Origin of the sequence: Pseudomonas sp. MF6751 (assembly GCF_016613265.1) — a bacterium.
In the GTDB taxonomy this organism is placed as follows: domain Bacteria; phylum Pseudomonadota; class Gammaproteobacteria; order Pseudomonadales; family Pseudomonadaceae; genus Aquipseudomonas; species Aquipseudomonas fluorescens_BV.
Genome location: NZ_JAENSV010000004.1, coordinates 1 through 56,892, shown reverse-complemented (window position 1 = coordinate 56,892; position 56,892 = coordinate 1). Strand labels below are relative to the sequence as shown.

Here is a 56,892-nt window from a genome sequence, read left to right as displayed (position 1 = left end):
GCTTGTTGCGGTAGAAGAAACCATCGCAAGTGGCGCAGGCGGAAACACCCTTGCCCATGAACGCTTCTTCCGACGGCAGGCCCAGGTAACGCGCACTGGCACCGGTGGCAATGATCAGCGCATCGCAGGTGTACACACCGCTGTCACCGGTCAGGCTGTAAGGCTTTTTCGAGAAGTCGACCTGGTTGATATGGTCGAAGACGATCTCGGTTTCAAAGCGCTCGGCGTGCTCTTTCATACGCTCCATGAGCACCGGGCCGGTCAAGCCATGGACATCGCCCGGCCAGTTGTCGACTTCAGTAGTGGTGGTCAACTGACCGCCCGCCTGCATGCCAGTGATCAGCAGCGGCTTGAGATTGGCCCGGGCAGCGTAGACAGCGGCGCTGTAACCGGCAGGGCCGGAACCGAGAATAATCACTCGGGAATGACGGGTATCAGACATGACTCACTCCTACCGACCGCCCGGACCACAGGGCGGCGGGAATAAAAAAGGACCGCGAAGCACTTGGGGAAGGCTTTGACTCGCCAGGTCCTGAAAAATAATGGGTGCAGCGTATCGAGGGGGGCAAGATTAAGGAAATACGCAATAACAATCCAGCTCATAGGTGTTCTCTATGCGTGCAATCAAGCTAATCGACACCTTTGTAACCCTGGATGTCGCCTACCTGCCCGCGCTTTCACATCAGGTGCAAAGCCGGTAAGGTCGGCGCGTTCGCCATTTTACTCGGAGTACCCCATGCCCGCCCCTGCCCTTTCCGGCCCGCAATACCTGCGTGAAGGCCTCAAACTGGTATTGAGCCCCGGCCTGCGCCTGTTTGTGCTGTTGCCGTTGGCGATCAACCTGGTGCTGTTCGTCGGGTTGATCTATTTCGCCGGCCATCAGTTCAGCCTGTGGGTCGACAGCTTGATGCCGACGCTGCCCCACTGGCTAGGCTTTTTGAATTACCTGTTGTGGCCGCTGTTTGTCGTGCTGGTGGTGCTGATGGTGTTTTTCACCTTCACCATGCTCGCCAATATTATCGCCGCGCCGTTCAACGGGTTTCTCGCCGAGAAGGTCGAGGTCGTGGTACGTGGCACCGACGACTTCCCGCCGTTCAGTTGGGGTGAGCTGGCTGCCATGGTCCCGCGCACCCTGGCGCGGGAGATGCGCAAGCTGGGTTACTTCCTGCCACGTGCCATCGGCCTGTTCATCCTGTCGTTCATCCCGGTGGTCAACCTGATCGCGGCGCCGTTGTGGCTGCTATTTGGCGTGTGGATGATGGCGATCCAGTACATCGACTACCCGGCCGACAACCACAAGCTGGGCTGGAACGAAATGCTCGCGTGGCTGCGCCAGAAACGCTGGCAGAGCATGAGTTTTGGCGGCATTGTCTACCTGGTATTGCTGGTGCCAGTGGTCAACCTGTTGATGATGCCAGCGGCGGTGGCCGGGGCGACGTTGTTCTGGGTGCGGGAGCAAGGCGCCGAGGCGATGGCGCAGCCGGCGGTGGCCAAGTCATAAATCCATCATCGCACTGACACAATGGCGACATGGCCCACGCCGACACTGTGGGTCATGACGACAGCCTCGCTTCACATCACCCTCATTACCGAAACCTTCCCGCCGGAAATCAACGGGGTGGCCAATACCCTTGGCCGCCTGTGTGAGGGGTTGCGTTCACGCGGCCATCAGGTCGAGCTGGTACGCCCACGCCAGAGTGCCGACCAAAACCGCTCCAGCGACGATGAACTGCTGCTGTGCCGCGGCTGGCCACTGCCGGGCTATCCAGGCTTGCAATGGGGCCAATCGTCAATGCGCAAGTTGCTGCGCCGCTGGACGCGCCAACGCCCGGATGTGCTGTATATCGCCACGGAAGGGCCGCTGGGGCTCTCGGCGCTGCGCGCTGCGCGGCGCCTGGGGATCGGCGTAGTCAGCGGCTTTCATACCAACTTTCAGCAGTATTCGAACCAGTATGGCTTGAGCCTGTTGAGCCGCGTGGTCACCCATTACCTGCGCTGGTTTCATAACCGCTCGAGCCTGACCCTGGTACCGAGCGCCAGTCAGCGCCTGGAGCTGGAGCGCCGGCATTTTGAGCGTCTGGATATGTTATCCCGGGGTGTCGACAGCCAATTGTTCCACCCGGCCAAACGCGGTAACGCCATGCGTGAAAAGTGGGGGTTGGAGAACCACGATATTGCCGTGCTGCATGTGGGACGCCTGGCCCAAGAGAAGAACCTGAGGCTGCTCAAGCGCTGCTTTGATGCCTTGCAGGCTGCCTATCCAATGCGGCGGATGAAGCTGATTGTGGTCGGTGATGGCCCCCAGCGCTCGTCGCTGGAACACGATTTGCCCGATGCAGTGTTCTGCGGAACGCAGCGCGGCGAAGAGCTGGCAAGGCATTACGCCTCAGGGGATTTGTTCCTGTTCCCCAGCCTGACCGAAACCTTCGGCAATGTGGTGCTCGAAGCGATGGCGTCTGGCCTGGGCGTGGTGGCTTACGACCAGGCCGCCGCGAGCCAGCATTTGCGCCATGGCTATAGCGGCGCACTGGCGATGCCTGGGGATGAAGAAGCATTTTGCGACGCGGCCATCTGGCTGCTGGAGGAGCGCGAAACGTTGCGCAGAGTGCGCTTGAATGCCCGACAACATGCCAGCCGTCAGGGCTGGCCGGCGATTGTCGAGCAGTTCGAGCGCCAGTTGCGCGGGGTATGCGAGGACGGCCAACCGGTGCCCGCCCTCTTACCGCTCACACCAGAGTCATCAACGCCTCACGACTGAAGGGCAAGATGTCACTCTCGCGCCCTTCGCGCACCTTCACCGCCCAATCCGGGTCCACCAGCAAGGCACGGCCCACTGCCACGAGGTCGAACTCATCGTTGTTCAGGCGCTCCAGCAGTTTCTCCAGGCTGGCAGGCTGGGCAACTTTGTCGGTGTTGACCATGAACTGCAGGAACTCGCCATCCAGGCCCACGCTGCCTACCGTGATGGTTGGCTTACCGGTGAGCTGACGCGTCCAACCGGCCAGGTTAAGGTCGGAGCCTTCAAATTCCGGCTCCCAGAAACGACGGGTGGAGCAGTGGAAAATATCCACGCCAGCGTCAGACAGTGGCTTGAGAAACTCACCCAACGCCTCAGGGGTTTGCACCAGGCGCGCGGTGTAGTCCTGCTGCTTCCACTGGGAGAAACGCAAGATGATCGGAAAGTCCGGGCCGACAGCGGCGCGGGTGGCCTGGATCAGCTCAATGGCGAAGCGCGAACGGTTGGCCAGGCTGCCACCGTATTCGTCGGTGCGCTGGTTGCTGCCTTCCCAGAAGAACTGGTCCACGAGGTAGCCGTGGGCACCGTGGATTTCCACGCCGTCCATGCCGATGGCCTGGGCATCCTTGGCGGCCTGGGCGAAGGCGTTGATCACGTCCTTGATGTCCTGTTTGGTCATGCCGTGCACAACGACATTGCCGTCCTTGAGCTTTTCCATCGGGCCATAAGCCGGCACGCTGGCGTCAGGTTCGGTGCCGATACGGCGCACACTGCCCACATGCCACAGCTGCGGGACAATCTTGCCGCCTTCGGCGTGGACTGCATCGACCACTTTCTTCCAGCCAGCCAAGGCGGCTTCACCGTAGAAATGCGGCACGTTGGGGTAGCCGTTGGAGGCAGGGTGCCCGACCACGGTGCCTTCAGTGATGATCAAACCCACACCGGCAGCGGCACGGCGGCGGTAGTACTCAATGACTTTGGAATTGGGCACGCCGCCTGGGGAGAACGAGCGAGTCATGGGCGCCATGACCACGCGGGTCGACAGCTGCAATGCACCGAGCTGGAAGGGTTTGAACAAGGCTTGGACGGGCATGGAACGCTCCACGGGAGAGTGAATTTATGATGCAGATAATATGGAGAGCTTGCAGCGCTGAGTAGCACTATTGATCTAAATGATTAAGGGGTAAAAGCGGGACGCGGAGCGCCCAGGGTGGCATTCCCACGCAGAGCGTGGGAACGATCAACGCAGAGCGTAGGAACGATAGGCCTTCACTGACGTCAGCTCAGGGCTTTTTCGATGGCCTGGATGATGGAGGGGTCTTCCGGAGGCGTACGCGGCGAAAAACGCGCAAGTACCCGGCCATCCTTACCCAACAGGAATTTCTCGAAGTTCCAGGTGATATCGCCGGGGAATTCAGCGCCCTCGCCCGCCAGCAAACGGTACAACTGGTGCCGATCAGGCCCATTGACCTCGATCTTGCTGCCCAGTGGAAAGGTCACGCCGTAGTTCAGGCTGCAGAACTGCTGAATCTGCTCCTCGGTGCCCGGCTCCTGGCCTGCAAACTGGTTGCATGGCAAGCCGAGCACTGTGAACCCTTGGTCCTTGTACTGCTGATAGAGGTTTTCCAACGCCGCGTATTGCGGGGTCAAACCACATTTGGACGCCACATTCACCACCAGCACAACTTGGCCCTTGAAAGGCGCCAGCGGTAGCGCTTGTCCGTCCAGAGCTTTGAGTTTCAGATCGTGGAAAGCACTCATGACGAACTCCAGATATCCCATGTTCTTTGCATTGCAGCCCTTCGGAGCTTACAACCGGCAAAGCTGCAATCATAGACGCCGGTGACAAAACTCGCCTGCAGGTTACTGAGCGGTCGGCCAGGGCAGAATCGGAATTGCCGTCACCGCATTCTGCGGGCTGCCTTCGATCAAACGGTCGCTATAGACCAGATACACCAGGGTGTTGCGCTTCTTGTCGAGGAAACGCACCACCTGCATGGTCTTGAACACCAGCGAGGTGCGCTCCTTGAACACTTCGTCGCCGTCCTTGAGCTCACCCTTGAAGTGGATGGGGCCCACCTGGCGGCAAGCGATCGAGGCTTCGGCACGGTCTTCAGCCAGGCCCAGGCCGCCCTTTACCCCGCCGGTCTTGGCACGCGACAAGTAGCAGGTCACGCCATCGACCTTGGGGTCGTCAAACGCCTCAACCACAATCCGGTCGTTGGGGCCGACGAACTTGAACACCGTCGACACCTGGCCGACTTCTTCGGCCGAAGCCAGCAGCGGCATGGCCAACAGCAGGCCGAGCAATCCCTTCATCACGCGCATCGTGTATTTCCTATGGTTAAACCAGGATCAGGTTGTCGCGGTGAACCAGTTCCGGTTCCGCCATATAACCCAAGAGTCCGACAATGGCGTCGGAAGATTGTCCAATAATCTTCTGTGCTTCCAGGGCGCTGTAATTGGCCAGGCCGCGCGCAATCTCACGACCGTCTGGCGCAACGCACACCACCATCTCGCCACGGCGGAAGCTGCCCTGCACCAACTTCACACCCACCGGCAGCAAGCTCTTGTTGCCTTGGGACAAGGCCGATACGGCCCCCGCGTCCAGCACCAGCGTGCCACGGGTTTGCAGATGACCGGCCAGCCATTGCTTGCGCGCCGCCAGCATGCCGCGCTCCGGCGACAACAGCGTGCCAATGCGCTCACCCGCCTTGAGGCGATCAAGCACGCGCTCCAGGCGCCCGCCGACGATGATGGTGTGGGCCCCCGAACGCGCCGCCAGGCGCGCGGCGCGCAGCTTGGTCTGCATGCCACCGCGGCCCAGGGCACCGCCGACACTGCCGGCGACCGCATCCAGCGCCGGGTCGTCGGCGCGGGCTTCATAGATAAGCTGGGCATCGGGGTTGTTGCGCGGGTCGGCGTCGAACATGCCATCGCGGTCGGTGAGGATCACCAACAGGTCAGCCTCTACCAGGTTGGCCACCAGGGCGGCCAGGGTGTCGTTGTCACCGAAGCGGATTTCGTCGGTGACCACAGTATCGTTCTCGTTGATGACCGGGATGACCTTGAGCTCCACCAGCGCGCGCAAGGTGCTGCGGGCGTTGAGGTAGCGCTTGCGGTCGGACAGGTCGTCGTGGGTCAGCAACACCTGCGCCGTGTGGCGGCCGTGCTCGGCAAAGCTGGACTCCCAGGCTTGCACCAGGCCCATCTGGCCGATGGCGGCAGCGGCTTGCAGTTCGTGCATCGCGCTGGGTCGCGCGGTCCAGCCGAGGCGGCTCATCCCGGCGGCAACCGCTCCGGACGACACCAGCACCAACTCAACGCCTGCTTCATGCAAGGCCACCATCTGCTCGACCCAGACGCTCATGGCTGCGCGATCCAGACCTTTGCCATCCGCCGTCAACAGCGCACTGCCGATTTTCACGACCCAGCGCTGCGCACCTGTCACTTTGCTCCGCATCATCTTCAACCTTAGAGTGGGGGCCGCGCGACCCAGCGCTGCCCATAACGTTATACCCGGATACCAAAACGCCGCTCCAGGGAGCGGCGTTCAAGTTTATCGCAACGGATCAGTCACGCACGTAAATGATTTCCGGACCGTCTTCATCATCCACGTCTTCTTCGTCCCAATCATCGTCGCCGATGTCGTGGACCGACTTCACGCCGCTGCGACGCAGGGCACGCTGGTCGTCCAGGGCCTGCAACTGGGCACGGGCCTCGTCTTCGATCTGCTGGTCGAGTTCGGCGAGTTCGGCCTTGTACACCGGGTCGGCCGCCAGGCGGTCGGCACGGTCTTCCAGGTAACGCATGATGTCGCGGGTCAGGCGCTCGGTGCCTTCTTTGGCGATGGCCGAGATGACGTAGACCGGACCTTCCCACTCCAGGCGATCAACGATCTCCTTGACGCGCTCTTCGTGCTCTTCTTCAAGTATCTGGTCGCACTTGTTCAGTACCAACCAGCGATCGCGCTCGGCCAGGGCCGGGCTGAACTTGGTCAGTTCGCTGACGATGACTTCGGCAGCATCGGCGGCACTGGTGTCATCCAGCGGCGCCATGTCGACGAGGTGCAGCAGCAAACGGGTGCGGGACAAGTGCTTGAGGAAGCGGATGCCCAGGCCAGCACCGTCGGAAGCGCCTTCGATCAAGCCGGGAATGTCGGCAACCACGAAGCTCTTCCAGCGGTCGACGCTGACCACACCCAGGTTTGGCACCAGGGTGGTGAACGGGTAGTCGGCGACTTTCGGCTTGGCAGCCGACACCGAGCGAATGAAGGTACTTTTACCCGCGTTCGGCAGGCCCAGCAGGCCCACGTCCGCCAGTACTTTCATTTCCAGCTTCAGGTCGCGCTGCTCGCCCGGCTTGCCCGGCGTGGTCTGGCGCGGTGCACGGTTGGTACTGGACTTGAATCGGGTGTTACCCAGACCATGCCAACCGCCCTGCACAACCATCAGCTTCTGGCCGGCCTTGGTCAGGTCGCCAATCACTTCCTGGGTCGCAGAGTCGATGATCGTGGTACCGACCGGTACGCGCAGTACCAGGTCTTCACCTTTTTTGCCGGTGCAGTCGGTGCTGCCGCCGTTGGAGCCACGCTCGGCATCGAAGTGCCGGGTGTAACGGTAGTCGACCAGGGTGTTGAGGTTTTCGTCGGCCATCATGTAGATGGAACCGCCGTCACCGCCGTCACCGCCGTTTGGACCACCGTTTTCGATGAATTTTTCGCGACGGAAACTCATGCAACCGTTACCGCCGTCGCCTGCTTTTACTCGGATGGAAACTTCATCAACGAACTTCATAACAAAACGCCTCTCGCCGCATGGACGAGCTTAAGAAACCAAGACATAAGACTCTTGCAAAAATGAGCGCAGCGACCTCAATCAGCGACCGCAAACCTGCGCCTGAGCTCATCACAAACAGCTTTGCAAGAGACTCACTCCACAAACGAAAAAGCCCCGTCGCAAGACAGGGCTTTTCCAGCGATCTCGCAATTAAGCTGCGACAACGCTCACGTAACGGCGGTTGAACGCGCCCTTTACTTCGAACTTGATCACGCCTTCGATTTTAGCGAAGAGGGTGTGATCTTTACCCATGCCAACACCGTAACCGGCGTGGAATTGGGTGCCGCGCTGACGCACGATGATGTTGCCCGGAATGATTTTCTGGCCGCCATACATCTTCACGCCAAGGCGTTTGGCTTCTGAGTCGCGACCGTTACGGGTACTACCACCAGCTTTTTTGTGTGCCATGAGTCAATTCTCCTAGTGAGGAATTAGGCTGAAATTAAGCCTGAATACCGGTGATTTTGATCTCGGTGTACCACTGGCGGTGGCCCATACGCTTCATGTGGTGCTTACGACGACGGAACTTGATGATGCGGACTTTATCGTGACGACCTTGGGAGATCACTTCAGCCACAACGGTAGCGCCAGCAACAACTGGAGCGCCGATGTTCACGTCATCGCCATTGGCGACCAACAGAACGCGATCAAAAGTAACGGATTCGCCAGTAGCGACTTCCAGTTTCTCGATCTTCAGGTATTCACCTGGGGCGACTTTGTATTGCTTGCCACCAGTAACAATTACTGCGTACGACATGGTATTTCTCCGATAATCCTGCTCACCCAGCGCTTTATAAGAAGAGGTATTGGCTGGCATGGCTGCATGGGATGGACGTCCCGAATGCAATTGCGTAAGGCAGGTGCTGCCCAGGAAGTTCAGGGTGCGCGATTGTACGCAAGCTATGGGAGGCTTGCAAGGGGCCGTCTATCGCGCCTTGACACCCGGGGGTCAGGGTCCTAGCATGCCGCGCAACCCTTCTGGAGCGACTGTCGCTGATGCAACCCCAAGCTTTCTACCGCGCGGTCGCGGACGATTTTAGCGCCGTCGACGGCATCATCAAGCAGCAGCTGACGTCTAAAGTGCCGCTGGTCTCCAAAATTGGCGACTACATTACGTCGGCGGGCGGCAAACGCCTGCGTCCTTTATTAGTGTTGCTGTGCGGCAAGGCCCTGGGCCGTCAAGGCGATGACCTGCGCCTACTGGCCGCCACGATCGAATTCCTGCACACCGCCACCCTGCTGCATGACGACGTGGTCGACATGTCCGGCATGCGCCGTGGTCGCGAGACCGCAAACGCGATGTGGGGCAATGCGCCCAGCGTGTTGGTGGGCGACTTCCTGTATTCGCGCTCGTTCGAAATGATGGTGGAGCTGGGCTCGATGCCCGTGATGAAGATTCTTTCACAGGCCACACGCATCATCGCCGAAGGCGAAGTGTTGCAGCTATCCAAAGTCCGCGACGCCAGCACCACTGAAGAAACCTATATGGAAGTGATTCGCGGCAAAACCGCGATGCTCTTCGAAGCCTCTACCCACAGTGCAGCCGCGCTGTGTGGCGCCACCGCCGAACAGGCTGAGGCCCTGCGCACGTTCGGTGATCACCTGGGCGTGGCGTTCCAACTGGTGGATGACCTGCTCGACTACAAAGGCGACGCTGAAACCCTGGGCAAGAACGTCGGTGACGACCTGGCCGAGGGCAAGCCGACCTTGCCGCTGATCTACACCATGCGCGAAGGCACGCCGGAACAGGCTGCCCTGGTGCGCAAGGCGATCCAGAAAGGCGGGATCGAAGACCTGGAAGCCATCCGTGCCGCCGTAGAAGCCTCCGGTTCCCTGGAGTACACCGCGCAACTGGCGCGTGACTACGTGGCGCGGGCGATCACATGCCTGGAAGCGCTGCCGGCCAGTGAATACCGGGATGCCCTGGTTGAGCTGAGTGAGTTTGCGGTCGCCCGTACTCACTGATTCCGCGCTGTTTAATGTGGGAGCTGGCTTGCCTGCGATGACGGGAGTGAATTCACTGCCGCTATCGCAGGCAAGCCAGCTCCCACATTAGGACGAGTCCAACCCCACCCGCGTTTAAAACCCTATATAATGTGCGACTTTTAGCCATCCCTGACTTTCTAGGAGCTTTAGTGAGCACGTTGCCACCCTGCCCAAAATGCAATTCCGAATACACCTACGAAGACGGCGCCCAACTGGTCTGCCCGGAATGCGCCCATGAGTGGTCCGCCAACGGCGAGGCCGAAGTGGTCGGCGATGAGACCGTGAAGAAAGACTCTGTGGGCAACGTCCTGCAGGATGGCGACACCATCACCGTGATCAAGGACCTCAAGGTCAAGGGCACTTCCCTGGTGGTCAAGGTGGGCACCAAGGTCAAGAACATCCGCCTGTGCGACGGCGACCACGATATCGACTGCAAGATCGACGGGATCGGCCCGATGAAACTCAAGTCCGAGTTCGTGCGCAAAGTCTGAACCTGCTGCATTCCATCCCGCGCCCGCCGCGGGATGGCGTTTCGCCCTCTGCGTTGATCGAACGCAATACCCACACAGAAAAACCCAGAAATTGCCAATAGACGCTTGCTATTCTACGAATAAGAATTATTCTCATTGAAACCCATCAAGGAGAACGACCATGACTTATTTGATAGATGCCTGGCTGGATCGCCCCCACCCTTACCTGAGAATCCTGCATCGGGAAACCGGTGAAGTCTGTGCGGTGCTTGAGGAAGAAGCGCTGAACGAGCTGCAGGACCAGGGCGATCTGGACGTGAACGGCCTGAGTTCCAGTGAGCCTGGGGTGCTGAAGGAAGTGGTGAGGAATCTGTTTCTGTTCTGCTATGCACGAGCGTTGCGCCCGGCGACCGACTTGAATGGCAAGTTCCATCCATGAAGAAACTGGCAAATACCTGTTGGGGCGAACGCGTTCGTCCCAACAGGTAACCAGCAGGCCTTACAGAACGTCGAGCAGCTCGACGTCGAATACCAGAACGCTGTGCGGCGGGATGCTGCCAACGCCTTGAGCGCCGTAAGCCAGTTCGCTCGGCACGTACAGGCGCCATTTGCTGCCGGCATTCATCAGTTGCAGGGCTTCGGTCCAGCCGGCGATCACGCCACCCACCGGGAATTCTGCAGGCTGGCCGCGCTCGTAGGAGCTGTCGAACACAGTGCCGTCGATCAGGGTGCCGTGGTAGTGAGTACGCACTTGGTCTTCACGGGTCGGCTTGGCGCCGGTACCGGCCGTCAGCACTTCAAATTGCAGGCCGGAAGCCAGGGTGGTGATGCCATCACGCTTGGCGTTTTCCGCCAGGAAAGCCAGGCCAGCGCCCGCTGCAGCTTCAGCCTTGGCAGCGGCTTCGGCTTGCATGATTTCGCGGATCACCTTGAAGCTGGCCGCCATTTGCTCTTGGTCAACACGGCTTGGCGAGCCTGCGAATGCGTCGGTCAGGCCGGCCAGGATCGCGTCCAGGCTGACGCCCGGTGGCGGGTTGTCGCGCAGCTGGTCGCCCAACTGACGGCCGATACCGTAGCTGACGCGGGTTTCGTCGGTGGACAGATTAACTTCGGACATGAAGAGGCTCCGCTGTAGGACGCCACGGTTTCCCGCGCCGCCCAGAACTAAAAGGGCCCGCAGACTAGCACACATGAGCGGGCCGTGATCAGCCCCACCCCGGCATCGCCGTTGCGCGCCGGCGACCCTTCGTCGACGAACAATAAAAGTATTTCAGAATCATCCTTTCCCGCCGATACAGCCCTACACATCTTGGCTGGCTCAAACAAAAACACACCGTCCAGCAGACAGACATCACTCTTCAAGGAGCTTTCGATGAACAGCTGGTTCGGTAACATCAGCGTCAATCTCAAACTCGGCCTGGGCTTCGGCCTGGTGCTGGTCCTCACCTCGATCCTGGCACTCACTGGCTGGACCAGCCTGGGAGGCTTGATCGACCGTAGCAATTGGATGAGCGACATCACCCAGCTCAATGCCTCGCTGACCAAACTGCGTATCGTGCGCTTGCAATACATGCTGGCCAATGGCGACGAAGCTGTGGCGCAGAACGTGCAGACCAGCCTCGATGCCTTCGCCGCCCAGCAACAGAAGCTGCTCGACAGCTTCAAGAGCCCGGAAAACCTCAAGCTGCTCAATGAGCAGAAAGCCGTCATTACCGCTTACCGCCAGTCCCTGAACAAAATGCGCGAGGCCTACCGCAATGGCAACGCTGCGCGCGATGTCATGGGCGCCAAGGCCGACATTGCCAACGCGCAAATCAATGCGCTGGAAACCAGTGTGCAGCAGTCATCCGACAGCCCGGAACGCTTCACGCAGTTCCTGGCCGTGACCCAGGCCAAGAACGAATTCATGCAGGCTCGCTACGAAGTGCGCGGCTATACCAATAGCCCCAACGCAGAAACCGAAGCCCGCGCTGCTACACAGCTGGAAAAAGCTGTCACTGGTTTGAAAGGCCTCAGCGTTGCCTTCGGTACTGGCCAGCAAAGCGCATTGTCCGCACTGGAAACCGCGCTAGGCGCCTATCGCAGCGCCGTGCAGAGCTACAAGGCGGCCAATGCCAATATCGTCACCGCCCGTGCCGAAATGACCACCCAGGGCGCCGACATCGTGACAATCAGCGACAAGCTGTACGACATCCAACTGGAACGTCGCGACGCCGAAAGCACCCAGGCCCGCAGCCTGCAACTGATCAGCACCTTGCTGGCCCTGTTGGTCGGCGTGATTGCCGCGTGGGTAATCACCCGCCAGATCACCCGCCCGATCCAGGACACCCTGGCCGTGGTGGAGCGCATCGCTTCGGGCGACTTGAGCCACAATATCCAGGTGACCCGTCGCGACGAACTGGGCGTGTTGCAGCAAGGCATCCAGCGCATGGGCACCACCCTGCGCGAGCTGATCAGCGGCATTCGCGACGGCGTCACTCAGATCGCCAGCGCCGCCGAAGAATTGTCAGCGGTGACCGAGCAGACCAGCGCCGGCGTGAACAGCCAGAAGATCGAGACCGATCAGGTCGCCACCGCCATGCATGAAATGACCGCCACTGTGCAGGAAGTTGCGCGCAATGCCGAACAGGCTTCCCAAGCCGCTTCCGACGCTGACGGCCAGGCCCGCGAAGGCGATAAAGTGGTGGCTGAAGCCATCGCCCAGATCGAACGCCTGGCGGCCGAAGTGGCGCGCTCCACCGACGCCATGACGCACCTGCAACAAGAGAGCAACAAGATCGGCAGCGTGATGGACGTGATCAAGGCCGTGGCCGAACAGACCAACCTGCTGGCACTTAACGCCGCCATTGAAGCTGCGCGTGCCGGGGAAGCCGGCCGTGGGTTTGCCGTGGTCGCCGACGAAGTGCGTGGCCTGGCGCAGCGTACACAGAAGTCCACCGAAGAAATCGAAGACCTTGTAGCCGGTTTGCAGAACGGTACCCAACAAGTGGCCAACGTGATGAACAACAGCCGCAGTCTCACCGACAGCAGTGTCGAGCTGACGCGCAAGGCGGGTGTGTCCCTGGAAAGCATCACCCGCACGGTGTCCAATATCCAGTCGATGAACCAGCAAATTGCCGCGGCCGCCGAACAACAGAGCGCCGTGGCGGAAGAGATCAGCCGCAGTATCGTGAACGTGCGTGACGTGTCTGAGCAGACCGCTACGGCCAGTGATGAGACAGCCAAATCGAGTGTTGAACTGGCGCGCCTGGGTAGCCAGTTGCAGCAGATGGTCAGTCATTTCCGGGTGTAGCACCACAACCATGGTGACGAGGGAGTAAGCTCCCTCGTCACAAGGGCCCTACCTGCGAACAGCCCAATGGGAGAATCAGCCCTCGCTCTCCTCAACAAACACCAACCGATTCCCAAACGGGTCTCTGATGCTCATCTCCCGCGTCTCCCACGGCGTGTCTTCAACCCCAGGCTTGGCATACCGGTATTCCTTGCCCAGCAATTGCTGCTGATACGCATCGACCCCTTGGGCCTGGACCCGCACAGCCGCCCCTGGCGAAGCATCGCCATGATGCTCGGACAAGTGCAGCACACACTCCCCCAGCGACACTTGCACGTACAACGGAAAATTCGCCTCGAAGCGATGCTGCCAATCGACCTTGAACCCCAGGAAATCGACGTAGAACTCCAACGCCTTGGCCTCGTCGAAAATCCGCAGGATGGGGGTGACTTTTCCTAAGTGCATATAACTCTCCAAGTTCCGGTCGCTCGTTGCTGGCGAGCGACCACCCTAGCTCAGCAAGCGCTCAAAGTGAACACGCTCAATGGTTGTGAATTTCCCTGATCCTTGCGCTCGACAGTTGATCATTGTCCACATGCACTTCATCGAACTCATAGGAGCTTTCTGCAAACTCATTCAAGTGGCCCGACTTGCGCATCCGCTCGATGGTGCCGGGCGCCACACACTGGCGAGCCTCGACGAACTGCGGGTTTACCTCGATATTTTCGTTGAAAGAGACGACGGGAACACCGCGACTGTCGATTTCGTAAAGGTGGTACTTGCCGCCGAGTGCAGTATCACCAAAATGTATCGCCGCCGCCTTTGAGCGAGACGCCATCACGACATTGCCGTCCATCATTTTTTCAGCCCCGGAAAAGAAGTTTGAGTCCCGGAAACCATAATTTGCCGGATCACCGCGACGCTCTACGCGATCCGCCTTTTCGACGCGGTACAACTTGGGTATATCGGTACGTTCAATCATGCCTCGACTGTTGAAATACCCACCATCAGGCACCTGGACGCCGGCCTTGAACGGATTGACCTTGAGCACGTTGCTATCGTCGTACGGCTCGTAATCCCCGGAGGACGTGGCATCGGAAACCACCGAAGACGGCGACTCCTCATTCTCCGACAGTTCGTTTTCCGAGTCCTCGAGTTTGGGCTTCTTCGCCGTAGACGGGCCCTCCTCGACGATCTCATACCGGGGCTGCACTGAGGGACGCTTGGCCCCCCCTTGCAGGTAAATCTCCATGGATGGGTCCCACGCAGGATTCAACCCGTTTGCTGGTTTTTCGGGTAGCCGCGCAGGTTCCGTCGGACTCATCAGCACACCGATCTGCCCGTTCACGCGGCGATAGTTGAAAAACGGTTTTTGCGCCGTCGTCGGTTGAGCGCCGGACTCGACAGCGGGGTCGGCCGTGGAAGGGCCGGCCTTGCCGAGGGCGTGAAAAAAAGCCATCGTCGCGACGTCCATCACCGCCGAATGCAGCCCATTCTTGCGCTCGGCCTGAGTGTCACCCTCCACGGCCTGGTCGATTTCCATTCCTACCTGTGCCGTATAAGAGACGGCGCCAAGCGCCAGACCAATAGGCCCGAGCAAGGCCATGGGGATGGAGAATATTGCGTTGCCGGCTTGCAACAGAGCCAGTGCGTCGTCCTTGCGCACTTCGCCGTTGGATTTCATTTCGGTATCCGCATCATTGTCGATGCGTTGGCGTGTCTGGCTGGCCATGAAGGAAAACACGTCCCCGCCGATTGGATAATTCAAAGTATCGATAACACTGTCATTCGCTGCCTGGGTGCCTGCACCCAGCTTGGCCAGGGTGACGTCCACGCCGTTGGCACTCAGGGCGCCAAACACGCCCTGCTGACGATCACGCAGCGAGAAATGTTCCTCCAGCACCTTGGCTTTGGCGGGGTCCTTGCTTTGTTCGAGCACCCACTGGTCCACGGCGGCTCGGTCCTTGAAAGTCTGGATCGCGGGTTTTGCGCCGGGGACATAGAGGGTTTCGGTACCACTCTTGGAGATGAAGCGCAGGATGTCATTGGACTTATAACCATTGATGTCGAAGCAAAACACCCTGGTGTCCGGACCCGGCGTCGTCTGCGCCTGTAACTGGGCCTTGGACATCGGCCCCTCGAGCGGTACACCTGACGCCGCCGCTTTCATTACCTCGGCATAAGCCTGCGGGCTCAGGCCCTGGCTGGAGTCTTGTTGGTTGAGGGCGCGCGCGGCACGGGCCTCCATCACAAACTGTTGCTTGGCCAGCATCCGCCACTCGTCGCCGTGCTGCATCCAAAAATTGTCCAGCCTGGTCATCACCTTTTTCTGCAGGTCCCCCTCACGCACCAGGTTCAGCAGCTCGCTGGGCTTCATGCGCAGTTGGTTGCCGGCGTCGTAGGTGCCTTTTCCCGGCCCATCCAGGTACAGGCCATAGGCGGCGTCCAGATCACGCCAGGTCTCCACGGCGTTGGGCACATCATCGTGAATTTTCGAGTAGAGGTAGCCCGGTCCCGTCCGGTCGAAAATGAACTTGCCCAGCCGGCTGAAAAAATCCGGCACACTTTCGCTGTCCAGCAACGAAAACGGGCTGGTATTCGAAGACACGAAATGCGCCAGCGCCTGAGCCTTGCCGGCCGTGCCGTAGCGTTCCGCCGAGAAAAAATCACTGGCCACGGCATCGGTCAACGTCATGGACGACTCGGGAACTCCGCGATGTTCCCACCCGGTCACGGCGCTGCCAGTGTGGGTACTGTTGGCAGGCGAAAACTGATGCAGGTATACCTTGTCGGGGTCGATCCATTGATTGGTCAGGTTCCAGACTTTTTCCTGGATCCAGCCTTTGATCGTGTCACGCGGAAAAGGGAACGCCGACATCGCATCGACGCCCCCATTCACCGCTGCGTCAGGCGGCGTGACGGTAGATGAAATGACGGCGTTGCCGGGCTGGTTAGCGAGTTGGCTGGGGCTTACAGACTGAGTGTTCATACAGGCTCTCCGTAATAAGACCTGCACATGCTAGAGAGCCGTCCTTTGCAATCAATTAGCTTTTTGTAAGCGCTGATTGGCCATATTCAGACACGCTATCGGGCCGAGCACTGTCAGATCGCATCCCGCGCACCAAGCTGAAAACCTCGGCGCAAATCACCGCTGCGCGCCAGAAAACGACCCGCACGCCGTGTGTTCGCCTGCCCTTCGCTGTAGCTCAAGACGCCGTTTACCCATACTCGCTCAATCCCTTCGGCCGCACGCTGAGGCGTCTTGAAATCCGCCATGTCACGCACCCGCGCAGGGTCGAAGAGCACCAGGTCAGCCCAGTGCCCCTCGCGAATTTCTCCTCTTTGGGCCAAGCCGAAACGCGCCGCCGACAGCCCGGTCATTTTGTGTATCGCCGTGTACAACGGGAACAATCCGACATCCCGGCTGAAATGCCCTAGCACCCGTGGGAAAGCGCCCCACAAGCGCGGATGAGGAAACGGATCTTCAGGCAACCCATCCGACCCCACCATCGACAATGGGTGCGCAAGAATGCGCCGCACATCCGCCTCATCCATGCCGTAATACACCGCCCCCGCAGGTTGCAAACGGCGGGCGGCATCCATCAGCGAAACGCCCCACTGGGCGGCAATCTCCTGCAAATCACACCCGCCCATTTCCGGGTGCGGTGTGGACCAAGTGATGGTGATGCGAAACGCGTCAGTCACCTGCTTGAGGTCCAGGGTCGAGGAGCTGGCGGCATAGGGGTAGCAATCACAACCCACCGGATGATCTTTTGCCGCTGCTTCCAGGGCCGCCAACAGCTGCGGGCTGCGCCCCCAGTTACCGGCTCCGGCGCATTTAAGGTGGGAAATGATCACCGGCACCCTGGCATGTCGACCGATCAGAAACGCCTCATCCATTGCTTCCAGCACTGGCTCGAACTCACTGCGCAAATGCGTGGTGTACACCGCGCCGTAGGCCGTCAGTTCCTCAACGAGTTGCAGCACTTCATCGGTCTCGGCGTTGAAGGCGCTGGCGTAGGCCAGGCCTGTGGATAACCCCAAGGCACCGGCCTCCAGGCTCTCTTGCAACTGCACGCGCATGGCCGCGATTTCATACGGTGTGGCGGTGCGATGCAGGTCGTCCATATGGTTGCTGCGCAGCGCCGTGTGACCGATCAATGCCGCGACGTTCACTGCCGGATGGGCGCCCTGCACCGCGTTGCGATAATCGCTGAACCGCGGATAACAGAACTGCTCACGGTTGCCCAATAAGTTCATCGGGTCCGGCGGGTCGCTGCGCAAACTGACCGGCGAAGCGCTGATGCCACAGTTGCCGACAATCACCGTGGTCACGCCCTGGCTGAGCTTGGGCAGCATCTGCGGCTGGCGAATCACTACCGTGTCGTCGTGGGTGTGCACGTCGATAAAACCCGGTGCCAATACCCGGCCATGGCCGTCGATGATCTGCTCGGCCTGGGCTGTGGACAAGTCGCCAATCGTACGGATGCGCCCTGCCTGCACGCCCACATCGGCGACATACCCTGGGGTGTTACTGCCATCGATGATCAGCGCCTGGCGAATCAGCGTGTCGTACTTCATATCAATCTCCAAGCGGCAGGCTACCAGGGCCGCCGCGGTAATCGTCCAGAGCCAGTTTGATCCGGCGCAGGCGTTCCTGGTTGTCGTCCGGCAGGGCCAGCGCCAACTCGGTGGCGAGCAGGTCGATAGCCAGCAGCATGCCGTAGCGGGCCGCAGTGGGCTTGTAGATAAAACTGGTTTCCGCCGATTGCAGCGGCAGCACGACATCCGCCAACTGCGCCAGCGGCGAATCGGCAAGGGTTATGGCAATGATCCGCGCGTCGTAGTTGCGCGCCAGCGTCACCACCTCCAGTAACTCGGGGGTCAGGCCCGTGAGTGAGCAGGCGATCACGGCATGTTCGGGCCCAAGGGTCGCCGCCGTGACACGCATCATCACAGGGTCGTGGCTGGCGGCAATCGGATAGCCCAGACGCACCAGGCGCACCTGCAATTCATCGCTGCACAGGCTCGACGGCCCGCCCATGCCGAACGCATGGATCATCCGCGCCTTGCCCAACAGCTTGACCGCATCGCCAAAGCTGCGCTGGTTGAAGCCCGACAGGTGTTGACGCAACGTCGCCTCGATATCCCCCAGAATCTGCCGATGAAACGCTGACTGTTCTGGCTTGCCCGCCGGGTCCAGGAAGCGGCTACCCACGCCGCTGGCCTGGGCCAATTGCAGGCGCAAATCGCGCAAGTCACGGCAGCCCACGCTGCGGGCGAAGCGTGACAAGGTGGCGGTACTCACCTCAGCCCGTTGCGACAGTTCCTCCAGGCTGGCGGAGGCGGCAAAGCCCACATCCTCAAGCATCAACTGGGCGATGCGCCCTTCGCCGGCGCTGAAAGAGGCTTGGCGGGCGCGGATCTGATAGAGGATGTCCATGGGGGCTCCGGGTTACAGGCTCATAACACAAGGGACAGGCCGTAGGTCAGGCCGAAGGCGACCAGCGAAATCAGGGTCTCGAGTACGGTCCAGGTCTTGAAGGTCTGGATGACCGTCATATTGAAGTATTCCTTGATCAGCCAGAAGCCGCCGTCGTTCACGTGGGAAAAGATCACCGAGCCTGCACCGGTCGCCAACACCAGCAATTCAGGGTGTGGATAACCCAGGCCCAAGGCGACCGGCGCGACCACCCCGGACGCGGTGGTCATGGCCACCGTGGCCGAGCCGGTGGCGACGCGCATCAGCGCGGCGAACAGCCAGCCCATCACCAGCGGCGACAACTGGAACGCATGGGCCAGGCCAAGGATTTCATGAGTAACACCAGCGTCCACCAGGATGCGATTCAAACCACCGCCCGCGCCCACCAGCAAGGTAATGCTGGCGGTCGGCGCCAGGCATTCGTTGGTGAACTTGAGGATCGACTCGCGGTTGAAGCCCTGGGCCAGGCCCAAGGTCCAGAAACTCACCAGGGTCGCCACCAACAGGGCGATCACCGAGTTGCCGATAAACAACAGGAACTGGTTGAAACCGCTGCCCGGCGTAGAAATCACGCTGGCCCAGCCGCCGATCATCATCAGCACCACCGGCAACAGGATAGTGCCCATGGTCAGCGCAAAGCTGGGCAGGCGTGTACGCGGTTCACGCTCGATGAACTGGCGCTCCAGCGGATTTTCCGCCGGCAACTGAATGTGCGGCACGATGAACTTGGCGTAGACGGGCCCGGCAATGATCGCCGTGGGGATGCCAATCAAAATCGCATACAGCACCGTCTGCCCGACCGAGGCGTTATAGGCCAGCACCGCCATCATTGCCGCCGGGTGCGGCGGCACCAACGCATGCACCACCGACAGGCCGGCGACCATCGGCAGCCCGACCATCAGGATCGACACGCCCACGCGTCGCGCCACGGTAAAGGCAATCGGCACCAGCAGTACAAAGCCGACCTCGAAAAACAGCGGCAACCCCACCAGAAACGCAATACACACCATCGCCCAGTGTGCATTGCGCTCACCGAAGCGGTTGATCAGCGTGCGCGCCACCTGCTCAGCGCCGCCCGACTCGGCCATCATCTTGCCGAGCATGGTGCCCAGCGCCACCACCAGGGCGATATGCCCCAGGGTCTTGCCGACACCCGCCTCGTACGAGCCCATGATGGTGTCCGCCGGCATCCCGGCCATCAGCGCCAGGCCGATGGACACCAGGGTAATCACGATAAAGGGGTTGAGTCGGTAGCGTGCAATCAGCACGATCAATGCAATGATGGCGATGGCAGCGTATGCCAACAGCCCGAAGCCCGGTGATGCGGCCATGCGGTACTCCTCGGAAAGGGTCACGTCGAATTGGTTGTGAAACTCATAAATCATTCCCGAGGAGTATTTTCAATTTTCATGAAAGTAATTTTCGCCCACGGATAAGCGCTGTCGCTTGGGGATACGCCCGACGCAAGCCGATGAAAATTCGGGGGGTGTTCTTACATGAAGATCAGAGAAGGCGGAAACTCAATCGCTGCCCTTGAGTCATAGAATGCGCATCCATTGCCCAGGAACCCGCTCATGATTCGCACCACAATTGCCGCCAGCGTCCTGCTCTTGTGCGGCAGCGCTTATGCCGCCGACAACCCAGCCTTGAAAAAATGCATGGACAGCGCCAATACCACCGCCGACATGGTCAATTGCAACGCCAGGCAAACCAAGGTGCAGGACGACCGCCTGAACCGCGCCTACAAGACCGCCCTCGCCGCCCAGGAAGGCCCGCGCAAACAACAACTGCAAGACGTGCAGCGCTTGTGGATCAAATACCGCGACGCCAACTGCGCCTTCGCAGGCAGCGCCACCGGCGGCACGATTGATCAGGTAAACGGCTCAGGCTGCGTGCTGGACATGACCCAGACCCGCGCCCAGGAACTGGAAGACCTGGTCGGCCCGTAACTGCTACAGCTCCCCCCCCTGTGGCGAGGGAGCTTGCTCCCGCTGGGCTGCGCAGCGGCCCCAAAATCCTGGGCGCGCTTCGCACGCCAGCGGGAGCAAGCTCCCTCGCCACAGGGGCTCAATCAGTCGTGATGAACCTTGGCGCGCTTGAGCAGTTTTTTGCAGCGCTCGGACAAATGCAGCACCCGCAGGTGCTTGCCAGCCTTGGTGTAGCGCTCGCGCAGGGTCATCAGGGCGGCAATCGCCGAATAGTCGACAAAGCTCAGGTGACGGCAATCCAGTGTGACCTGGGCCGGATCGTTGGCCGGGTCGAACTGATTCAAAAACGGTGTGGTCGAGGCGAAGAACAACGTGCCATGCAGCCGATAGAGCTTGCTGCCATCGGCTTCCAGGTGTTCATCAGCGTACAGCTCCCGCGCCTGCTGCCAGGCAAAATTCAGCGCGGCGATGACGATACCGCACAGTACGGCGGTGGCCAGGTCGGTGAACACCGTAATGATCGTCACCGCCATGATCACCAGCACATCATTGAGCGGCGCCTTGTTGATCACCCGCAACGATGCCCAGGCGAAGGTCTGTTGCGACACCACGAACATCACGCCCACCAACGCCGCCAGCGGGATTCGCTCGATCAGTGGCGACAGAAACAGAATGAACAACAGAATCATCACCCCGGCAAATACCCCGGAGAAACGCCCACGCCCGCCGGAGCTGAGGTTGATCACGGTTTGCCCGATCATCGCGCAACCACCCATGCCGCCAAACAGGCCCGAGACCATATTCGCCGCGCCCAGGGCCACGCTTTCGCGGTCAGGATAACCACGGGTCTCGGTGATTTCGTCGGTGAGGTTGAGGGTCAGCAAGGTTTCCAACAGGCCAACCATCGCCATCAAAAACGCGTAGGGCGCGATGATGCCGAGGGTTTCCAGGGTCCAGGGGATTTGCGGCAGGGCGAAAGTCGGCAAACCACCGGCGATGTGCGCCATATCGCCCAAGGTGCGGGTCGGCAGGCCAAGCAGGTACACCGCCAGGCCCACACCCAGAATCGCCACCAGCGCTGGCGGTACGGCACGGGTCAGGCGGGGCAACAGATACACAATGGCCATGGTCGCCGCCACCAGCCCGGCCATCACGTACAGCGGCGTGCCGCTGAGCCAGGTTTCACCGCTCTTGAAATGCTCCAGTTGCGCCAGCGCAATGATGATCGCCAGGCCGTTGACGAAGCCGAGCATCACCGAATGCGGCACCATGCGTACCAGCTTGCCCAGGCGCAGCAGGCCGAAAGCGACCATGATCAACCCGCCCAGCAACACCGTCGCCAGCAAATACTCCACGCCGTGCTGTACCACCAGCGCGACGATCACCACTGCCATGGAGCCTGCCGCGCCCGAGACCATGCCCGGGCGGCCGCCGAACAACGCGGTGAGGGTGCAAATGATGAAAGCACCGTAGAGGCCCATCAGCGGGTTGAGATGGGCCACCAGCGCAAAGGCGATGCATTCGGGCAGCAAGGCGAAAGACGTGGTGAGGCCGGCCAGGGCGTCGGCGCGCAGACGGGTGAGCTTCATGGAGTACCAGGGAAGTGCGGGGGATAAGGCGGGGAATGGTACGGAATTGCGGCGGGTGGGGCTAGTGAAGTGTCAGGTCTGATGTACCGAGTCGCTCCTTTCGCAGGCAAGCCAGCTCCCACATTTGAATCTATTCACAGATCCAAATGTGGGAGCAGGCTTGCCTGCGAAGGCCGCACCGCGGTGCTAAGCGAACATCACACCATCTCGTTGCGAATCCACTCCACCACCGAGGTGCGCTTTGGCGTCCACCCCAACAGTTCACGGGCGTGTTTGCCGCGCACTCGGCTATTGGAGCCCAACCCGTAGTTGGCCATTTCATAGCCCCACTCGGCCTCAGCCTCGGCCAATGGCCAATCTTGTGGCTCGCCCAGGTTCAGCGCTTGGGCAATCGCCGTGGTCATGTCGATGAATGCTGCTTCGCTGCTTTCCACAAAGTAGAAGGTACCCGGGACGTTTTTGGTCAGCGCCAGCAGATACAGGGCGGCCACATCTTCAATGTGCACGTTGGACCAGATGTTCTGCCCGCTGCCCACATGGCGCACTACTCCGCTTTTGCGCGCCTGCTTGAGCAAGCGCGGCAATTGCACGCTGTCACGCTTCACGCCCAAGCTGTGGCCGTAGATCAGGGTGTTGCAGATCACCGCCGAATTCACACCGTCATTGGCCGCCGCGAGGATCAGGTTGTCGATCGCCACGCGTGCGGCCTTGTCGACGGTCGGCTCAGGCAGGTTGTCTTCAAAGTAGATGACTTCACTGGCTTTACCGCCCGACGCATCGCCGACGATGCTCGACCCGCTGGTGTGCAGGAACGGCTTGTTTGAGCCTTTCAAGGCGGCCAGCAAAGTTTGCACGGCGCCGCGGTGGTCGCTGCTGGCGGCGTTGATCACTGCATCGGCCTTCTGCGCCTGCTCGGTCAATACCGCTGCGTCGTCGAGGTTGCCGATCACCGGCGTGATGCCCAGGGCAGTCATTTCGGCGGCTTGCTCGGCATTGCGCACGAGGCCGGTGACGTGATGGCCGGCGTTGACCAGGCCGGTGGCGATCGAACCGCCGATAAACCCTGCTGCACCGGTAACGAATACATTCATGGAGGTTGCTCCTGACTGGGTAAGTGATGCGCCCAGTATCCAGCCCCCACGGCTGCCGAATAAGCCCGTGCGACCCAATTCACTCTTGCGCTCAGGTCACGAATCAGCGCGCATACCGCGCCAGCTTGGCCTGAATAAAGTCCAGGAAGCACTGGATGCGTAGCGCCAATTGCGAGTTGCGATAGAACACCGCGTGGATCGGCTGGCGATAACCGCTGTTGAACACCTCCAACATGGGCACCAGGCGGCCGGCGTCGATGTCAGCGACGGTCATGAAATTCGACAGGCAACAAATGCCCTGCCCCTGCAGCGCTAACTGACGCACGGTTTCGCCACTGGAGGCGCTGACGCTGGGCTGAATCAGCCAGCGGTCACCTTCGCCGTGACGCAGCGGCCAGTGGTTGAGGGTCTCGGTGTGGGTGAAGCCCAGTAAGGTGTGATCAGCCAACTCGGCAACGGTCGTCGGCGTGCCGTATTGCTTGAGGTAGCCGGGGCTGGCCAGGACATGCAGCGGCGTGCTGCCCAGGAAACGCGCATGCAGGGTCGAGTCGGCAAGAGCGCCGATGCGAATGGCGATGTCGGTGCTTTGCTCCAGCAGGTCGATGATCAAATCATCGCTGTTGAGCTCCAACTGGATATCCGGGTAGAGGCTGCGAAATTCGGCGATGTACGGCACGACCCCATGCAGCATGAACGGCACGGCGGCATTGATACGCAGGCGGCCGGCCGGTTTTTTCTGGCGCGATGACAGGCGCTCTTCCAGCTCATCCATCTGCGCCAGGATCAGCTTGGCCTGCTCGAAGAAGTACTTGCCCTCCTCGGTCAGGTCCATGCGCCGCGTGGTGCGGTTGATCAAAGTGGTGTCGAGCTTGGCTTCCAGGCGCGACAAGGTGCGGCTGACTGCCGATGGCGTTTGCCCGACCTTTTCGGCGGCGGCCGAAATCGAGCCGCATTCAATCACGCTGACGAAGATCTGTAGCTCATCGGAACGGGCTTTCACGGGCGGTCCTTCATTTATCGGCTGACACGTGCCCGCTCATTATTAACCAGCCAGCAACAAATGGCCTCCCAACAACGCCATGCCGGTAAAAAATCCACGTTTGAACCACAGCGCACTAATGCGTCGGCGCACCACCTGACCCAGCCACATCCCCAGCAAGGCTGGCACCAACGCCAGCAATGACGCGCCCATTTCACCGCCGCCCAGAGCCCCGCGCCAGGCCAGCCCGGCGGCCAGCGCCAGTGTCGACACGGTGAACGACAACCCCAGCGCCTGCACCAACTGATCACGACTCAAGCCCAGCGCCTGCAGATACGGCACCGCAGGGATCACGAAGACACCGGTGGCCGAGGTGATGATGCCGGTGATCACCCCACACAAGGGGCCCAGCCAGTGCTCGGTCCGAGGCGCAACCTTGAAGGTCGGCAGGAATAACCCGCTCAGCGCATACACCAGTAAAGCCGCGCCCAGGGCACGCACCACCCAAGGCCCGCTCCCCATGCCCAGCCACAAGGTGCCCAGCCCGGTGCCGAGGAAGATCAGCAACAGCATCGGCCACAGGCGTTTGAGCAAGACATCCAAGTGCCCGCCAAAGGACAGTTGCCAGAGGTTGGTCACCGTCGAAGGAATGATCAGCAATACCGCAGCCTGCGCCGGCAGCATAGCCAGGCCAAGCATGCCCATGGCTACAGTGGGCAAGCCCAGGCCGATGACGCCCTTGACCGTACCGGCCAGCAGGAAGGTGATGATGACCAGCGCGGTCAGGGCGGGGCCGAGGTTTTGGTAGAACGCGAGGAAGGTATTCATGCACCGATTGTGCAGGGCTGGAGAGTGGCTGAAAATTCGCCATATACTGAGGTAGCCTCTTGTTTTGTGTGAGGCTGATGACGCTATCGCAGGCAAGCCAGCTCCCACATTTGAATGTATTCACAATTCAAAGTGTGGGAGCTGGCTTGCCTGCGATGAGGCCCTTCCAGTCACTGGGAAACTTCATGCACTTTGACCTCTTCGACCTGCGCCTCTACCTGCACATCCTGGACACCGGCAATATCACCGCCGGCGCGGCCCGCAGCCACCTGTCCCTGGCTGCCGCCAGCGCACGCATCCGAGCCATGGAGTCTTCACTGGGCATCGCGTTTCTCGAGCGCGGCCGCCGTGGCGTGACCCCGACACCCGCGGGCAAAGCCCTGGCGCGGCATGCTCGCCTGCTGTTGCAGCAGGCCGACCATCTGCAGCAAGACCTGGCCGAATACGCCAATGGCTTCAAAGGCCAGGTACGCCTGCTGTGCAATACCACCGCCCTTAGCGAGTACCTGCCTGAACTGCTCGCGCAGTTTTTGCGCGAGCACCCCAACCTCGATATCGACCTGCAAGAGTTGCCCAGCCTGCGCATCACACACGCCTTGCGCCAGGGTACGGCGGACCTGGGGATTATTTCCGATGCGGTAGACACCCACGGCTTGCAGACCCTGGCGTTTCGCGACGACCCGCTGGTGCTGATCATGCCCCTGGACCACCCGTTGACCAGCGCGAGTTTTATCGAGAGCTTGCAATACGACTACGTGGGCCTGGCGGCCAACAGCGCGTTGGCGGTTTACCTGGAAGAACAGGCACTGCACGCAGGCTTTCGCTTGCAGACGCGCATTCGCGCCGACGGTTTTGATGGGGTGATTCGCATGGTCGCCGGCGGCGCGGGCCTGGGCATCGTGCCTCAGGCCGCCTTGGCGCGCTGGCCATCAGAACGTCGTTTCAAGGCCCACCCCCTGCAAGAGGAGTGGGCCTGCCGCAAACTGCTGTTATGCGCACGCTCGTTCGAACAATTGCCGGGCTATGCCAGGGCTTTGTTCGAGGCCTTGGCCCTGCCCTTGCGGAAGAACCCGTAATACACAGCCGATAGAATCAGCAGGAACGGCACGCCAAACACCAGTGTCATCTTGAAGGCGTCGGTGAAATAGGTGGTGATCATCACCGCCCCCATCAGCACCAACCCCAGCAACGTGCTGTAGGGAAACAGGCGCAACTGGAACGACAACTTCGCCCCGCCATGACGCTTGCGATAGCGACGGAAAAACAGGTGAGTGAGGAAGATCATGAACCAGGTGAAGATTGCGCCAAACATCGAGATCGCCATCATCAGGGTGAACGAACTTTCCGGGTACACCACGTTGAGCAACGTCGCCAGGGCAATGCCCGAGCTGGACAGCAGCAATGCGTTGAGCGGGATGCCGTTCTTGCTCAGCGCGCCCATGGACTTGGGCGCAAAACCAGCGCGCGACAGGCTGAACATCATGCGCGTGGTGATGTAGAGCTGACTGTTCATGGCCGACAGCGCCGCGATCAGGATCACGAAATTCATCACCCCGGTGGCACCGGGAATGCCGATGGTCTGCATCACTGTGACAAACGGGCTCTGGGCCTGGCCGGCCTGGTTCCACGGTACGATGGCGAGCATCAGCGCCAGGGTCAGCAGATAGAACACCACCAGCCGCACGATGGTAGCGCGGAAGGCTTTCTTCACTGCCTGCTCCGGGTCGGCGGCTTCACCGGCGGCCACGGCGATCATCTCGACACTGAGGTAGCTGAAGATCGACACGATCACCGCGATCCACATGCCACTCAAGCCATGGGGGAAAAAGCCGTCGTGGGCCGTGTAGTTCTGCACCCCGTAGTCAGGGTTACCGGAGCCGAACACCACATACACCGCCAGGATGATGAAACCGACAATGGCGCTGATCTTGATCGTCGAGAACCAGTATTCGAAGTTGCCGAAGGTCTTCACGCTGATCGCATTGAGCAGGATCAGCACACTGGAAAACGACACGATCCACACCCACTCCGGCACGTTGGCGAACCAGTACTTCATGTACATAGCCACCGCCGTGACCTCGGCCCCCACCGCCAACACAATCGCCGCCCAGTAGGCATATCGCACCAGGAACCCGGCCAACGGGCTGATGTAGAACTCGGCGTAAGCGCCAAAGGAGCCGGAGGTGGAATGGGCCACCGTCATCTCCGCCAGGCAGCCCATCAGCAGCAAGGTAATCAACGCACCGATGGCGTAGCTCACCAGCACGCTCGGCCCGGCATAACCGATGGCGTAGGCGCTGCCCATGAACAGCCCGGTGCCGATGGCGCCACCGATGGCGATCATGCTCATCTGGCCGGAAGTGAGCTGGCGCCTCAGGCCCAGTTCACGGTGGGTAATCTCTGCAAAGCCGTTGTCTGGCGTGGTCACTGGTGTGCCCCTTTATTATTGTGATAGTGGCTGACGCTGAACCTGTGGGAGCTGGCTTGCCTGCGATAACGGTAGTGAATGCACCGACGCTGTCGCAGGCCGCCAGCTCCCACATTTGATCTGTGTTGCCCTTAAGTAACGCTGTTGCGGACTTTGAATTGCGGCTGGTCCCAGGTGCGCTTGTCGAGAATTTCACCGAGGATTTCCACGGCGTCCCACACTTCGGTAAAGCTGGTGTACAGCGGCGTGAAACCAAAGCGCATGATCCGCGGTTCACGGTAATCGCCGATCACGCCTCGGGCGATCAAGGCCTGGATCACCGCGTAACCTTCGGGGTGTTCAAAGCTGACGTGGCTGCCGCGCCGGGCGTGTTCACGCGGGGTGATCAGTTCCAGGCCGTGGGCGGCGCAGCGGCTTTCGACCAACGCGATAAACAGGTCGGTCAAGGCCAGGGATTTGCGGCGCAGGCTGGCCATGTCGGTCTGGGCGAAAATCTCCAGGCCGCATTCCACCATGGCCAACGAGGTAATCGGCTGCGTACCGCAGAGGTAGCGGGCAATGCCGGCGCTGGGGGCGTAGGTGGACTCCATGGCGAACTGCCGGGTATGCCCGAACCACCCGGACAACGGCTGGCGCACCACATCCACCAACGCCGGGTTGACCCACACAAACGCCTGGGAGCCCGGGCCGCCGTTGAGGTATTTGTAGGTGCAGCCAATCGCATAATCCGCGCCGGCCTGGTGTAAATCGACAGGCACCGCGCCCGCCGAATGCGCCAGGTCCCAGATGCTCAGCGCGCCGCACTCGTGGCTCAGTGCGGTCAGGGCCGCCATGTCATACATGTAGCCGGTCTTGTAGTTGACGTGGGTGAGCATCACCACCGCCACGTCCGCATCGATGGCCTGGGGCAGTTCGGCCGGGCTGTTCACCAGGCGCAGGGAATAGCCTTGTTGCAGCAGTTCGGCCAAGCCTTCGGCGATGTACAAGTCGGTGGGAAAGTTGCTCGCTTCGCTGACGATGACCTTGCGCGCAGGTGTACGTTGGCGCTGCACACTCAAGGCGGCGCTGAGCACTTTGAACAGGTTGATCGAGGTGGTATCGGTGATCACCACCTCGCCCTCACGCGCACCGATCAACGGCGCCAGACGGTTGCCCAGGCGCAGGGACAAATCCGCCCAGCCGGCGCTGTTCCAGCTACGAATCAAGCCATTGCCCCACTCCTCGGCGATCACCTGTTGTGCCCGCTCCAGCGCCGCCACCGGGCGAGCGCCGAGGGAGTTGCCGTCGAGGTAGATCACACCCTCGGGCAAGGCAAATTGGGCACGCAGGGGGGCCAACGGGTCCTGGGCGTCGAGGGCTTGGCAATGGCTTCGAGTGGTCATGGGTCGTCCTGGTTTTTATAAGGGAGGCTGGACCAAATAATGAACGAACTTTTAGAGAATTTTCGTGCAAAGTGATGGGCAAAGGGCTATTTAAGCTGTAGAAAATTCGAATTTGACCTCCAAACACGCGGATATCTTCCAAGCATGATTCTCGACGCTACCGACCTGCGCCTCCTGCATTTCCTGCAACAGGATGGCCGCATCAGCAACCAGGAACTGGCGGAAAAAGTCGCGCTGTCGCCGTCTGCATGCCTGCGCCGTTTGCGCCTGCTGGAGAGCGAGGGAATCATCAGCGGCTACCGCGCGGTATTGAACGCCGAGCAGTTGGGGATCGAGCTGGAAGCCATCGTGCACCTGTCGTTGCGCCAGGATGTGGAGGACTGGCATGAGACGTTCATCAAGAAGGTGCAAGGCTGGCCGGAGGTGGCGAGCGCCTATGTGATCACCGGCGCCAGCAACTATGTGCTGCGGGTGCAGGCGCGCAACCTCAAGCACTTTTCGGACTTTATCGTGAACCACCTGAACCGCACGGCGGGGGTGATGGATATCCGTTCGGAGATCGTGCTGCAGAAGATCAAGGACCGGGATGAGGTGTTGGACCTGGTCGTGCGCAAATAACACAAACACCCCAAAACCAATGTGGGAGCTGGCTTGCCTGCGATAGCGGTGGTGAATGTTCCACCGCTATCGCAGGCAAGCCAGCTCCCACAGTTGACCGAGTTGATCAGTCTTCCAGAGCACGCACTCGTTGCATGCGCTGCTGTTCTATTGGCGCATCCGCCACCTGCAACTCGAAGTCAAAATCAATCTGCGCAAACCGCCCTTGCACACCAAACTCTCGCGCCAGTTGTGAGTCGTCGCTGAAGCGAATTTCGGCAATCAGTTCATCGCGGGTGGCATAGGCGAAGTCATCATGCAGGTACGGGTCATCCGACAGGTTGATCTGCGTGGTCAGGTGCCGGTGCCCAGGCGCCGAGATGAAGAAGTGGATATGCGCCGGCCGCTGCCCGTGGCGCCCGAGTTGGTCGAGCAACTGTTGCGTCGGCCCGCTCGGTGGGCAGCCGTAGCCTGAAGGGACGATGCTGCGAAAACGGTAGTTGCCCTGGGCGTCGGTCTCGATGCGCCGGCGCAGGTTGAACTCAGACTGCGTCGGGTCGAACCACGAATAAGTGCCGCCGGTATTGGCCTGCCACACATCGACAATCGCCCCTGCCAACGGCTTGCCCTCGGTATCGCGTACTTGCCCGCGCATGAACAACGGCACCGCGTCGTCCTTACCATCATCCAGCCGCGCCTCGTACTTGGACAACGGCGCGCCGGCCACATACAACGGGCCTTCGATGGTGCGCGGTGTACCGCCGGACTTGCCTGCCTGCTCATCGGCGGCGTCCATCAACAGGTCCAGATAATGCTCCAGGCCCAGGCCGGCAGCGAGTAGACCGGCCTCCTGGTTTTTGCCCAGTTCATTGAGGTAGTTGACCGCCTTCCAGAATTCTTCCGGGGTCACTTCCAGGTCTTCGATGATGTTCACGGTGTCGCGCAGGATCCGGTAAATCAGCGCCTTGGTACGTGGGTTGCCCGCGTCATTGAGGTTGCCGCTGGCTTCTTCGAGAAACTGTTGGGCGTGGGCAGTCTGGGACAGGCGGATGGACATGGTGCATTCCTCATCTTGTAGTTATAGGTGCAAGCCGGCTCAGCGGTCGTCCGCATGGATCGACGACGGATGGCGGCACAGCGCGTTCACTTCGATGGCCATGTAGGGGAACAACGGCAGTTGCATCAGCAGGTCGTGCAGCTCCTGCACGCTGTCGACATCGAACACGCTGAAGTTGGCGTAATGCCCGGCGATGCGCCACAGGTGGCGCCATTTGCCCTCCTCTTGCAGGCGCTGAGCCAAGGCTTTCTCCTCGGCCTTGAGGCTGGCGGCGCGCTCGGGGTGCATGTCGAGGGGCAGGTTCACGGTCATTTTTACGTGGAACAACATGGCTGAGGCCTCTTAGTGTTTGTCACGGCGAAAGAACGCCAGGCGCTCTTCATCGAGCGCCAGGCCCAGGCCCGGCGCGCTGGAAACGTGCAGCTGGAAATCGCGGTACACCGGTGGCTCGGTGAGGATGTCTTCGGTGAGCAACAGCGGGCCGAACAATTCGGTGCCCCACGCCAGAGTGTTCAGCGTGAGAAAGGCATGGGCCGAAGCCAGGGTGCCAATGCCGCCTTCGAGCATGGTGCCGCCGTACAGGCCGATGCCAGCCGCTTCGGCAATCGCCGCCGTGCGCAATGCAGCGCGAGGGCCGCCATTCTTGGCGATCTTGAGGGCGAACACTGTGGCCGAGCCTTCACGCGCCAGGTTGAAGGCGTCTTCGACACATTCGATAGATTCATCGGCCATGATCGGCACGGGGCTCGACAGGTTGAGCCGGGCCATGCCGCCACGGTTGTTGCGTAAGATCGGTTGTTCGATCAGGTCGATACCGTTGTCGCCGAGCACCTTGCACGCCCGCAGGGCGACGGCTTCATCCCAGGCCTGGTTGACGTCGACGCGCACACTGGCGCGCTCGCCCAGGGCTTTTTTGATTGCGATCACATGGGCCAGGTCGCGGCTGACTTCACCGGCGCCGATCTTCAATTTGAAGATGCGATGACGGCGCAGGTCGAGCATTTTTTCGGCCTCGCTGATGTCCTGTTCGGTATTACCGCTGGCCAGGGTCCAGGCCACCGGCAACGCATCACGCACACGCCCACCCAGCAGTTCGCTGACCGGCAGGCCCAGGCGTTTGCCGAGCGCATCGAGCAAGGCGCTTTCGATGCCGGACTTGGCAAAGGTGTTGCCGCGAATACTGCGCTCCAGGCGCAACATCGCCGCGTTGACGTTACTCGCGTCCTGGCCGATCAACAGCGGCGCGAAGTGACAGTCGATGTTGACCTTGATGCTGTCGGGGCTCTCGTTGCCGTAGCTCAGGCCACCGATGGTGGTGGCTTCACCGATGCCTTCGATGCCGTCGGTGCAACGCAGGCGAATGATGACGAGGGTCTGGTTTTGCATCGTGTGCATCGCCAGCTTGTGCGGGCGAAGGGTGGGCAGGTCGACGATGACAGTTTCAATCGACTCGATGGTGCAAATCGGCATGGCAATACCCATTGGGTTCTTTATAAATTTACGTCGATTCTGTTCCGCATTTTTTTGGGCTTCCAATATAGAATTGGTCTCGTGCGATACCCTCAAGGTATGAAAGGAGTCGATATGGAACTGCGTCACTTGCGCTATTTCCAGGTGCTGGGCGAGACCCTCAACTTCACCCGAGCTGCCGAACGCTTGCATATCGCCCAGCCGCCTTTGAGCCGGCAGATTCAGCAACTGGAGGACGAACTCGGGGTGGTGCTGCTGGAGCGCAGCCGGCCCTTGCGGCTGACCGAGGCCGGACGATTTTTCTATGAGCATGCCAGTGTGCTGCTCGAACAACTGGGCAAGGTCTGCGACACCACTCGGCGCATCGGCCAAGGCGAAAAAACCTGGCTGGGCATCGGCTTTGCGCCGTCGACCTTGTATGGCGTGCTGCCGGAGCTGATTCGGCGCCTGCGCACTCACGAGGCCCTGGAGCTGGAGCTGGGTTTGTCGGAGATGACCACTTTGCAGCAGGTCGAAGCGCTCAAGGCTGGCCGCATTGACGTAGGCTTCGGGCGGATTCGCATCGACGATCCGGCCATCGTCCAGCGCGTACTGGTGGAGGACCGCCTGGTAGCAGTGCTGCCCAGTGGTCACCCGTTGCTGGGCGCCCCGGCCACCCTCGCCCAGTTGGCCGGCGAACCCTTTGTGCTCTACCCCGGCAACCCGCGCCCCAGTTATGCCGACCATGTGATCGCGCTGTTCGACGCCCATGGCTTGAGCCTGAAGGTGGCGCAGTGGACCAACGAATTGCAGACCGCTATTGGCCTGGTGGGCGCAGGTATGGGGGTGACGTTGGTGCCGGCGTCGGTGCAGGTGCTGCATCGGGCGGATATTGGCTATACGCCGATTGTGGAGGCCACTGCGACTTCGCCGATCATTCTGAGCCGGCGGGTGAATGACCAGTCGCCGGGGCTGACTCATTGCCTGCAACTGGTTGAAGAGTTGATCTGAGATTCTCCAGGCGCCCCATATTCCATGTGGGAGCTGGCTTGCCTGCGATGGTGGTGGAACAGTTGGCATCGTATTGATCGGCCGACCGCTATCGCAGGCAAGCCAGCTCCCACAGAATGCTTTTCATCCAGTTCAAGTAATGCGCAGGCGCTTGCGTTGCAATGTCTGGCTGGGCGACTCATCGAACAGCTTGCGGTACTCCGCCGAAAACCGCCCCAGGTGCGTAAACCCCCAGCCCAGGGCGATTTCAGAAATAGTGCGCATTGAGCCCTGCTCCAGAATCTCCTGGCGCACCGCCCCCAACCGATGCTTCTTCAGATACGCCATGGGCGACAGTGCGAAGTACTTGCGAAACGCATCGAACAGTTTGAACCGCGACACGCCCGCCGCCGCTTCCAGGTCTTCCAGATGCAGCACTTCACGGGCGTTGTCGTGGATGAATTGCCGCGCACGGATCAAGTAGTGCGGCAGTTTTACCCCCAACACCTCGCGCAACTCTTCAGAGTAGTTATTCGGCTGGGCCAGGATCAGCCCCTTGATCAGCGAGCTTTCCAGGTCACGGGTAAACGCCGCCTGCTCGTACAACTCGTTGCTGCATTCCAGTTCGGCGATGAAGTATCGCGCCATGCGCCACCACGAGGCCGGTGCTCCGTCCACAGCATCCATCACCGACTCAAACCGCAGCGGTGCATCGATGGGCCGTTGCAGCAAACCTTCCAGTGACTCGCTCATCGCCGCGCGGGTGATCACCACCTGCAACTTGCGGCAGTCACCGGAAATCGCCAGCACCTGATGCTCATTGGGTGAAATGATCACGCCCTGGTCGCGGTTGGAACTGAGGCGCTCACCGTTCTTGCTCAGCTCCTGCTCGCCCACCAGCGGCAGGCTCAAGCTGTAGCTGCTGAAGTGCTCGGCGTCTTCGATGTCGATGGTCACATCGGTACCGTACTCGATCACGCCCAGGGTGGTGGCGCGGGATTTGAACACGTTGGCGCTGTGGTGAAAGCGCAGGCGCTCGGGGGTGGCCGTCGCCAGGCGATGGGGCCCGCAGATGCCGGACATCCAGCTGCGCGCGCCTTCCAGGTCGAAGCGTTGAATATGAATATCGCGTGTCTGGCTACTCATCAGGGTGCACCCACGGCGGTTAGGCATTTGCGCGCTCTGGCGGCGCGTCGTTGAACCTCGACAGCAAGTTCCAGGCCACGCCAGCAGCGTGGCCACTGGGTGGATAGTAAGGGTCGACTATGTGGATAAATCCCAGGGTTCTACGACCATCGCCCACCATCACAGTAGCGCATGCCGTCACCTGCGCGCACCGCCATGGGTATTTGCTGCCCAACTTTGCGGCCTGCGTTCCCCCATTAAGCGGATAGCCCGCTACCGCATTGCAGCCGCTTAATGGCTCACCGTTTAGCCATGATCAAAAGGTGCCTCCCATGAGTGGTGCAAGAACCGTCGAGCAGTGGAAATCCTTTATCGAAAGCTGCCTGGACTTTCGCCCGGCAGATGAAGTGTTCCGCATCGCCCGCGACATGTTCACCGAGCCCGAGCTGTTCGACCTGGAGATGGAACTGATCTTCGAGAAAAACTGGATCTACGCCTGCCACGAAAGCGAACTGGCCAATAACCACGACTTCGTGACGATGCGCGCCGGGCGCCAGCCGATGATCATCACCCGTGACGGCGAAGGCCGGCTCAACGCGCTGATCAACGCCTGCCAGCATCGCGGCACTACCCTCACCCGCGTGGGCAAGGGCAACCAATCCACCTTCACCTGCCCGTTCCACGCCTGGTGCTACAAGAGCGATGGACGACTGGTGAAGGTCAAGGCGCCAGGGGAATACCCGGAAGGTTTCGACAAGGCCACCCGCGGCCTGAAAAAAGCGCGCATCGACAGCTACAAGGGCTTTGTGTTTATCAGCCTGGACGTGAACGGCACCAACAGCCTGGAAGATTTCCTGGGCGACGCCAAAGTGTTCTTCGACATGATGGTGGCGCAATCGGCCACCGGTGAGCTGGAAGTGCTGCCGGGCAAGTCCGCCTACACCTACGACGGCAACTGGAAGCTGCAAAACGAAAACGGCCTGGACGGTTATCACGTCAGCACCGTGCACTACAACTACGTGGCCACCGTGCAGCACCGCCAGCAGGTCAACACCGAAAACGGCGCGGGTTCCAGCACGACGCTGGACTACAGCAAGCTCGGCGCCGGCGACGCGAATACCGATGACGGCTGGTTCGCCTTCAATAACGGCCACAGTGTGTTGTTCAGCGACATGCCCAACCCCAGCGTGCGCTCCGGCTACGCCACCATCATGCCGCGCCTGGTAGAAGAACACGGCCAGCAGAAGGCCGAGTGGATGATGCACCGCCTGCGCAACCTGAACATCTACCCCAGCCTGTTCTTCCTCGACCAGATCAGCTCGCAGTTGCGCATCATCCGCCCAGTGGCCTGGAACAAGACCGAGATCATCAGCCAGTGCCTGGGGGTCAAGGGCGAGTCCGACGCCGATCGCGAAAACCGGATCCGCCAGTTCGAAGACTTCTTCAACGTTTCGGGCATGGGCACGCCCGATGACCTGGTGGAGTTTCGCGAAGCCCAGCGCGGCTTCCAGGGCCGTCTGGAACGCTGGAGCGACATCTCACGGGGCAGCCATCGCTGGGAGACCGGGCCGACGCCCAACAGCGAGGCCATTGGCATCCAACCGGCGATGACCGGCACCGAATTCACCCACGAAGGCTTGTACGTCAACCAGCATCGCAACTGGCAGCAGTTCCTGCTCAAGGGTTTGGACCAACGAGCCCTGACACTGCGGGAGGTGAAACGATGAATGCGCAATTGCAGTACCAGATCGAGCAGTTCTTCTACCGCAAATCCGAGCTGTGCGACGCCCAGGACTGGGACGCCTACGTGGAGTTATTTGACCCGCAGAGCGAATTCCACCTGCCGCAATGGGACTCGGAACACGTCTACACCCAAGACCCCAAGCGCGAGATGTCGTTGATCTACTACGCCAACCGTTCGGGCCTGGAAGACCGTGTGTTCCGCCTGCGCACCGGCAAAGCCGCCTCTGCCACGCCGATGCCGCGCACCTTGCACCTGATCAATAACGTACGCATTGCCGAGCAGGCCGACGGCACGCTGGAGGTGCGTTTGAACTGGCACACGTTGTTCTATCGCCTGGCCACGTCCGAGCAGTTCTATGGGCATGCCACGTACCGCCTCAAGCCTGCGGGCGACAGCTGGCTGATCATGCGCAAGCACGCCTTGCTGCTCAACGACACCATCAACTCGGTGCTGGATTTCTATCACCTTTAAAACCAGCACATCCCCCCTGTGGCGAGGGAGCTTGCTCCCGCTGGAGTGCGCAGCGCTCCCAGTTTTTTGGGGCAGCTTCGCAGCCCAGCGGGAGCAAGCTCCCTCGCCACAGGGGCACGCTTGGAGTTTCATCAATGAATCACAAAGTGGCCTTCAGCTTTGCCGATGGCAAGACCCTGTTCTTCCCGGTGGGCGCCCATGAAATCCTGTTGGATGCGGCCCTGCGCAACGGCATCAAGATCCCGCTCGATTGCCGCGAAGGTGTGTGCGGCACCTGCCAGGGGCGTTGCGAATCCGGTGAGTACAGCCAGGACTACGTCGACGAGGAAGCGCTCTCCAGCCTCGACCTGCAACAGCGCAAGATGCTCAGTTGTCAGACCCGGGTGAAGTCCGACGCCACCTTTTATTTCGACTTCGATTCGAGCCTGTGCAACGCCCCCGGGCCCGTGCAGGTACGCGGCACGGTGAGCGCGGTGCAGCAGGTCTCGACCAGCACCGCCATCTTGCAAGTGCAACTGGACCAGCCACTGGATTTTTTGCCGGGCCAATATGCGCGTCTGTCGGTGCCCGGCACCGATAGCTGGCGCTCCTACTCCTTCGCCAACCGGCCGGGTAATCAGTTGCAGTTCCTGGTACGCCTGCTGCCCGATGGAGTCATGAGCAACTACCTGCGTGAACGCTGCCAGGTAGGTGATGAAATGCTGATGGAAGCGCCCTTGGGTGCGTTTTATCTGCGGCACGTCACCCAACCGCTGGTACTGGTGGCGGGCGGCACCGGGTTGTCGGCGTTGTTGGGCATGCTTGATGAGCTGGCCGTCAACGGCTGCACACAACCTGTGCACCTGTACTACGGCGTGCGCGGCGCCGAAGATTTATGTGAAGCGGCGCGTATCCACGCCTACGCGGCAAAAATCCCGAACTTTCGCTACACCGAAGTGCTGAGCGACGCCTCAGCCGAGTGGACGGGCAAACGCGGCTACCTCACCGAGCATTTCGACCTGGCCGAACTGCGGGACAGATCGGCGGATATGTACGTGTGCGGCCCCCCTCCGATGGTCGAATCCATCCAGCAATGGCTGGTGGATCAGGCACTTGATGGCGTTCAGCTGTATTACGAAAAGTTTACGCAGAGTAATATCTGACCCTCAGCAGTTCTGAGGGGCCGATGCGGCGTGCAATCACCCTTGAGAAAAACAAGTAGAAGGGAATGTTAATGGCGGATGACATGGTTAACCCGGTGGGCCTCAAGCGAGGCCTGAAGAACCGGCACATTCAGCTGATCGCCTTGGGAGGTGCGATTGGTACAGGCTTGTTCCTCGGCTCGGCCGGGGTACTCAAGTCGGCGGGGCCGTCGATGATCCTGGGCTATGCGGTGGCCGGGTTTATCGCGTTCCTGATCATGCGCCAGCTCGGCGAGATGATCGTCGAAGAGCCGGTGGCCGGGTCCTTCAGCCACTTCGCACATAAATACTGGGGCGGTTACGCGGGCTTCCTGGCGGGCTGGAACTACTGGGTGCTCTACGTGCTGGTGGGCATGGCCGAGTTGACGGCGGTGGGCAAGTACATCCAGTTCTGGTGGCCAGAGATCCCAACCTGGGTCAGCGCGCTGGTGTTCTTTGTCGCGGTGAACCTGATCAACACCCTGAACGTGAAGTTCTTCGGTGAAGCCGAATTCTGGTTTGCGATCATCAAGGTGGTGGCGATCGTCGGCATGATCGTGCTCGGCTGCTATCTGCTGTTCAGCGGCACCGGCGGCCCGCAAGCCTCGGTCAGCAACCTGTGGAGCCACGGTGGTTTCTTCCCCAATGGCGGCATGGGGCTGTTGATGTCGATGGCCTTCATCATGTTCTCGTTCGGTGGCCTGGAACTGGTCGGCATCACCGCCGCCGAAGCCAGCGAACCGCGCAAGGTGATCCCTAAGGCAATCAATCAGGTGGTGTACCGCATCCTGATTTTCTATGTCGGTGCGCTGACCGTGCTGTTGTCGCTGTACCCGTGGGATCAACTGCTGCAAACCCTCGGCGCGTCAGGCGATGCCTACAGCGGCAGCCCGTTTGTGCAGATCTTCTCGCTGATCGGCAACGACACCGCCGCCCACATCCTCAACTTCGTGGTGCTGACCGCGGCGTTGTCGGTGTACAACAGCGGCGTGTACTGCAACAGCCGCATGCTGTTCGGCCTGGCCGAGCAAGGTGACGCGCCCAAGGCGCTGATGAAGCTCAACAAGCAAGGCGTGCCGCTGCGGGCGTTGGCGATTTCGGCGTTGGTGACGATGCTGTGCGTGGTGGTCAACTACGTCGCGCCGCACAGTGCGCTGGAGTTGCTGTTTGCCTTGGTGGTTGCTTCGTTGATGATCAACTGGGCGCTGATCAGCCTGACCCACATCAAGTTCCGCAAGGCCATGGGCGAGCAAGGCGTGACGCCATCGTTCAAGACCTTCTGGTTCCCGTTCAGCAACTACCTGTGTCTGGCGTTCATGGTGATGATCATCGGGGTGATGCTGGCGATTCCGGGAATTCGTGAGTCGGTGTATGCGATGCCGGTATGGGTGGGGATTATCTACGTTGCCTATCGGTTTCGGATCAGAAACACGAGAGTTGCGGTCACCCAGTAACCTCTGTGGGAGCCGGGCTTGCCCGCGATGGCGGTGTGTCAGCCAACGGGTGGCCGACTGATACACCGCCATCGCAGGCAAGCCAGCTCCCACAGTTGAGTGTATTTCACATAGAAAAAGCCCCGGTAATCCGGGGCTTTTTGTTTAGAGGGTGGAACGTACTCGCCAGAGTTCGGGGAACAGCACCGTGTCGAGCATCTTGCGCAAATACCCCACGCCTTCAGTACCGCCGGTACCCGGCTGGAAGCCGATGATCCGCTCCACCGTGGTCACATGGCGAAAGCGCCATTGGCGGAACGAGTCCTCCAGGTCGATAAACTTCTCGGCCAACTGATACAAATCCCAGTAACGGCTCGGGTCGCGATACACCTCGCGCCAGGCCGCTTCCACCGATTCATCGTGCACCGTGGCTGCGGTCGGGTCGCGCTCGGCGCGTTTGGGATCAATCGCCAACCCCGCCTTGACCATCAGGTTTACGGCCTCGTCATACAGCGATGGCGTGGCAATCGCCACCTGCAATTGCTGCAGCAACTCCGGGCGATGAGCATGGGGCCGCAGCAGCGCCGGGCTTTTGTTGCCGAGGATGAATTCGATCTCGCGGTACTGGAACGACTGGAACCCCGACGACTGTCCCAGGAACGGGCGAATCGCCTTGTACTCCGACGGCGTCATGGTCGCCAGCACCGCCCAGGCGTGCACCAGTTGATCGAAGATCCGCGACACCCGCGCCAGCATCTTGAACGCCGGCGGCAGCTCACCCAAGCGCACATGTTCGCGGGCAGCCTTGAGTTCGTGAAGCATCAGTTTCATCCACAGCTCAGAGGTCTGGTGCTGGATGATGAAGAGCATTTCGTTGTGGTCTGGCGACAGCGGGTGCTGGGCGCTGAGGACTTTGCCCAGGTCCAGGTAGTCGCCATAGCTCATGGACTCGGAGAAGTTCAATTCGGCGTTATGCCATTCTTCCGGCGGTTGGTAATCAGCTGAAAAAGGACATTGGCTCATCGCGTGGGCTCCTTGAGCGGGCGGAGAATGGCGCGCACGGGGCTCGCGTCCAGGTTGGCGAAGCGCAGCGGCAGCGCGATCAGTTCATAGTCGCCCTCCGGTACGTCATCGAGCACGATGCCTTCGAGGATCGCCATGCCATGGCGCGCCACGACGTTGTGCGAATCCATGGTCTTGGATTGTTGCGGGTCCAGGGACGGCGTATCGATACCAATCAGGCGCACACCCAGGCTGGCCAGTAGCTCAATGGTCTGGGGGGCGATGGCGGTGAAATTCGAATCCCAGTCGGTGAGTGGCGCTTGTGGATAAGTGCGCAGCAGCACGCGCTCGGGCAGGTTATCCACACGCCCTTGCAACTGATGGGGCTGCACCAGGGCGCCGCTGCCCAGGCAGTGCAATACCCGACACGGCCCCATATACACATCCAGCGACACCTCGCCAATCGGCGCGCCATCAGCGCTGTAATGCAGCGGCGCATCCACATGGGCGCCGGTGTGCGGCGACAGGGTCACGCGCCCCACATTCACCGGGCACTCCGGGCCGAACTGCCACACGCGCTCTTCCTGGAACGGTGTATCGCCCGGCCAGGTCGGGGTGGCCGTGCTCAAGGGCGGGCTGATATCCCACCACGTTTTTATTGGGTTCATTGCAAGGCTCTCACGGTGTACTGGGGTGAATGATACGAGGGCCAGCTCTGAATTTTCTTGCGAATTCTGGCGCCAAGCGCGAATTCTTTCGCAATTACTGCGAGGAAACATCGAATTGGTGAAGGGATATATCAAATAAACCAGGCTGCGCTTCTGGGCATACGGATGTCGAGTCCAGACCACCAACCCTAGCCGCGACGCTATAGGGTTCGACTCTTCTACCTTTGCCTCGGAGTCATCATGTCCAAGCCCATCACCGTACTGCGCGACACCCACCCACTGCCGGTCCTGGATGCCTGCAAATGGGAAAAGCTCGAAGGCGACCCGCACACTGTCAACCTCAACGCCTACACCAGCGAAGACGGCAGCAAGATCATGGGCACCTGGATCTGCACACCGGGCAAGTGGTACGTGGAATACGTGAAGTGGGAATACTGTCATTTCCAGGAAGGCTACTGCGTGATCACGCCTGAAGGCATGGAGCCGATCCATCTGCGCGCTGGGGATATCTTTGTGGTGGAGCCGGGGATGAAGGGGACGTGGGAAGTGGTCGAGACAGTGCGTAAGTATTTTGTGTTTGCCTGACTCAGCAAAACCTGTGGCGAGGGAGCTTGCTCCCTCGCCACAGGTATTTATTTGGGCTTGCGATAGCTGTTGATGATCGCCGAGAAGTCCTTGCCCCCTTCCCCTCGCTGGCTCATCGACTGATATAACTGCTGGGCCACTGCGCCGAGAATCACCGGCTGATGCGCCTGGCGCGCAGCCTCAGTCGCAAGGCCCAGGTCCTTGAGCATCAGGTCGGCACCAAAACCACCGGTATAGCCACGCGATGATGGCGCGGTCTCGATCACGCCTGGCCAAGGATTGTAGGTATCGGAACTCCAGCAGCGCCCCGTGGAGCTGTTGATGATGCCGGCCAGCACTTGTGTATCGATGCCAAGTGCATCGCCCAAGGCCATGGCTTCACTGACGCCGACCATGCTGATACCCAGCAGCAGGTTGTTGCAGATCTTGGCGATTTGCCCGGTGCCGACATCGCCGCAGTGCACGATGTTGCGGCCCATCTGCGCCAGCACCGGTTGCAGGGTGGCGAACAGTTCCGGGTTGGCGCCAACCATAAAGGTCAGCGTCCCGGCCTGGGCACCGCCGGTGCCACCGGAGACCGGCGCATCGGCCACTGCCACGCCTTGTTTGGCTGCCGCAGCCGCTACATCACGGATGGTTTGCGGGTCGATGGTGCTGCAGTCCACCGCCGGCACGCCTTTGCCGATGCCGGCGAGCACGCCGTCTTCATTGAGCCACACGCTGCGCACATGGGCGGCTGCCGGCAGCATGGTAATCACCAGTTCGGCGCCTTGGGCCGCATCACGCGGCGAGCTGCTGATGGTGCCGCCCAGTTCGGCGAGTTCCTTGAGTACGGCCTGGTTCAGGTCGAACAGGTTCAGAGCGTGGCCAGCTTTGATCAAGTTGCGAGCCATGGGCGCACCCATGTTGCCCAGGCCGATAAATGCAATCTTCATGATCGTCTCCCAGGTTCAGCGCAGGTTGATGGTGGTGTTGACGCCATCGTTGACGGTGTCATCGTCGAACCAGCGGCTGGTGACGGTTTTGGTCTGAGTGTAGAACTGCACCACTTGCTTGCCGTAAGGGCCCAGGTCGCCGAGCTTGGAACCGCGCGAGCCGGTGAAGCTGAAGAACGGCACGGGCACCGGAATCGGGATGTTGATGCCGACCTGGCCCACATCGATTTCGCTCTGGAATTTACGCGCCGCCGCACCGCTCTGGGTGAACAGGCCTGTACCGTTGCCAAACGGATTGGCGTTGACCAGGGCGATGGCTTGATCGAGTGTGTCGACTTCCAGTACCACCAGCACCGGGCCGAAGATTTCCTCGGTGTAGATGCGCATGTCTGTGGTTACGCCCGAGAACAGCGTCGGGCCGACGAAGTTGCCTTGTTCAAAGCCCGGCACTTGGATGTCGCGGCCGTCCAGCTCCAGCTTGGCGCCTTGTTTCACGCCGCTTTCGATCAGTTCAAGGATACGTGCCTTGGCGCGCTTGGAAATCACCGGGCCAACGTCCGTGCCGGCTTCGCTGCCGGCATTGACCTTGAGCTTTTGCGCCAGCGCCTTGAGGTCCGGCAGCCATTGCTTGGCCGCGCCCACCAGCACCACCACCGAGGTGGCCATGCAACGCTGGCCAGCCGCGCCGAAACCGGCACCGACCAGGGCGTTGAGGGTGTGTTCTCGGTTAGCATCCGGCAGCACCACCGCGTGGTTCTTGGCGCCCATCATCGACTGCACACGCTTGCCGTGTTTGCCGGCCAGGTCGTAGACATGGGTGCCCACAGCCGTCGAACCGACGAAGGACACCGCCTTGATGTCTTTGTGAGTGCACAGCGCATCCACCACGTCCTTGCCGCCATGCACCACGTTGAGCACGCCCGCCGGTACGCCGGCTTCCAGCGCCAGTTCCACCAGCAGCATGGTCGACAACGGGTCTTGCTCGGAAGGCTTGAGTACAAAGGTGTTACCGCAGGCAATCGCCATCGGGAACATCCACAGCGGAATCATTGCCGGGAAGTTGAACGGGGTGATGCCGGCGCACACGCCGATAGGCTGGCGCAGGGTGTAGGTGTCCACGCCGCCGGCCACGTTCTCGGCGAACTCACCCATTTGCAGGGTGCCAATGGAACAAGCGTGCTCCACCACTTCCAAGCCACGGAAAATATCGCCCTCGGCATCGGCAATGGTCTTGCCCTGCTCGGCGCTGAGGACTACAGCAATGCGCTTGGAATGTTCGCGGATCAAGGCTTGCAGCTTAAGCATGATGCGCATGCGCGCGCCGATCGGCGTGAGTTTCCAGGTCTGGAACGCTTGATGGGCAGCGCCGATGGCCGCGTTGACTTCATCGGCGGTGGCAAACGGGACTTTGGCCAGCACTTGCTGGGTGGCCGGGTTGACGATGTCTTGCCACTCGGTGGTCTTGGACTCGACCCACTCGCCGTTGATCAGCAACTTGACCTGTTGCACGGAAATATCGGCAGATGCGTTCATGTGGTCTCCAGAATCTTGTAGTTATGCAGAGAACCAAGGCGTTGAATCGCCTTGAAGAATGAGGCGTTCGGACTGTTTTTGGAGTATAGATGTGCAAATCTCTAATAAGAACGCACATAAAAGCCGGTCCAATATGCAAAAAAACATCACCTCCCTGGGCGCCCTGAACTGGGATGACCTGAAGTTTTTTCTCGAAGTGGCGCGCACCCGCAAGGCCAGCGTGGCCGCCAAGCGCCTGGCGGTGGACTACACCACCGTGTCGCGGCGCATCAGCTCTCTGGAAGTGTCCCTCGGCACGCTGCTGTTCGAAAAATCCCGGACCAACGGCTTCGTGCTCACCAGCGAAGGCCAGCGGTTGCTGGGTTATGCCGAATCCATCGAAAGCACGCTGCACATGGCCTGCGAACAGGTGTCCGGCTCCGGCGTGGCGCTGTCCGGCCATGTGCGCATGGGCTGCACCGAAGGCTTCGGCAGCTTCTTCGTCACCCCGCAACTGAGCCACTTCGTCGACACTTATCCTGCGATCTCGGTGGATATCCTGCCCCTGCCCCACTTCATCAGCCTGTCCAAGCGCGAAGCCGACATCGTCATCGCCCTGGAACGCCCGGAACACGGGCCGTATGTGTGCTGCAAACTGTGCGATTACAAATTGCAGTTGTACGCCACTCAGGACTACCTCGACCAACACCCGCCGATCCGCAAGCCTGCGGATTTGGCCGAGCATCCGTTTATCAGCTATGTGGATGATTTGGCCTTCAGTTCGGAGTTGCTGTACCTGGCCAACGTCGTGCCCGGCGCCAGCGCGAGTTTGCGCAGTACCAGCGTGATCGCGCAGTACGTGGCGGCCCAGCAAGGCCGGTCGATGGCGATATTGCCGTGCTTTCTGGCCGCGCAGGACCCGCGCTTGCTGCCGGTGCTGGGGGATCAGATTGCGATTACGCGGCAGTTCTGGATGTATTGCCGGGAGGATCTGAGGAAGTTGAAGCGGATTACGTTGTTGTGGGATTACATTCGAGAGGTAACAGAGCAGAACCGAGGGTTGTTGATGGGAGAGACGAGGGAAATGCGGTTTGCAGACTAAATATGGGAGCTGGCTTGCCTGCGATAGCGGTGTACCAGCAGAAGCTATATCTACCGATCAACGGCCATCGCAGGCAAGCCAGCTCCCACATATTGAATGCATTTCAGCTTGGGAAAGGTGAACCCGCTTAGTCTGCGATCACTACGATCGACACCCGGCGATTCTCGGTGCGGCCTGCTGTGGTCGTATTCGGCGCTACCGGCTCGCTGCTGCCCAGGCCGCGCAGTTGGATGTTTTCTTCTTTCATGCCCACGCGGGTCAGCACCTTGCCCACGCTTTTGGCGCGGCGCAGGGACAGGGCCACGTTGTAGGGCTCTTTGCCCGAGGCGTCGGTGTGGCCGTCGACACGCACACGCTCGATACCCGCGCCTACCAGGGCCTGGCCGATGCGTTCGACGATGTCGGTGCTGGGTTTGTTGAGGGTTTCGACGTCGCTGCCAAACAAGACTTTACCGGACAGGCCGAAGGCCCAGCCCTCATCGGTCAGCTCAAAGCCTTGCTGCTTGAGCACGGCGACTTGCGCCGGGGTCAGGCCTTTGGGTGGCGTCTGGCAGCCGCTGAGGGCCAGGCAGGCGACGAGCAAAGAAATAAATAAAACGCGTGTGTTAGCGAACAAGGGAATCAACTCCTGTGTTGAACGTTGGCGACGGGGTGCTCCGACTCCGCCGTTTGCTGGCCGCCCGAAGACAATCGTTTGGCCTGGTACATCGCCGCGTCGGCAGCGTTGAGCAAGGTCCCTGGCGTGGCACCATGCTCGGGATAAATCGCAATGCCGATACTGAGGGAGGTCAACACCTGAGTGTCTCCAGGCAGTGGAATCGGCATGTCCATGCTGGCAATGATTTTGTCGGCGATACGCTGGGCGTCTTCGGCCTTGTGCAGGGGCGCCAGCAATACCGCGAATTCATCACCGCCCAGGCGCGCCACCAGGTCGTCCTCGCGCAGTTGCGCCCGCACGCGGTCGGCAACGGCCACCAGCACGGCATCGCCAGCGGCGTGACCGAAGCTGTCGTTGATGTCTTTGAAGCGGTCGCTATCGAGGAACAGCACCGCCACCCGCTCGTTGACCTTGGCCGCGCTGCGCAAGGCACGGATCAGCCGGCCTTCGAAGAACGCGCGGTTGGGCAGGCCGGTGAGGCTGTCGTGGCTGGCCTGGTGGGCCAGGGTTTCGTTTTCGCTTTGCAAGTGGCTCTGCCAGGCCTCCATCTCGCCGAGCAGGGCGTTGAAGTCGCTGCCCAGGCTGTCGAGTTCGGCGATCTGCGCCGAGGGTACGCGGCGGTCGAAGTCTCGCTCGCTGCGGGCGGCGTGGGCAACAGTCGCCAGGCGCTGCAGTGGCACGGTGATACCATTTAACAGACGCCGCGACAGATGCAACGCCACCCAGGCGCTGAGGGCGGTGCAGATCAGAATCCCGACCAAGCCACTGAGCAAGAAGCGCAACAGGCTGCCACCGTGGCCGACCAGATGGATGCTACCGACGGTTTGCCCCTGGCGCAGGATCGGCTGGCTGATGGGCTGTTCGAGCAGGGCGTGCGCTATTTGCAACTCGACCCGCGACAACATGCCGGTTTCCGGGCGAACCCAGCGCGCCAGCAGCTTGCCGTTGATATCGAATACTTCTGCCTGGGCCACTTCTTCGGTAGAGGCAATCAGGCTCAGGGCTTCGGTGGCCGCCGCACTGTCGTTGAACACCACGGCTGCTTCCACGGTGTAGTTGATCGAGCGGGCGATCAGGTGCAGGTTGTGCTCGGCGTAAACCCGCAGGGCAAGTACGCCCAGCAGGGTCAGGGACACACTGGCCAGGGTCACTGCTACCAGCGCCAGGATCATATGCCCGCGGGCAATTACCGAGCGCAGGGTCGGCCGCACTTTATCGCGACTCATGAGCCAGGCGCTCGACGACGGGACAACTGCAACACACTGGGATGGATGCGCACGCCGCTACGGGCGACGGAATCCAGATTGACCTCGAACGACACCTGCTCATCGCTGACGCGCAGGCAGAACAGGCTGCCCACCGTGCATTGGTCGCCCCCTTCGCTGATGCTGAGTACGGGATGGCCGATCAATGAGGTAAACAGGCGGTTGCGTTCGTCGGGGGTGATTTTGCCGATGTAGACGGCATCACAGGCATTGACGATATCCGGATGATCGACCAGCAGGCGCCGCACCCGCACCGGACGACCGGTGGCCTGGGTAGTGCCTTTGACCAGATCATCGGTGTACTGAGTCGGCCCGACAATGCACAGCCGCAATTGCGCAGGCTCAACCGGCCAACGGGCGTAGCTGAGGATACCGAGCACCACTTGGGTGACCGCCTGCGCACGGTGCTCGGCCAGGCTGGGCGTCTGCGCAAATAGGCGCGGCGCAAGCAGGCACAGCACTGTCACCAGTAACAGGCGTCTCCAACTCAAACTGCGCGCTTTGGGCGAGACAGCCACGTTCATGCAGCGATACTCTCAAGTGTTTTCAGGATGATGCCGCAACGATAGCACAGCGGCGGACATCCCCACGAAGCACAGCATTCGAGGGGTTCGCTATTTTTTCAGAAAAATCAGACGTCTGAATAAGAAATATCGCCTGACCTACCAGTCATTTTTTTCAGACGGAAGGTCCAACTCCAACATCAATCCGCTCAGACGCTTGACCTTGCGCCGCACCGCTTCCTCAAACACGCCGCCGCGCGGCTCAACCAGGCTGAACCAACGCTTGGCGCGGGTAATACCGGTATAGATAAGCTCTTTGGTCAGCACCGGGTTGAGGGCATCCGGCAGGATCAGCGCGGTGTGAGTGAACTCCGAGCCCTGGGATTTGTGCACGGTCATGGCGTACACGGTTTCCACATCATTCAAGCGGCTGGGCAATACAAAGCGCACGCCGCCCTGGCCATCGTTACGTGGAAAGGCCACCCGCAGAACGTGGGGGCCGCCGTCGCTTTCGGGCAATTTCAGCGCGATGCCGATGTCGCCGTTCATCAGGCCCAGGCCGTAATCGTTGCGGGTCATCAGCACGGGGCGGCCTTCGTACCACTGCTCGTCACCCTCGATCAGACGTACCTTGCGCAACGCCGCAGTGATGCGCAGGTTGAGCCCTTCGACGCCCCACGGGCCCTTCCGCACGGCGCAAAGCAGTTGAAACGCGTCGAAGGCTTGCAGCAACTGTTGCGCCCAATCGGTCCAGGCTGGATCGTCACGCGGTGTGTCCGCAGAGGGGCGTGCCGATTGCAGCAGGTTCAGGTAGTAGCGATAACCTTGGGCGCCATCGCCCTGCCCGTCCAGTACCAGGCGCTCAAGGGCGTGGTCATGCTCGCCCTTGAGGCTGACGCAGAACAGGTCGTCGTGACGGCCTGCGGCTAGCAGCTGGCGGGCCTCTTCGGCGTTTTGCTGGTTGACCCAACGCGCCAGTTGGCCAATACCGCTGCCCTCACCGAAGCGGCGCGAATAGCGCAGCATCACCACTTGCTGGGCCAGGGGATGGCTACCATCGAGGTCTTCTTGCAAGCCGCTGCAACTGAGGTCTTCACCGCTGACGGCTTGTAGCCAGTGGCGAGTCTGCAGGCTGTACCAGCCGGCTTCGGCATCGCGGCACAAGTCGCCGAGTACGGCCCCCGCTTCTACCGAGGCCAGTTGGTCCTTGTCGCCCAGCAATACCAGGCGCGCGTGGGGCGGCAAGGCGTCGAGCAGGTTGGCCATCATTTCCAGGTCGATCATCGAGGCTTCGTCCACCACCAGCACATCCAAGGGCAACGGGTTGCCCAAGTGATGACGGAAGTGCCGGGTACCCGGACGGCTGCCCAACAAGCGGTGGACTGTGGTGACCTGGGTCGGGATTTTTTCCCGCACGTTGTCGGGCACTGTCAGTGACAGCACTTGCTGGCTGATGGATTCGGTCAGGCGCGCAGCGGCTTTACCGGTGGGCGCAGCCAGACGAATGCGCAACGGGCTGCCGGACTCCACGGCGGGCGCCTGCAACAGCGCGAGCAGGCGCACCACGGTGGTGGTTTTACCGGTACCGGGGCCGCCGGTGACGATGCTGAAGGCGCCGCGGGTCGCCAGGGCGCAGGCGAGCTTTTGCCAGTCAATCACCCCATCGGGCGCCGGTTGGTCGAACAGGCGATTGAGCCGTTGCGGCAGATCGGCGGCGGCGTCTTCCACGCTGGCAAGGCGCAGGCGCAGGGCGCGGTCGATACGCCGCTCGTAGGCCCAGTAGCGGCGCAGGTACAGGCGCTTGCCGGACAACACCAACGGGCGGCTACGAGCCTCCTCGCTGCCATCGACGGCCAGCGCAACCAACGGGCTTGAAGCCAGGGCATGGCACCAATGCGCACCATCCAGGCCGTGCAGCAACTGTGAGGGTAGCAGCATGGCGCCGGTGTGCAGGTCGCCTTCGGGCGGCAATGACAGGGCGAAATCCGGCGCCTTGAGGGTTTCGAACACATCTAGGCAGACGTGGCCATGGCCCAGTTGATGGCTGGTCAAGGCCGCCGCCAGCAGCACCAGGGGATCGGCCTTTGGGTCCAGCTCGTACAGGAAGCCGACGAAGGCTTTGTCCAAGGCCCGCAGCCAACCCCGCTCGACCCAACGTGCAAGCAACTGCAGCAGGTCGGCAGCACGATCGAGGGGCAAAAGCGCCTCCAGCGGTAACGGCGACAGGCTCATAAGAGCACTCCTTGTTCCCAGGCGGGCTCAACCTTGGGTGGGATGGGCTTGCCCTGGAACAACAGGTCCAGGCTCTCGATCAACTCACGAGGCGGTCGGGTGAAATACGCGCCCTGGCTCACCGACTGGCTACCGCGCAGGAACAGGTACAGGGCACCGCCAACGTGCTGGTCATAATCGTAATGCGGCAGGCGCGCCTTGAGTTGGCGGTGCAGGGCCAGCAGGTAAAGTACGTATTGCAGGTCGTACCGATGCTCGAGGATCGAGTGCTCCATGGCGTCCTGGGTGTAGGCCGAGTCGTCAGGGCCGAGCCAATTGGATTTGTAGTCGGCCACGTAGTAACGGCCATCGTGCTCGAACGTCAGGTCGATAAAGCCTTTGAACATGCCGTTGAGCAGCACCGGTTCGGCGGCCACGCGGGACACGCCGCCATGGGTGTGCTGGCACACCAGTTTGTCGAGGGCGAGTACGTCGACGGTGTGACTGGCAAACCAGAATTCCATCTCGATCTGGTACTGCTGCAGGCCACTGAGGGTGAAGCGCTCGTTGTACAGGGGCAGTGGCGTGTGCAGCAGGTGCTCCAGCCAGCCGCTGAGGGTGACGATCCAGCCTTCCCAGTTGCGGCGGTTACAGCGTGCGCCCACGGCTTTTTCGATCGCCTCCGGGGTCACGTTGAAACCTTCTTCACCGGCCCATTCCAACAAGCCGTGAAGGAAGGTGCCTGGGTTGGGACCGCGTGGGAAACGGTGAATATCCCCGCCGGACGCGACCGTTTCCCGAGGGGCATCGGGGTCGAGGCGTTCGTCATCGAACAGCTTCTGGGCCTGCGGGCTTTCGGGGGCTTCGAGGTTGGCGGCGCTCATGCTGTCGCCAATGCGCAAGGCGCTGTAAGAGGCAATCCACCAGTTTTCTGCGGCCTTGCGTGCAGGCAGCAACGGCGCAAGCAGGGTCGCTTGGTTGCGCGGCGGGTGGAACAAGATGTCTTGGGCGTCCGGCACAAGGTCATAACCGATGGCCGCGCAGCCTTGCTGCAAGTCCAACAACCAGCGCGCCAGCTCCGCTGATTCGCCCAACGACGCGCCGGCACCGAGCAAATAGCCCAATGCCGACAGGTGCAAGACCGAACTGCTGTTATTACCGCGCTTGAGGTCGGCGATGCCCAGCCAGCAGGCGTGTTTGGCGCGGGTCAAGGCCACGTACAACAAACGCAGGTCTTCGGCCAGGCGCTCATCGTCGGCTTGGGCGATCAACTCGGCCGTGGGTCGCAGGCTGACGTGGGACTTGCCCTGTTCATCGTGGTAATGCAGCGGCAAGCGACTGCCATCCACGGGCTTGGCCGAGCAGATGAAGGGCAAGAACACCAAGTCGTACTCCAGGCCCTTGGATTTGTGGATGGTCACCACTTTGACCAATTGCTCGTCGCTTTCCAGGCGCAGGATCTGCTCTTCACCGGCCTGCCCCGACAGCGCCAGATGCTCGGCCAAATGACGGATCAACGCCTGCTCGCCATCCAGTTCCGAGGCGGCCTGTTGCAACAATTCACTGAGGTGCAACAGGTTGGTCAGCACACGCTCGCCATCACTGCGGGCGATGAGGGTTTGCGGCAGCTTGAAGTCGTGGAGCAGGCGACGCAGCATCGGCAACACGCCTTGGGTACGCCAGATGGCACGGTAGCCACGGAACTGCATCACCCGCGACTCCCACGCCAGTTCGTCCTGATTCAGACGCTCCAGCTCCGACAGGGACAGGTTCAGGGTGACGCAGGCCAAGGCGGCACGCAGCGGGCGTTCGACATCCGGTTCCGCGCAAGCCTTCAACCAGGCCAACAGGTCATGGGCTTCCTGGGCGGCAAACACCGAGTCTTTATCCGACAGGTACACACTGCGCACGCCACGGCTGGCCAGTTCGGCACGTACGGCTTGGGCTTCCTTGCCGTCGCGCACGAGGATAGCGATGTCTGACGGCAACACGCCCTTGAGGGTGCCCCCTTTTACAAAGCCCGCGGTGCCTTGCTGCCCACCATTGAGCAGCGCAACGATTTGCGTGGCGCAGGCGGCGGCCAGGTGTTGACGATAAACCGCGTTGGAAATCGGCTGGTCGGTGGGCAGATGCCAAAGGTTCATGGCCGGTAGCGTGTGGCCGTCGACCTGCAACTGCTCGCTGCGGCCTTGGGACAGTACCGAATGGAACGGCACCGGGTTATCGCCATCAGGCTGGCGAAACAGGAACGCACCACGGCCGGTTTCCGCACGCTGGAACACATGGTTCACCGCCTCGACCATCGCATGGCTGGAGCGGAAGTTGGTGCCCAGGGTGTGATGGCGGCCGGTGGTGGCCTGTCGGGCGCGCAGGTAGGTGTAGATGTCGGCGCCGCGAAAGGCGTAGATCGCCTGCTTGGGGTCGCCGATCAGGAACAGGCCGCTGTCGAGGTGGTTTTCTTCGATGCGGTAGATGCTGTCGAAGATGCTGTATTGCACCGGGTCGGTGTCCTGGAATTCATCAATCAGAGCCACCGGGAATTGCTCGCGGATCACACTGGCCAGGCGCTCGCCACCGTCTGCCTGGAGGGCGGCGTTGAGGCGGATCAGCATGTCGTCAAACCCCATCTCGGCGCGGCGACGTTTCTCTTCCTCGAAGCGTTTGCCGACCCAGCCGGCAGCGTGTTGCAGCACCGCCGCGTCGGGCGTTGGCAAGGCGTCGAGGCTGGCTTTGAGGCTGGCCATGGCCTCGATGCCGGGGTGCTGGGGCGGCTCGCCTTTCCAGGCTTCGGCCATTCCGTCGGGCGTCAGGCGGGTGAAGCCGGTGCCGATGTCCAGTTGTTCCAGGGTTTCGTCAGCGGCCCAGGCGCTGATCTTTTCGAACCAGGGCTCGAAGTAGCGCGCTTGCATCTTGCGCCCATCGACCGCTTTGGCGGCGACGGCTTGCAGGCAGATATCCCGCAGCTCGGCAGCCCATTGTTGCCAGGGTGCCTTGAGGGCAACCAGCGCGGCACGCCGTTCTTGCAGGCAGGCGGTGATCAGTTCGGCTGGCTCGCGGGTTTCGTCGGTGGGCCGCTCGCTGCCGAACAACGCACGCACCCGTGGCATCAGCGCCGCGGGGCCGCCCCAATGATTGCGCACCCAGTTGAGCGCATCGTCATGCATTGGGTAGCAGAACAATCGCCAGTAATCGCGCAGCACTTCGCCCAGCAGGTCGCTATGGTCAGTTTCCAGGGTTTGTGTGAACAGGCTGCCGCTGTCGAACGCATGTTCGCGCAGCATGCGCTGGCACCAACTGTGGATCGTGGAGACTGCGGCTTCATCCATCCATTGCGCGGCGATGTCCAGGCGATTGGCACAGGCGGGCCATTGCTGCGGATCATATTGCTCGCGCAGGTCGGCAATCAGCGCATCAGGCTGTTCGATTTCGTCACGGAAGAAGCGCGCGGCCTCGGCCAGGCGGATGCGGATACGTTCACGCAGTTCCTTGGTGGCGGCGTCGGTGAACGTCACCACGAGGATTTGCGGTGGTAGCAGTTCGCGGCCGAAAGCGGATTCATCACCGCCGTGGCCGAGCACCAGACGCAGGTACAGGGCGGAGATGGTGAAGGTCTTGCCAGTGCCAGCACTGGCTTCAATCAACTGGCTGCCTTTGAGCGGGAACGCCAGGGCCAAGGGTTTGCCGATCATGCGTCAGCCTCCGTGCTGGAAAGCGATCGCCAGGGGGCGTTGATCAGCGGGCGATACAGGGTTTCGCACCAGCCTTCGAACTCTTCACTGGCGACCAGGGCCGCGTAGTCGGGAAATTGCCGCGTAAGGGCAGGCGTTTCGCGGCGTTCGCCGTCAGTGGTGATGCCATCGCCTTCATAGGCTTTGCTCGCAGCCGCTTGGGCCTTGGCGGGATCAGCCTGGCCGAGCCAGGCGAACGCGGTTTTCACTGCGACCGGAAGCGGCGCGCTCATTCCCGTGTGCCAGGCCAACAGCAGGTTACCGAGAATGTCCTCGGCGCCGGCCTTGTCCAGTGGGGCCAACAACAAGGTATCGTCACTGGCTACCAGGCCGGTGCTCAAGGGCAGGCCACAGGCGCAGGCCACCACGTGATTGACCCAGGGGCGGATGAGGCGGTGCCACTTGCGTGTCTTGATCGAACCAATACTGTTGGGGATGGTGGTGACGCTTAACAGTCCGCCATCACTGCGTCGGTGCAGACCGCTGATCCAACCTTCCAACTGGATGCCTTGGTACGCAAAGCTGATCGGTTCAGCGCCAGTATGCGGGGTGGGCCACAACGCCAGAAGGTGCTGATAGCGTTGCACCAGGTCCGGCAGCGGCTCGATCAGTTCGTTACGCAGGCATTCACCGAAACCCACCATCGGCAGCAGGCCGCTGCCTTGCAGGCGCAGGGCCTGGGCGGTGAGCGCCTGATCGAGTTGGTCGGGTTGGGTGAGTGCCGCGTTCAGCAAGCTGTCGCTTAAACTGTAGCGTTGCAATGCGTCCAGCACGAAGGGTTCTTCGTCAGCCAAGGGCACTTCGGCGGCTTCAAAGAATACTTTCAGACGCTGGCTGAAGAAGTGCTTGACCGGATTGCGCAGGAAGTCCTGTAACTGGCCAAGGCTCAGGGGTTCTTCCTGTTGGTGAGTAGTCAAGCCTTGCTCTTGGGTGATGACCGCCGGTGCCTGATGCAGCAATTGCCATTCGCGCGCATAGCTGAACAGCGAATCGCCTTCGTGGAAGTAGCGGGCGCTGAAGGGTTGCAGCGGGTGCTCCTGGGTCATTGCGTCGATCAGCGGCAGATCGCTTCTGGCGTGCTGCCAGCCGCTGGCGAGGTGGTCGCGTAGTTGGCCGATCAGCACCGAGGCCGGGCGATCGCTGTTGTCACGGATGCTGCGGCCTACCCAGCTGATATACAGCTGGTCACGGGCTGACAGCAGCGCTTCGAGCAGTAAGTAGCGGTCGTCTTCGCGGCGAGAACGGTCGCCGGGGCGGTAATCGCTGCCCATCAGGTCAAAATCCAGGGGTGGCTGGGCCCGCGGGTAATCGCCGTCGTTCATGCCCAACAGGCAAACCAACTTGAACGGGATCGCACGCATGGGCATCAGCGTACAGAAATTGACCGCCCCCGCCAGGAAGCGCTGGGACAGGCGCCCCTGATCCAATCCGGCCAACCATGCCTCACGCACGACCGTAAGGGGTAACTCGTCTTGCAGACCAACGGACTCGCAGGTTTCTAGCCAGGTTTCTCTTAATTGTTCGAGCTGGCCCAGCAGGTAGTCATCGTGCTCGCTGCTGGGTAGGAAAAACAGCTGCATCAACCGTTGTAGACGCTCGCCCCAGGTTTGTGGCGACGCGGGTTCCGATAACGCTTGATGGGCATCGTTCAAGGCGTCAAGCAAGGCGACCAGTGGGCCGATCAAGGCCGCATCGAGGCCACCGATTTCGTCATAAGGTTCAATACCGTCGCAGGCCGTGCCGGTGCCGACGGCATAGCCCAGCAGCATACGGCGCAGGCCGAATCGCCAACTGTTTTGCTCCAGTTCCGTGGGCAGGCCCAAACCGGCGCGTTGCTCGGCGTTCAGGCCCCAGCGGATGCCGGCGCCTTCGATCCAGCGATGCAAGGTGGGCAGATCACGCTCTTTGATGGCGAAGCGTTCGCGCAGGGCCGGGACGTCGAGCAGGTCGAGGATTTCGCTGACAGGGAAGCGGCTGTCGGGAAGTTTGAGCAAGTGCTCGACGGCGATCAACAGCGGGTCGCGACCACGTTGGCCTTGGTCTGTAAGGGTGAAGGGGATGAAGCGTGGGTCATGCCGTTCGAGCTGGCCGAAGACCGCGCGAATATGCGGTGCATAGCTGTCGACGTCGGGGACCATGACGATGACGTCCCGAGGGCGCAGGGTGGGGTCAGCGCTGAAGCGATGAAGTAATTGGTCGTGGAGGATTTCCACTTCGCGTTGGGCGCTGTGGGCGATATGGAAACGGATCGACGTATCGCGTTGCAAGTCGACAGCGGGCCAGAGCTCACGGGTTTCATTCAACGGGCGCAGCTCGAGGATATCGTCCTGGAGTTGGTTGAGGAGCGTGGTGGGTTCGCTGTCGCTGAACAGGTCAATACGACCGTCGCGAAATGCGGCGCGGTAGCTGTTGGGGTCATCGTAGCTGTCCAGCAGACTGATGTAATCACGGCCCTGCTTGCCCCAGGCAGCGAGCAGTGGATGGGCGTGCTGGTGCAGCGTTTGTGGGTCGATAGTGACGGGCATGCCCGTTTTGCGCGCCTGGCGTTTGTATTCGTTACGCAGCAAGTCCTTGTCGGCGACGATGTCCGACCAATGATGGCGGCAGGGGTTATGCACGCAGAGCAGGACTTGACTGAAACGGGCCAGGCCCGCCAAGGCTTCCAGCGCCTGGGCCGGCAGCGATGAGATGCCAAAGACGATCACCCGAGAAGGCAAGCCGGGCGGTGCGTGTTCAAGGTTGTTGATGCGCTCGATGAAGCGTTGATGCACGCCGGCCCGGCTTTCGGCCATGCCTGCTTCACCCACATCCAGCAGCAGCGCGCGCCATAGCTCGGCTTGCCAGCAGTTGGCTGGGTTGAGCGGTTTGGACTCGCCTCGACCATTGCGCAGTTGGTGCCGGCCTGCGGCCCAATCTTCCAGCCAGTCGGCACGGTAGACCTGGTATTGATCGAAGAGGTCAGCTAGGCGCTCGGCGAGTTGGTAGCGTTTGCGCAGGTCGGTGTCTTGCGTCAGGAAGCGTTGCAGAGGCTCGAAGTGCGGCTGGTCGATCAGCTCGGGTAACAGCCGCATGAGGCGCCAGGTCAGCGGGGCTTTATCAAGCAGAGACTTGGGCGGGATTTCGTCACGCCCCAAAACCATACGATAAAGCTGCCACATAAAGCTGCCAGGCAGTTGCACGTCGATGGCTGCGGCAATGCCACAGCCGCCCATATCATCGGCTTCCGGGTCTTCGGCCAAGGCCAGCTTGAGCCATTGGGCGATGCCGTTGCTTTGTACCAGGGCGATTTCATTTTCCAAGGGCGCCAGTGGGTAACGGCGCATCCAACTGACCACCAGGCTTCGCAGCTCGTCCAGGCGGTTGCCATGAACCACCATGAATCCAGGACTGAGGGACGTCGCGTCCGGCATAACGGCTTCCTTGGGAAAAGCAAAATCGAGGGATGGACTTTAGCACTGTGGTGCACGGGGCGAACACAAGGCGAACAAGTGTAGGGGGACAAGGTGGACACTTTTCGAGCGCCCAAAACAAAACCCCAACTGCTTTCGCAATTGGGGTTTCGGAATTTAATCTTGACGATGACCTACTCTCACATGGGGAAACCCCACACTACCATCGGCGATGCATCGTTTCACTGCTGAGTTCGGGATGGGATCAGGTGGTTCCAATGCTCTATGGTCGTCAAGAA

Annotated in this window: 50 protein-coding genes, 1 rRNA gene and 1 pseudogene (1 of these 52 only partly in view); 17 read left to right on the top strand and 35 right to left on the bottom strand. The window is 60.9% G+C overall.

Annotation, left to right across the window (positions count from 1 at the left end; translation table 11 throughout):
- On the bottom strand, nt 1-442 hold the 5' portion of the coding sequence (trxB, locus tag JJD66_RS05070; RefSeq protein WP_010206474.1) for a thioredoxin-disulfide reductase. 521 nt of this gene lie to the left of the window's left edge; 442 of the gene's 963 nt are visible here — the first part of the coding sequence; the start codon lies at nt 440-442; its stop codon lies beyond the left edge, outside the window.
- A gap of 294 nt (nt 443-736) precedes the next feature.
- Between trxB and cysZ the strand changes: the two genes are divergently transcribed.
- Nucleotides 737-1,501, top strand: a complete 765-nt coding sequence (gene cysZ / locus JJD66_RS05065) for a sulfate transporter CysZ (protein ID WP_054896976.1) — start codon at nt 737-739, stop codon at nt 1,499-1,501.
- Between the two features lie 54 nt (nt 1,502-1,555).
- On the top strand, nt 1,556-2,758 hold the full coding sequence (locus tag JJD66_RS05060) for a glycosyltransferase family 4 protein (RefSeq protein WP_200647694.1): 1,203 nt from the start codon (nt 1,556-1,558) through the stop codon (nt 2,756-2,758).
- On the opposite strand, the gene JJD66_RS05055 is transcribed toward JJD66_RS05060, so the two are convergent.
- The 7 genes from JJD66_RS05055 to rplU form a co-directional block, all read right to left on the bottom strand.
- Nucleotides 2,727-3,830 (bottom strand): NADH:flavin oxidoreductase, encoded by a 1,104-nt coding sequence (locus JJD66_RS05055; protein ID WP_200647693.1) that lies wholly within the window; start codon nt 3,828-3,830, stop codon nt 2,727-2,729. The two genes, JJD66_RS05060 and JJD66_RS05055, sit on opposite strands and share 32 nt — an antisense overlap.
- A gap of 185 nt (nt 3,831-4,015) precedes the next feature.
- Nucleotides 4,016-4,498: a glutathione peroxidase gene (locus JJD66_RS05050; protein ID WP_054896977.1), complete on the bottom strand. Its 483-nt coding sequence runs from the start codon at nt 4,496-4,498 to the stop codon at nt 4,016-4,018.
- Between the two features lie 102 nt (nt 4,499-4,600).
- A complete protein-coding gene (locus tag JJD66_RS05045; RefSeq protein ID WP_003194082.1) occupies nt 4,601-5,065 on the bottom strand; it encodes a CreA family protein in 465 nt (154 codons plus the stop codon).
- Between the two features lie 16 nt (nt 5,066-5,081).
- Complete coding sequence (gene proB / locus JJD66_RS05040) at nt 5,082-6,200, bottom strand: glutamate 5-kinase (RefSeq protein ID WP_019817476.1); 1,119 nt, start codon at nt 6,198-6,200, stop codon at nt 5,082-5,084.
- A 109-nt stretch (nt 6,201-6,309) separates the two neighbouring features.
- The gene (cgtA, locus tag JJD66_RS05035) at nt 6,310-7,533 is read right to left on the bottom strand and encodes an Obg family GTPase CgtA (RefSeq protein WP_003194084.1); all 1,224 of its coding nucleotides are present in this window, start codon (nt 7,531-7,533) and stop codon (nt 6,310-6,312) included.
- A gap of 192 nt (nt 7,534-7,725) precedes the next feature.
- Nucleotides 7,726-7,983, bottom strand: a complete 258-nt coding sequence (gene rpmA, locus JJD66_RS05030) for a 50S ribosomal protein L27 (protein ID WP_003176049.1) — start codon at nt 7,981-7,983, stop codon at nt 7,726-7,728.
- 34 nt (nt 7,984-8,017) lie between these two features.
- On the bottom strand, nt 8,018-8,332 hold the full coding sequence (gene rplU, locus JJD66_RS05025; protein ID WP_007950961.1) for a 50S ribosomal protein L21: 315 nt from the start codon (nt 8,330-8,332) through the stop codon (nt 8,018-8,020).
- A gap of 239 nt (nt 8,333-8,571) precedes the next feature.
- Between rplU and JJD66_RS05020 the strand changes: the two genes are divergently transcribed.
- The 3 genes from JJD66_RS05020 (at nt 8,572) to JJD66_RS05010 (ending at nt 10,470) form a co-directional block, all read left to right on the top strand.
- Nucleotides 8,572-9,540 carry a polyprenyl synthetase family protein gene (locus JJD66_RS05020; protein WP_003194086.1) on the top strand — a complete coding sequence of 323 codons (969 nt, stop codon included), beginning with the start codon at nt 8,572-8,574 and terminating at the stop codon, nt 9,538-9,540.
- A gap of 170 nt (nt 9,541-9,710) precedes the next feature.
- A complete protein-coding gene (locus tag JJD66_RS05015) occupies nt 9,711-10,052 on the top strand; it encodes a zinc ribbon domain-containing protein YjdM (protein WP_034128750.1) in 342 nt (113 codons plus the stop codon).
- A 160-nt stretch (nt 10,053-10,212) separates the two neighbouring features.
- Nucleotides 10,213-10,470: a PA4570 family protein gene (locus tag JJD66_RS05010; protein ID WP_005791321.1), complete on the top strand. Its 258-nt coding sequence runs from the start codon at nt 10,213-10,215 to the stop codon at nt 10,468-10,470.
- A 60-nt stretch (nt 10,471-10,530) separates the two neighbouring features.
- Here the strand turns inward: JJD66_RS05010 and JJD66_RS05005 are convergent, their stop codons facing one another.
- Entirely contained in the window at nt 10,531-11,148 is a 618-nt protein-coding gene (locus tag JJD66_RS05005) for an FKBP-type peptidyl-prolyl cis-trans isomerase (protein WP_034128752.1), read from the bottom strand.
- A 255-nt stretch (nt 11,149-11,403) separates the two neighbouring features.
- On the opposite strand from JJD66_RS05005, the pseudogene JJD66_RS28395 reads away from it, so the two are divergent.
- A pseudogene (locus JJD66_RS28395) lies at nt 11,404-12,420 on the top strand (methyl-accepting chemotaxis protein); the annotation flags it as partial.
- A 39-nt stretch (nt 12,421-12,459) separates the two neighbouring features.
- Nucleotides 12,460-13,323: a methyl-accepting chemotaxis protein gene (locus JJD66_RS28390; RefSeq protein ID WP_419789560.1), complete on the top strand. Its 864-nt coding sequence runs from the start codon at nt 12,460-12,462 to the stop codon at nt 13,321-13,323.
- 75 nt (nt 13,324-13,398) lie between these two features.
- On the opposite strand, the gene JJD66_RS04995 is transcribed toward JJD66_RS28390, so the two are convergent.
- From JJD66_RS04995 to JJD66_RS04975, 5 genes are all read right to left on the bottom strand, one after another.
- Nucleotides 13,399-13,767 (bottom strand): glyoxalase superfamily protein, encoded by a 369-nt coding sequence (locus JJD66_RS04995; RefSeq protein ID WP_200647692.1) that lies wholly within the window; start codon nt 13,765-13,767, stop codon nt 13,399-13,401.
- A 76-nt stretch (nt 13,768-13,843) separates the two neighbouring features.
- Complete coding sequence (locus JJD66_RS04990; RefSeq protein WP_200647691.1) at nt 13,844-16,291, bottom strand: dermonecrotic toxin domain-containing protein; 2,448 nt, start codon at nt 16,289-16,291, stop codon at nt 13,844-13,846.
- Nucleotides 16,292-16,404: 113 nt separating this feature from the next.
- Nucleotides 16,405-17,883 carry an N-acyl-D-amino-acid deacylase family protein gene (locus JJD66_RS04985; protein WP_200647690.1) on the bottom strand — a complete coding sequence of 493 codons (1,479 nt, stop codon included), beginning with the start codon at nt 17,881-17,883 and terminating at the stop codon, nt 16,405-16,407.
- A 1-nt stretch (nt 17,884) separates the two neighbouring features.
- Nucleotides 17,885-18,745 carry a MurR/RpiR family transcriptional regulator gene (locus tag JJD66_RS04980; RefSeq protein WP_200647689.1) on the bottom strand — a complete coding sequence of 287 codons (861 nt, stop codon included), beginning with the start codon at nt 18,743-18,745 and terminating at the stop codon, nt 17,885-17,887.
- A 20-nt stretch (nt 18,746-18,765) separates the two neighbouring features.
- On the bottom strand, nt 18,766-20,169 hold the full coding sequence (locus JJD66_RS04975) for a GntT/GntP/DsdX family permease (protein ID WP_089042349.1): 1,404 nt from the start codon (nt 20,167-20,169) through the stop codon (nt 18,766-18,768).
- 189 nt (nt 20,170-20,358) lie between these two features.
- Here JJD66_RS04975 and JJD66_RS04970 point away from each other — a divergent pair, with 189 nt between their 5' ends.
- On the top strand, nt 20,359-20,733 hold the full coding sequence (locus tag JJD66_RS04970) for a lysozyme inhibitor LprI family protein (protein ID WP_089042348.1): 375 nt from the start codon (nt 20,359-20,361) through the stop codon (nt 20,731-20,733).
- A 122-nt stretch (nt 20,734-20,855) separates the two neighbouring features.
- On the opposite strand, the gene JJD66_RS04965 is transcribed toward JJD66_RS04970, so the two are convergent.
- The 4 genes from JJD66_RS04965 to JJD66_RS04950 form a co-directional block, all read right to left on the bottom strand.
- Nucleotides 20,856-22,301 (bottom strand): SulP family inorganic anion transporter, encoded by a 1,446-nt coding sequence (locus JJD66_RS04965; RefSeq protein ID WP_200647688.1) that lies wholly within the window; start codon nt 22,299-22,301, stop codon nt 20,856-20,858.
- A 197-nt stretch (nt 22,302-22,498) separates the two neighbouring features.
- Nucleotides 22,499-23,392, bottom strand: a complete 894-nt coding sequence (locus tag JJD66_RS04960) for an NAD-dependent epimerase/dehydratase family protein (protein WP_200647687.1) — start codon at nt 23,390-23,392, stop codon at nt 22,499-22,501.
- A 103-nt stretch (nt 23,393-23,495) separates the two neighbouring features.
- Nucleotides 23,496-24,392, bottom strand: coding sequence for a LysR family transcriptional regulator (locus JJD66_RS04955; protein WP_057975038.1), 897 nt, complete (start codon nt 24,390-24,392; stop codon nt 23,496-23,498).
- A gap of 42 nt (nt 24,393-24,434) precedes the next feature.
- On the bottom strand, nt 24,435-25,199 hold the full coding sequence (locus JJD66_RS04950) for a sulfite exporter TauE/SafE family protein (protein WP_198714937.1): 765 nt from the start codon (nt 25,197-25,199) through the stop codon (nt 24,435-24,437).
- 185 nt (nt 25,200-25,384) lie between these two features.
- Here JJD66_RS04950 and JJD66_RS04945 point away from each other — a divergent pair, with 185 nt between their 5' ends.
- Nucleotides 25,385-26,275, top strand: a complete 891-nt coding sequence (locus JJD66_RS04945; protein WP_200647686.1) for a LysR substrate-binding domain-containing protein — start codon at nt 25,385-25,387, stop codon at nt 26,273-26,275.
- On the opposite strand, the gene JJD66_RS04940 is transcribed toward JJD66_RS04945, so the two are convergent.
- Together JJD66_RS04940 and kynU are read right to left on the bottom strand one after the other, a co-directional pair.
- On the bottom strand, nt 26,221-27,627 hold the full coding sequence (locus tag JJD66_RS04940) for an amino acid permease (protein WP_014719903.1): 1,407 nt from the start codon (nt 27,625-27,627) through the stop codon (nt 26,221-26,223). The genes JJD66_RS04945 and JJD66_RS04940 overlap by 55 nt on opposite strands.
- Before the next feature lie 131 nt (nt 27,628-27,758).
- A complete protein-coding gene (kynU, locus tag JJD66_RS04935) occupies nt 27,759-29,009 on the bottom strand; it encodes a kynureninase (protein WP_200647685.1) in 1,251 nt (416 codons plus the stop codon).
- Nucleotides 29,010-29,153: 144 nt separating this feature from the next.
- Between kynU and JJD66_RS04930 the strand changes: the two genes are divergently transcribed.
- A complete protein-coding gene (locus tag JJD66_RS04930; RefSeq protein WP_003176072.1) occupies nt 29,154-29,627 on the top strand; it encodes an Lrp/AsnC family transcriptional regulator in 474 nt (157 codons plus the stop codon).
- Between the two features lie 106 nt (nt 29,628-29,733).
- On the opposite strand, the gene catA is transcribed toward JJD66_RS04930, so the two are convergent.
- Genes catA through JJD66_RS04915 form a run of 3 tightly spaced genes read right to left on the bottom strand, consistent with a single transcriptional unit; the run spans nt 29,734 to nt 32,133 of the window.
- Nucleotides 29,734-30,663, bottom strand: a complete 930-nt coding sequence (catA, locus tag JJD66_RS04925; protein ID WP_200647684.1) for a catechol 1,2-dioxygenase — start codon at nt 30,661-30,663, stop codon at nt 29,734-29,736.
- Nucleotides 30,664-30,702: 39 nt separating this feature from the next.
- Entirely contained in the window at nt 30,703-30,993 is a 291-nt protein-coding gene (catC, locus tag JJD66_RS04920; RefSeq protein ID WP_072434982.1) for a muconolactone Delta-isomerase, read from the bottom strand.
- A 12-nt stretch (nt 30,994-31,005) separates the two neighbouring features.
- A complete protein-coding gene (locus tag JJD66_RS04915) occupies nt 31,006-32,133 on the bottom strand; it encodes a muconate cycloisomerase family protein (protein WP_200647683.1) in 1,128 nt (375 codons plus the stop codon).
- A 114-nt stretch (nt 32,134-32,247) separates the two neighbouring features.
- On the opposite strand from JJD66_RS04915, the gene JJD66_RS04910 reads away from it, so the two are divergent.
- The gene (locus JJD66_RS04910) at nt 32,248-33,123 is read left to right on the top strand and encodes a LysR family transcriptional regulator (protein WP_034128779.1); all 876 of its coding nucleotides are present in this window, start codon (nt 32,248-32,250) and stop codon (nt 33,121-33,123) included.
- A 132-nt stretch (nt 33,124-33,255) separates the two neighbouring features.
- Here JJD66_RS04910 and JJD66_RS04905 read toward each other — a convergent pair whose 3' ends face one another.
- Entirely contained in the window at nt 33,256-34,248 is a 993-nt protein-coding gene (locus JJD66_RS04905) for an AraC family transcriptional regulator (protein WP_198715967.1), read from the bottom strand.
- A gap of 311 nt (nt 34,249-34,559) precedes the next feature.
- Between JJD66_RS04905 and antA the strand changes: the two genes are divergently transcribed.
- The 4 genes from antA (at nt 34,560) to JJD66_RS04885 (ending at nt 39,056) form a co-directional block, all read left to right on the top strand.
- Entirely contained in the window at nt 34,560-35,954 is a 1,395-nt protein-coding gene (gene antA, locus JJD66_RS04900) for an anthranilate 1,2-dioxygenase large subunit (RefSeq protein ID WP_198715966.1), read from the top strand.
- Nucleotides 35,951-36,442, top strand: a complete 492-nt coding sequence (antB, locus tag JJD66_RS04895) for an anthranilate 1,2-dioxygenase small subunit (protein ID WP_198715965.1) — start codon at nt 35,951-35,953, stop codon at nt 36,440-36,442. Before antA ends, antB begins: the two co-directional genes overlap by 4 nt.
- A 134-nt stretch (nt 36,443-36,576) precedes the next feature.
- Nucleotides 36,577-37,584 (top strand): anthranilate 1,2-dioxygenase electron transfer component AntC, encoded by a 1,008-nt coding sequence (gene antC, locus JJD66_RS04890; protein ID WP_200647682.1) that lies wholly within the window; start codon nt 36,577-36,579, stop codon nt 37,582-37,584.
- Between the two features lie 71 nt (nt 37,585-37,655).
- On the top strand, nt 37,656-39,056 hold the full coding sequence (locus tag JJD66_RS04885; RefSeq protein WP_200647681.1) for an amino acid permease: 1,401 nt from the start codon (nt 37,656-37,658) through the stop codon (nt 39,054-39,056).
- 144 nt (nt 39,057-39,200) lie between these two features.
- On the opposite strand, the gene kynA is transcribed toward JJD66_RS04885, so the two are convergent.
- Nucleotides 39,201-40,058, bottom strand: a complete 858-nt coding sequence (gene kynA, locus JJD66_RS04880; RefSeq protein WP_072434974.1) for a tryptophan 2,3-dioxygenase — start codon at nt 40,056-40,058, stop codon at nt 39,201-39,203.
- Nucleotides 40,055-40,705 (bottom strand): arylformamidase, encoded by a 651-nt coding sequence (gene kynB / locus JJD66_RS04875; protein ID WP_181125032.1) that lies wholly within the window; start codon nt 40,703-40,705, stop codon nt 40,055-40,057. The genes kynA and kynB overlap by 4 nt, the downstream gene beginning before the upstream one ends.
- 240 nt (nt 40,706-40,945) lie before the next feature.
- On the opposite strand from kynB, the gene JJD66_RS04870 reads away from it, so the two are divergent.
- Nucleotides 40,946-41,290, top strand: coding sequence for a cupin domain-containing protein (locus JJD66_RS04870; RefSeq protein WP_003230905.1), 345 nt, complete (start codon nt 40,946-40,948; stop codon nt 41,288-41,290).
- Nucleotides 41,291-41,337: 47 nt separating this feature from the next.
- On the opposite strand, the gene mmsB is transcribed toward JJD66_RS04870, so the two are convergent.
- Together mmsB and JJD66_RS04860 are read right to left on the bottom strand one after the other, a co-directional pair.
- Complete coding sequence (gene mmsB / locus JJD66_RS04865; protein WP_056845950.1) at nt 41,338-42,225, bottom strand: 3-hydroxyisobutyrate dehydrogenase; 888 nt, start codon at nt 42,223-42,225, stop codon at nt 41,338-41,340.
- 15 nt (nt 42,226-42,240) lie between these two features.
- The gene (locus tag JJD66_RS04860) at nt 42,241-43,758 is read right to left on the bottom strand and encodes a CoA-acylating methylmalonate-semialdehyde dehydrogenase (protein WP_200647680.1); all 1,518 of its coding nucleotides are present in this window, start codon (nt 43,756-43,758) and stop codon (nt 42,241-42,243) included.
- A gap of 133 nt (nt 43,759-43,891) precedes the next feature.
- On the opposite strand from JJD66_RS04860, the gene JJD66_RS04855 reads away from it, so the two are divergent.
- Nucleotides 43,892-44,839 carry a LysR family transcriptional regulator gene (locus JJD66_RS04855; protein WP_200647679.1) on the top strand — a complete coding sequence of 316 codons (948 nt, stop codon included), beginning with the start codon at nt 43,892-43,894 and terminating at the stop codon, nt 44,837-44,839.
- 127 nt (nt 44,840-44,966) lie between these two features.
- Here the strand turns inward: JJD66_RS04855 and JJD66_RS04850 are convergent, their stop codons facing one another.
- From JJD66_RS04850 to rrf, 7 genes are all read right to left on the bottom strand, one after another.
- Nucleotides 44,967-45,455, bottom strand: coding sequence for an OmpA family protein (locus tag JJD66_RS04850; RefSeq protein ID WP_200647678.1), 489 nt, complete (start codon nt 45,453-45,455; stop codon nt 44,967-44,969).
- Between the two features lie 5 nt (nt 45,456-45,460).
- Nucleotides 45,461-46,723: a diguanylate cyclase domain-containing protein gene (locus tag JJD66_RS04845; protein WP_200647677.1), complete on the bottom strand. Its 1,263-nt coding sequence runs from the start codon at nt 46,721-46,723 to the stop codon at nt 45,461-45,463.
- Nucleotides 46,720-47,286: a YfiR family protein gene (locus JJD66_RS04840; RefSeq protein WP_198715957.1), complete on the bottom strand. Its 567-nt coding sequence runs from the start codon at nt 47,284-47,286 to the stop codon at nt 46,720-46,722. The genes JJD66_RS04845 and JJD66_RS04840 overlap by 4 nt, the downstream gene beginning before the upstream one ends.
- Nucleotides 47,287-47,424: 138 nt before the next feature.
- On the bottom strand, nt 47,425-49,497 hold the full coding sequence (gene recD, locus JJD66_RS04835; protein ID WP_200647676.1) for an exodeoxyribonuclease V subunit alpha: 2,073 nt from the start codon (nt 49,495-49,497) through the stop codon (nt 47,425-47,427).
- Entirely contained in the window at nt 49,494-53,165 is a 3,672-nt protein-coding gene (gene recB / locus JJD66_RS04830; RefSeq protein WP_200647675.1) for an exodeoxyribonuclease V subunit beta, read from the bottom strand. Before recB ends, recD begins: the two co-directional genes overlap by 4 nt.
- Nucleotides 53,162-56,614, bottom strand: a complete 3,453-nt coding sequence (gene recC / locus JJD66_RS04825; protein WP_200647674.1) for an exodeoxyribonuclease V subunit gamma — start codon at nt 56,612-56,614, stop codon at nt 53,162-53,164. Before recC ends, recB begins: the two co-directional genes overlap by 4 nt.
- A gap of 160 nt (nt 56,615-56,774) precedes the next feature.
- Nucleotides 56,775-56,890 (bottom strand): 5S ribosomal RNA (gene rrf, locus JJD66_RS04820).
- Nucleotides 56,891-56,892: the final 2 nt, after the last annotated feature.

What these genes read in the sequence shown, in the direction of transcription:
- JJD66_RS04975 (WP_089042349.1), bottom strand. Translation starts at nt 20,169, where the DNA reads ATGATTTATGAGTTTCACAACCAATTCGACGTGACCCTTTCCGAGGAG.
- JJD66_RS04885 (WP_200647681.1), top strand. Translation starts at nt 37,656, where the DNA reads ATGGCGGATGACATGGTTAACCCGGTGGGCCTCAAGCGAGGCCTGAAG.
- JJD66_RS04960 (WP_200647687.1), bottom strand. Translation starts at nt 23,392, where the DNA reads ATGAATGTATTCGTTACCGGTGCAGCAGGGTTTATCGGCGGTTCGATC.
- JJD66_RS04980 (WP_200647689.1), bottom strand. Translation starts at nt 18,745, where the DNA reads ATGGACATCCTCTATCAGATCCGCGCCCGCCAAGCCTCTTTCAGCGCC.
- JJD66_RS04855 (WP_200647679.1), top strand. Translation starts at nt 43,892, where the DNA reads ATGCAAAAAAACATCACCTCCCTGGGCGCCCTGAACTGGGATGACCTG.
- JJD66_RS04950 (WP_198714937.1), bottom strand. Translation starts at nt 25,199, where the DNA reads ATGAATACCTTCCTCGCGTTCTACCAAAACCTCGGCCCCGCCCTGACC.
- cysZ (WP_054896976.1), top strand. Translation starts at nt 737, where the DNA reads ATGCCCGCCCCTGCCCTTTCCGGCCCGCAATACCTGCGTGAAGGCCTC.
- rplU (WP_007950961.1), bottom strand. Translation starts at nt 8,332, where the DNA reads ATGTCGTACGCAGTAATTGTTACTGGTGGCAAGCAATACAAAGTCGCC.
- JJD66_RS04845 (WP_200647677.1), bottom strand. Translation starts at nt 46,723, where the DNA reads ATGAGTCGCGATAAAGTGCGGCCGACCCTGCGCTCGGTAATTGCCCGC.
- JJD66_RS05060 (WP_200647694.1), top strand. Translation starts at nt 1,556, where the DNA reads ATGACGACAGCCTCGCTTCACATCACCCTCATTACCGAAACCTTCCCG.
- JJD66_RS04860 (WP_200647680.1), bottom strand. Translation starts at nt 43,758, where the DNA reads ATGAACGCATCTGCCGATATTTCCGTGCAACAGGTCAAGTTGCTGATC.
- antC (WP_200647682.1), top strand. Translation starts at nt 36,577, where the DNA reads ATGAATCACAAAGTGGCCTTCAGCTTTGCCGATGGCAAGACCCTGTTC.
- JJD66_RS04965 (WP_200647688.1), bottom strand. Translation starts at nt 22,301, where the DNA reads ATGAAGCTCACCCGTCTGCGCGCCGACGCCCTGGCCGGCCTCACCACG.
- JJD66_RS05005 (WP_034128752.1), bottom strand. Translation starts at nt 11,148, where the DNA reads ATGTCCGAAGTTAATCTGTCCACCGACGAAACCCGCGTCAGCTACGGT.
- mmsB (WP_056845950.1), bottom strand. Translation starts at nt 42,225, where the DNA reads ATGAAGATTGCATTTATCGGCCTGGGCAACATGGGTGCGCCCATGGCT.
- antB (WP_198715965.1), top strand. Translation starts at nt 35,951, where the DNA reads ATGAATGCGCAATTGCAGTACCAGATCGAGCAGTTCTTCTACCGCAAA.
- kynB (WP_181125032.1), bottom strand. Translation starts at nt 40,705, where the DNA reads ATGAACCCAATAAAAACGTGGTGGGATATCAGCCCGCCCTTGAGCACG.
- rpmA (WP_003176049.1), bottom strand. Translation starts at nt 7,983, where the DNA reads ATGGCACACAAAAAAGCTGGTGGTAGTACCCGTAACGGTCGCGACTCA.
- kynA (WP_072434974.1), bottom strand. Translation starts at nt 40,058, where the DNA reads ATGAGCCAATGTCCTTTTTCAGCTGATTACCAACCGCCGGAAGAATGG.
- catC (WP_072434982.1), bottom strand. Translation starts at nt 30,993, where the DNA reads ATGTTGTTCCACGTAAAAATGACCGTGAACCTGCCCCTCGACATGCAC.
- JJD66_RS04985 (WP_200647690.1), bottom strand. Translation starts at nt 17,883, where the DNA reads ATGAAGTACGACACGCTGATTCGCCAGGCGCTGATCATCGATGGCAGT.
- JJD66_RS05055 (WP_200647693.1), bottom strand. Translation starts at nt 3,830, where the DNA reads ATGCCCGTCCAAGCCTTGTTCAAACCCTTCCAGCTCGGTGCATTGCAG.
- cgtA (WP_003194084.1), bottom strand. Translation starts at nt 7,533, where the DNA reads ATGAAGTTCGTTGATGAAGTTTCCATCCGAGTAAAAGCAGGCGACGGC.
- antA (WP_198715966.1), top strand. Translation starts at nt 34,560, where the DNA reads ATGAGTGGTGCAAGAACCGTCGAGCAGTGGAAATCCTTTATCGAAAGC.
- JJD66_RS05010 (WP_005791321.1), top strand. Translation starts at nt 10,213, where the DNA reads ATGACTTATTTGATAGATGCCTGGCTGGATCGCCCCCACCCTTACCTG.
- JJD66_RS05050 (WP_054896977.1), bottom strand. Translation starts at nt 4,498, where the DNA reads ATGAGTGCTTTCCACGATCTGAAACTCAAAGCTCTGGACGGACAAGCG.
- recB (WP_200647675.1), bottom strand. Translation starts at nt 53,165, where the DNA reads ATGATCGGCAAACCCTTGGCCCTGGCGTTCCCGCTCAAAGGCAGCCAG.
- proB (WP_019817476.1), bottom strand. Translation starts at nt 6,200, where the DNA reads ATGCGGAGCAAAGTGACAGGTGCGCAGCGCTGGGTCGTGAAAATCGGC.
- JJD66_RS04970 (WP_089042348.1), top strand. Translation starts at nt 20,359, where the DNA reads ATGATTCGCACCACAATTGCCGCCAGCGTCCTGCTCTTGTGCGGCAGC.
- JJD66_RS05045 (WP_003194082.1), bottom strand. Translation starts at nt 5,065, where the DNA reads ATGCGCGTGATGAAGGGATTGCTCGGCCTGCTGTTGGCCATGCCGCTG.
- JJD66_RS04995 (WP_200647692.1), bottom strand. Translation starts at nt 13,767, where the DNA reads ATGCACTTAGGAAAAGTCACCCCCATCCTGCGGATTTTCGACGAGGCC.
- recD (WP_200647676.1), bottom strand. Translation starts at nt 49,497, where the DNA reads ATGAGCCTGTCGCCGTTACCGCTGGAGGCGCTTTTGCCCCTCGATCGT.
- JJD66_RS04905 (WP_198715967.1), bottom strand. Translation starts at nt 34,248, where the DNA reads ATGAGTAGCCAGACACGCGATATTCATATTCAACGCTTCGACCTGGAA.
- JJD66_RS04930 (WP_003176072.1), top strand. Translation starts at nt 29,154, where the DNA reads ATGATTCTCGACGCTACCGACCTGCGCCTCCTGCATTTCCTGCAACAG.
- JJD66_RS04945 (WP_200647686.1), top strand. Translation starts at nt 25,385, where the DNA reads ATGCACTTTGACCTCTTCGACCTGCGCCTCTACCTGCACATCCTGGAC.
- JJD66_RS04910 (WP_034128779.1), top strand. Translation starts at nt 32,248, where the DNA reads ATGGAACTGCGTCACTTGCGCTATTTCCAGGTGCTGGGCGAGACCCTC.
- catA (WP_200647684.1), bottom strand. Translation starts at nt 30,663, where the DNA reads ATGTCCATCCGCCTGTCCCAGACTGCCCACGCCCAACAGTTTCTCGAA.
- JJD66_RS05020 (WP_003194086.1), top strand. Translation starts at nt 8,572, where the DNA reads ATGCAACCCCAAGCTTTCTACCGCGCGGTCGCGGACGATTTTAGCGCC.
- recC (WP_200647674.1), bottom strand. Translation starts at nt 56,614, where the DNA reads ATGCCGGACGCGACGTCCCTCAGTCCTGGATTCATGGTGGTTCATGGC.
- JJD66_RS04870 (WP_003230905.1), top strand. Translation starts at nt 40,946, where the DNA reads ATGTCCAAGCCCATCACCGTACTGCGCGACACCCACCCACTGCCGGTC.
- kynU (WP_200647685.1), bottom strand. Translation starts at nt 29,009, where the DNA reads ATGACCACTCGAAGCCATTGCCAAGCCCTCGACGCCCAGGACCCGTTG.
- JJD66_RS28390 (WP_419789560.1), top strand. Translation starts at nt 12,460, where the DNA reads ATGGGCACCACCCTGCGCGAGCTGATCAGCGGCATTCGCGACGGCGTC.
- JJD66_RS04840 (WP_198715957.1), bottom strand. Translation starts at nt 47,286, where the DNA reads ATGAACGTGGCTGTCTCGCCCAAAGCGCGCAGTTTGAGTTGGAGACGC.
- JJD66_RS04990 (WP_200647691.1), bottom strand. Translation starts at nt 16,291, where the DNA reads ATGAACACTCAGTCTGTAAGCCCCAGCCAACTCGCTAACCAGCCCGGC.
- JJD66_RS04915 (WP_200647683.1), bottom strand. Translation starts at nt 32,133, where the DNA reads ATGCCGATTTGCACCATCGAGTCGATTGAAACTGTCATCGTCGACCTG.